We start from the raw sequence: 57671 nt of genomic DNA on the forward strand, positions 1-57671 counted from the left end.
AGCCTCGCTCCCACACCATCTCATTCCAATTCAAATAAACGCAGCACAATACAAATCCCGTGGGAGCGTGGCTTGCCCGCGAAGAGGCCGGTGCATCCGCAGCATCATCTCCGGCTGAAAAAAAGCATTCGCGGGCAAGCCTCGCTCCCACACAATCTCATTCCAATTCAAATAAACGCAGCACAATACAAATCCCGTGGGAGCGTGGCTTGCCCGCGAAGAGGCCGGTGCAACCGCAGCATCCTCTCCGGCTGAAAAAAAGCATTCGCGGGCAAGCCTCGCTCCCACAACATCTCATTCCAATTCAAATAATCTGAACCGGCGTGCTCAAGACTCCGCCGCCGAAGACGGCTTATCAATCAGCAAGCTGTCCTCACCCGGCGGTGGCAGTTCGTCGTCCATCTGATCGAGCAGGTCCAGCTCGGTATCTACCGCGCCCTCTTCAGCCGTCAGTTCACCTTCCACCACCTCAACAGGCACTGACGGCGCAGGCGGGGTGATCAGGCTCGGCCCGGCGCTGCCGGTGAGTTTCTTGCGCAGGCGTTCGAGATCGGCAACACCCAGCTTCAACAGCTTGGCCGACTTGGACTTGAGCAGCGCCGCCACGGTTTCGTTTTCGCCCAGGCAAGCCATTTGCCCGGCCAGGTTCATGGCCAGCACCTCACGGGTGAAGATCCCGGTGTTGTACTGATACACCGCCGCGACCAGCTCACGCAGTTCCAGCGGCAGTCGCCAGCGGGTGCGCAAGGCCGAACCGAAGGCTGCCGAGTACTGTTCCAGGGACTGGGCGATGACTTCCTCGGTCAGCACGCCGCCGACCAACAACCACTCCTGCAGGCAACCCACCACCGCCAGGTCGCCGAGGCTCTGCAACAGGCCGGCGCAATAGCAACGGTCCTGATCCAGCTCGAGCATCCGCGCCAGCACCCTGGCGTATTCCGCGGTGCGCTGGGACAACCCCCAGAACTGATTGGCATGGAAGATCAGCGCATCGTCGCTCAGGGCCGCAACACGCTTGTTCGCCAACCCCGAAATAATATGCGCGCTCTGCACACCACCCAGCATCGCCAGCGCAGGGCCCAATGTCTGGATTGGTTTGCCGACATGCTGTGCAGCGGTATTGGCGGCCGCGATCAGCACAGCGGTGACATGGGGATCGCTGCGCAGCTCCTGCTCGAGCAAGTGGACATCGATGCCATTGGGCCCCTGACTGCGCTTGAGTGCCAACGGCACGTCGACAAACAGCGGCGCGCTATCAGCAGTTTCGCGGCGCTTGTCGAGGAACTTGGTCAAGGTCAGGCCCGGCGCCAATGGCGGAATCTCACCGGGCGCATGCTCGGCACGGCCCAGCAGCAGGGTTTCCAGGCGCTGACGCAGGCCCTCCAGGTTCAAAGGCTTGGTCAGGTAAGCGGTAGGTGCCAGCGGCAAGACCTCGCGCACACTGGCGCTGTCATTGCGGCTGCTCAACAAAATAAAGGCGAGGGGCGGCGAGCGGCGCAGTTGGCGAACACCACGCAGCAGGCTCAGGCCATCAATGATCGGCAGCTCTCTGGCCGCGATGATCAGGTCCGGCAATTGTTTCTTCAGCCATTCCACGGCCTGGCGGCCATCGGTGCAGATCTCGAGCTCGGCCTCGGCACAAACCCCCAGCACCAGATCGCTGAGTGTTTCGCGAATCCACGGATCAGCTTCTGCGATCAAAACTCGTGGTATGGCGGGCACGTCTACAACACTCATCAGGAGTCTCCGACTTCACTGCATGCACCTTAGCCAATGCTCCGCTCTGGATACAGACATAAAAAGACAAATGCCCGTCTGAAAACGAAAAAAAACCCGCCAAAGCGGGTTTTTTCGTACGACTGGTCAAATTTTGACCATGAAAGCCTTACGCCAGTTCAGCGAAGCATTCTTCGATGATGGCCAGGCCCTTGTCCAGTTGTTCGTCAGGCGAAGTCAACGGCACCAGCACGCGCAGCACGTTACCGTAAGTGCCGCAGGACAGCAGGATCAGGCCTTTGTCACGCGCCTTGGCCACCACCTGGGCCACCGCAGCGGCGTTTGGCTTGTGGGTGTCGCCGCCTTCGAAGCACTCCAGGGCAATCATCGCACCCAGGGCACGCACTTCGCCAATCACCGGGTACTTGGCCTGAATGGCTTTCAAACCAGTGACCAGACGCTCGCCGACAGCCTTGCAGCGGTCCAGCAGGTGCTCTTCTTCAAACACTTCCATCACGGCCAAGGCAGCCGCGCAAGCAATCGGGCTACCGGCGTAGGTGCCGCCCAGGCCGCCTGGAGCGATGGCGTCCATGTACTCGGCCTTGCCGCAGACACCGGCCAGCGGGAAGCCGCCAGCGATGGACTTGGCGAAAGTGGTCAGGTCGGCAGTCACGCCCATCTGTTCCATGGCGAAGAAGGTGCCAGTACGGCCAGCGCCGGTCTGTACTTCGTCAGCGATCAACAGAATGCCGTGCTGGTCGCACAGGGCACGCAGACGCGCCATGAAGGCCTTCGGCGCGACGTAGAAACCGCCCTCGCCCTGCACCGGCTCAATGATGATCGCGGCGATGTCCTTAGGCTCGGCATCGTTCTTGAAAATGCGCTCGATGCTGGCGATGGAATCGTCAACGCTGACGCCATGCAGCTCGTTCGGGTACAGCGCGCGGAAGATGCCGCCTGGCATCAGGCCCATACCAGCCGAGTAAGGCACGACTTTACCGGTCAGGCCCAAGGTCATCATGGTGCGGCCGTGGTAAGCGCCGGTGAACGCGATGACGCCAGCACGGCCAGTGGCAGCGCGAGCGATCTTGACGGCGTTCTCAACCGCTTCGGAACCGGTGGTGACCAGCAGGGTTTTCTTGGCGAAATCACCTGGCACCTTGGCGTTGACCTTCTCGCACAGCTCGACGTACGGCTCGTAGGCCAGTACCTGGAAGCAGGTGTGGGTCAGCTTGGTCAGTTGCTCTTGCACCGCGGCAACGATTTTCGGGTGCAGGTGACCAGTGTTAAGGACCGCAATGCCCCCGGCGAAATCGATGAACTCGCGGCCTTCGACGTCAGTGACCGTCGCGTTCTTTGCCGATTCGGCGAAGATCGGGTGAATCTGGCCAACACCGCGGGGTACAGCGGCTTCGCGACGTTTCATCAGGGATGCGTTGGTTTTGCTCATGTATTCCTCATTCGCCGCTCATCGGTCGGCGTAGCTCAAGGATCGAGTGACGGGGTCAGCCCGCGACAGCATGCGATGATCGACTGTCGGGACGTCCCGGCCACCAAAAAGGTTTTTGGGTGCTACTAAAAGCCGCCGAAACGTCGCTCTCGCGCCCCGGCGGCTGCAACACCTCTGCGGGTCAGACCGACAGGCAGAGGTATTTGATTTCCAGATAATCTTCGATGCCGTACTTGGAACCTTCGCGGCCCAGGCCCGAGGCCTTGATGCCACCGAACGGCGCCACTTCGTTGGAGATCAGGCCGGTGTTGATACCCACCATGCCGTACTCCAGCGCTTCGGCCACGCGGAACACGCGGCTCATGTTCTGAGCATAGAAGTACGAAGCCAGACCGAACTCGGTGTCATTGGCCATCGCAATCACTTCGGCCTCGTCCTTGAAGCGGAACAGCGGCGCCAGTGGGCCGAAGGTCTCTTCCTTGGCCACGGCTGCGTCTTTCGACACATTGACCAGAATAGTCGGCTCGAAGAAGTTGCCTTCCAGCGCGTTACCGCCGCTCAGCACTTTCGCGCCTTTGCTCAGGGCGTCAGCGATGTGTTCCTTGACCTTGGCCACGGCTTTTTCGTCGATCAGCGGGCCAGTGGTAGTGCCTTCGGTCATGCCGTTGCCGACCTTGAGCTTGGCCACGGCGGCCTGCAGCTTCTCGGCGAACGCATCGTAGACCGCGTCCTGCACGTAGATACGGTTGGCGCAGACGCAGGTCTGGCCGTTGTTACGGTACTTGGAGATGATCGCGCCTTCGACGGCCTTATCCAGGTCGGCGTCGTCGAACACGATGAACGGCGCGTTACCGCCCAGCTCCAGGGAGACTTTCTTGATGTCCTTGGCGCATTCGGCCATCAGCTGGCGACCGATTTCGGTCGAGCCGGTGAAGGACAGCTTGCGCACGATCGGGTTGCTGGTCAGCTCGCTGCCAATATCGCCAGCGCTGCCGGTCACCACGCTGAACACGCCAGCCGGGATGCCTGCGCGCTCGGCCAGTTCAGCCAGAGCCAGCGCCGAGTAAGGAGTTTGCGAAGCAGGCTTGAGCACCATGGTGCAACCGGCGGCCAGGGCGGGGCCGGCTTTACGGGTGATCATCGCGGCCGGGAAGTTCCACGGCGTAATCGCGGCGGTGACACCGATGGGCTGCTTGAGCACGATCAGGCGCTTGTCCGGCTGATGGCCAGGAATCACGTCGCCATAGATGCGCTTGGCCTCTTCAGAGAACCACTCAATAAAGGAAGCCGCGTAAGCGATCTCGCCCTTGGCCTCGGCCAGCGGCTTGCCCTGCTCGAGGGTCATCAGGCGACCGAGGTCGTCCTGGTTTTCGATCATCAGCTCAAACCAGCGACGCAGCTTGCTGCCACGTTCCTTGGCGGTCAGTGCACGCCAGGCCGGCAGCGCCTTGTCAGCCGCCTCGATGGCGCGACGCGTCTCGGCCGCGCCCATCTTCGGCACAGTGCCGAGAGTCTCGTTGGTGGCCGGGTTATTGACCTTGATGGTCTGACCGCCGTCGGCATCCAGCCACTTGCCATCGATATAGGCTTGTTGGCGGAACAACTGGGAATCTTTGAGCTGCATGTCGGCCTCCTGAACATCACCGCGCATGGGCGCAGCGTTTTATTGTGGGTTCGCAGGCGCCTCGGGCGAGGCTGCCACCAAGGAAAACATCCGCCAGGCCCGCATATAAATGTGCAAAGACCAGACAAGAGCGTTTGAAATCTCAAACGAATCCTAGGGACTGATGGGTTAAAGGACAATAGCCTGTTCGAAAAAAAGAACGGATTTTACCGGATCAGTAGTTTTTTCTGATCGGCGTCAGTGGGCAACGTTCAGAAAAACTGCTCCTCAAGGTAAGCCCGGCAAAAGCCATCACGAAAGGCCATAACCCCATTGACCGCCCAACGGTGCCATCAGCGGCCACTAGCCCGGCCTGAAGGCAGGATAAAAACCGCCATGGACGCCTCGGGCCGACATGGGTATCATGGCGCCCGCATTGCACCAGTAGCTCAGCTGGATAGAGTACTGCCCTCCGAAGGCAGGGGTCATGGGTTCGAATCCCGTCTGGTGCACCATCTACTTGTTTTGAGCTGTCCTGGACTGTCTTGAAGCGTCAAACGAAGCCCGCCTTGTGCGGGTTTTGTTGTTTTTGGATAGCTTTTTTTGTCTCGGCAGTCTGTCTGGGACTAACGGAGATGACGGCCATCGCACATAAGGATGCAACAACATCCAACCCTACCTATCAATGAGCAGTGGCAACGGTCAGTCAAACGCGGTAGTTCAGGTTGGTCGCGCAATCTCTCGCCGGTAGTTTGTTGAAGTGTAGCCTGCACTCCGTCACAGAGATTGCTGTGACAGATTGCCAGGCATGGGTTAGATTTGCCCCAGGCCTTCATAGCCATTTGGCCCAGTTCATACGATGCTATCAGGGAGACTCCCCCATGGACCAATGGGACTACGATCAAATAGAACTGCCGCCTGAGGCAGGTAACCAAGATGCTCGAGAGTTCGACCCTAATGATCAGTGGCTCCAAGAAGCTCCTAGGGCTTTACAGATTGAAGCAATGAGGCGTTGGTTTTCTGCTCGGTTCGAAGATCCTGCGAACTCCACACCCTACGAAAGTAGAGAGGGCGGATACCAATTTATTTGTGGCGGCCCCTACGATCCAAACGAAGAGATACAGGAACGTTTTTCACACGTCGTAGAATATGAGGTGATGGAAGAGGTGATCAATGATTTAGTTCAAAAATGTGGGGACGAATGGGCAGCGATTGATCGTGGCGATTGGGGATATGATGATATCTATTCGATGCTTCCTGAGGCTCGCACTGATCCACTGAGAATGTTGATTGAACGCTTGAATCAAGTTGAAGAAACGCTAACCAGCCCTGTCATTACCCAAGGTTTTGTAATTCAGCTATTGCATAGTGCAACAATAACGGCTTTAGAGGCTTATCTGTGGGACACGACTGCCTATTGGGTCACACAGAATCACGATGTATTACGATCCTTTGTCAAAAGTAATGAAGATTTTGCGGGAGAGAAACTGAAACTTTCAGATATCTTTACCACAATGGAAGGTTTAGAGAAAAAGGTTATTGACTACTTACAAACTTTCATATGGCATCGATTGGATAAAGCCAAACCGTTGCTTGAAAAAACCTTGAGAATTAAATTTCCTGAAATAGCACCATTCATGCCAGAAATTATAATTCGTCACGACATAGTGCATCGAGGGGGGCGTGACAAAGAGGGCTATCCTGTAAATGTCACATCATCCGACGTTAGGCGAGTTTCTAATTTGGTTAAGAACTTTGCAGAGGCGCTTGACGCTGAGCTTCTGAAAACTTTCCCTATCTTACAAGTATCGACCTTCACGAATCTAGTTGATCCAACTTAGAAAAATGTCACTCCAGAGTTATACTGTATTTATTAGCCATCAATTAAATCCATTCTTAGGTACGACAGACCCGTGATTAAGATGCGCGTCTGCCCCATTATCCTTGGGCCATGAAAGGCAGCACTAGCCAAAACAGTCGTTCAGAACGCCTACGAAACCAGGGGCTATTTCCCAGAGAGAGTTCGCCGCCTCGGCAAGCGCGTGTAGGGCCTGCGGATCTATCCGGGCCAGGCCCTGGGGTTGATCCAGACCCTACTGAAAGATTGCAGCCAGAGCAAAGCGTCTATGCCCAAGTCGTTAACCGTCACTCTAGAGACCACCTTCCTCACTTTCTCCAACGCTCAATGACCTGCGCGAAGACAATATCGCGCCACGGTGTTTTCCACTCACTATGAACCTTGACACTTTGAGAGTGTGGCTCTGGAACCGGTAGCGGCATCTTGATCACTGCAGGCAGCAATACGGCGTCACCGACCACCACGCACTCGCCAGGAGCCAGGTTAGGCAAAATCTCTGTGATCGCATTAGCGTTGTCAGGAAATAGCCGTCGAACATAAGTCTGATCAGCATCGTTCGTGAGGCGAAGGGAAATGAAGTTATTACATTGAGCGAATATTGTTTCCGACACTTCCGAAGGCCTTTGGCTCACAACCATAAGGCTTAACCCGTATTTACGTCCCTCCTTTGCGATGCGCTCGATAGACTTTCGCGATGATCGATAGGCTGCGTTGCTGTCTCGCGGTACGTAGTTGTGCGCCTCTTCACAAACAAGCATAACCGGGATGTCGTTGAGTTTGCCTCCAGCATGTTGCAGCTTTGAATAATGAAAGCAGAAGTCAAAGATGAGTCGAGAGATCAGACTTACCGTAACGCTCAGAACCTCAAATGGAACCCCGCTCAAGTCTACAATGGTGACGTTCGCCTTATGGAGGTATCCAATGAACTGCTTCATCAATGCCTCGAAATCATCAGTAACATGCGCGAGTCCATCGACTTTCTTTGAATTCAAAAGAAATCGGAGGCGTTTATCCGCCAGTTTCGACTCCAACCTCGAAACAAACCGATTAAACTCTCCATTGAACGGCCCGTTGGTAGCCTTGGTGGCTACCGCAGTTGAATTCGTGATAAAATCGTGGACTTTTTCGAAATATATTTTCCGATCAAGCACCAAATCCCCGTTGGCTAGTTTAGGTCTGTCCTCTCCGGGTAGTCGGCCAATTACCTCCCGATTTAGATTCTCTATAAAGCTATAAACCTCTCTAATAGAAAAATAAACAGGAGTATCATAAGTCACTTCTGGAACAAGTGGATTATGCATTTCCTTATTTAAAACCACAGCATACTTAAACTGACTTACTTGATTGTGCGAGTTAGATTCATTACTTTCTATAAACATGCTTTCGAGCTCTTCCGAGTTCATCAGCCAGTATGGGAGCTGGAGCGAGTCAATATCCAACCGACTCAAAGTGAAAGACTCCTCTGCATGCAAAGTAAACGCAGCGGTATATTCATCATGAATATCGAATATCACCACATGCGAGTTATTTTGCTTATTCTTATTGTTATTTTTATGCTGAGATATCCCAACGATACCCTGTAACACACTAGCAACAGTGCACGACTTGCCAGAGCCGGTGGAGCCGACGACGGCAATATGCTTGCTGAAAAATCTGTTGCCGTTGATCATAAGATCAATGGCTTTATTCATCGAGAGTTTTCCAAGAGGAAAGTCGTGATCACCATCTGCTGTAAATATCTTGTCTAACGTATCATTTTCTGCAATGAATGCATGTTCAGTTGGTACAGGTAATAGAAGACTACTACGGTCAAAGGTTTTATCCTCTACTAGAGTTCCTATCGCTTGACATTCAATCTGGAAGCTCCAGATCGGTTTCCCGTCTGAGGTGGTCGTGTTTGCACCTTTGATATTTCGAATGGTGGCAATCGTAAAATCGTGGTTGCCTTGGGCGATCTTCAGAAAGCGACCAACCTGAAGTCCTTCCTTATTTCTCTCGAAAACTTCAAGACTATCCACCGCAACGATGACAGCTTCAGGTGCACATGAGAGTACTGCTCCAACTTTAATAGGCATTGCTCATCCCCATCATATATTTTACTTCATCAAATTTTTCAGCACCTAGGGCCTCAACATTTACATCTTGAAGATCTAGACTCGTAATATCCCCATAGCCAATTACAAAAAAATCATCCGGCTTAACTTTAAGCTGAATATCTTTGTAATCCGCCCAACGAATTAGTCGCAAAACAAACTCTTTTTTATCCTTCAAAACCATCGGCTCACGAAAAAAGCTGATTTCGGAAAAAGCCTTTACTGGTCGCCCAAGGTTTGGGACCACATCCTTCCCGATTAATCGTTCCGCAATCTCCTCAAATAAATCTTGAGTAACATCCAGCACAAAGAGGGGGGTATGCGTGTGTGCTTGCTTGAAATGGTATTTATCAATAAACAATTTGATAAAGAGTACAATTTGATTATCAAACCGCTCTAGAAATTCAGGAAATATGATCAGAAACCGCAAACGAACATTTGCACTCAGATTTTCTTTTAGCTGTCTACGTCGTATCTCTAAAATTTTCTGCCGAGTTTTTAACGCAAGCGTCCACTGAGAAACGGCTGTAGATCTAATTCGGTGAAGCTTTTCCATGAAGTCTCTTCTGGTAATTCTTCTTAATTTTTCCTCATGTTTTATACTAAGATCGCCGATCATTTGGATGGCATTTGGATAAAATAGCGTCTCCACCTCAACCTTGCTAAAACCTAGAGTTTCAAGCAGCCTCGCATTCTCTTCCATCAAATCGTTGTACTTTGGAGTTATCGTAACCGTGAATACTTTTAGAAATTCCTCCACATCAACACCAACAACATCTGCGATCAACGCTTGTAAGTCTTTATTTTTTGAGCTTAGAGCACCCTGTAGTTCTATGGCTGAAATGACAACTACGGGATTATTCGGAAAATAAGCGAACAGATGATATTTTATATTCGATATAGGATTAGATTTAAAATGCTTCATCATCTGAAGCAAAGGGTCGTACAGAATGCTAGGTACGTATTTATTCTGCGCTTCGTGATATTTACACTGAATCGCTTTAGTGCCCGCAAATGTTGCAACTTCAATATCTTCGACAATACCCTCTATAGTAATTTCCGCATCATCCGACGCCTTGAGTAGCTCAGCGAGGGTCTGATTAAACTGGTACAAGAATCCTTGGATTGTGTAGTCGGCCGAACGTCCCATTTTGACCTCTGCAATTGTTTATGCCCAAACGCTAGCAGCATTTAGACGCCCAGTCACTTTATATGCCCACCGCTTGCACTCCGCTAGCTCGACAAGGCGCTAGCAACCACTATCGGCAGATATATCAGACTAGCAGCTGAAAAAGCCCGCCCTGAATCTTCAAGCGGGACTTTCTGCGGCTTACAAAATAGCCGGGTAGCCCAGAGCTGGATCCCTACCCCCTAGCCACCCCCATCAACTCCACCCCATCCTTCAGCAGCAGATAAGCCGCATTCACCACCCGCCGAAAATCCTCATCACAGGTATTGCTGATATTCATGCACGTCAGGCTCTCAAGCAGCTCCGTCCCTGCACGAACGCGGATACTGGCGCATTCCTGCAGATCGCTTTTATCGGCGTGGGTATCGATGAACAATGAGGGTGAGCTGCTGAAATTGGTGCTCAGGGGGAGGTAGCGGTCTGCGTGCTCGGTTTGAGATGCGTCAACGTTGGGGGTGTTGGACGGATTTTCGGTATGCATAAGTTCAGAGTCTCTAATAGAGAATAAAAAAGCCGAGATGCGTAGATCGGCGCTTTGAACTACTGATGAGGGTGACCAAGCCCTGTCGCTGTTTTGCAGCGACGGCGCGGACTATAAGTGCATGGTTTTGACTGTGCAATGCGGGCAAATTGCCCTTACGGAAGTGTGTTTTGATTCATGCACAAAACACCTAATTCATTGATATAAATAGATATTCATTTTCGCTACCTGTAGGAGCGAGGTTTGCCCGCAAAGAGGTCCGTACATCCGACATATTTCTGAGCCTGACCCGCAGCCTTCGCGGGCAAGCCTCGCTCCTACAGATAGAAATAGCTCATGCCATTTCGATTGCCCCTGCCGAAAGTCGTTAAGCCGGCTGTCTACTGGGCCGCATCCGATCCAAATTCGGCATACCACTCCAATGCATCCGCCCGCGTCTGGGTCATGTTCAGCTCGCAGCTGGCGCCATTGATCATGTCCATGGTCCCGCCGGTAAAGGTGGACTGCATCCCGCAATCGGCATCGCGGAATTTGACCCAGAGCATCTGGGCGTCCTTGAGCTGCTTTTTCTGTTCTGCAGGCAGCACGGCCATGGCGGCTTTATAGGCCTTGTTCAGGCGGGCGTCCTGCTTGCGGGTTTCTGCGCGGGTGCAGTCGCTCATGGCGGCGTCGCCCATGGCCTTGGCAAGGCAGGCATCGTACTCCGGGGAGCTTTTGGTTTCGGCGAAGGCGGCAGAGGAGGAACAGGCGACGAGCAAAGCAGCAGCGAGGAGGGAATGACGCATGACAACAGCTCCATTGTTGGCTGGGGATCAGGTGATGGCGTATTCGAGCCTATGACCGACCCTGGGTTCAGGAAACCCCGAGTTTTTTGTTTGTCCCCATTTTAGAAACAATGAATCCGATTTATGGGGAATTGTCTCGATAACCACAAGCCCGTAAATTTACTCCCAAGCCAGACGCAAACAGCCCAAACGAGCAAAGCGCCTAACTAAATTTACGACCTCTCTGTTATCGACATCTAAAGGAACATGCCATGTCTATCCGCGAACTGCTGAACCCAACCAACTCCGCTCTGATCCTGATCGACCACCAGCCGCAAATGGCTTTCGGCGTGCAGTCGATTGATCGTCAAACCCTGAAGAACAACGCCGTCGGCCTGGCCAAAACCGCGAAGATCTTCAACGTGCCGACCATCCTGACGTCGGTTGAAACCGAAAGCTTCAGCGGCTATATCTGGCCGGAACTGCTGGGCGTGTTCCCGGATCAACAGCCCATCGAACGCACCTCGATGAACTCCTGGGAAGACAAGAAACTGGTCGCAGCGGTCAAGGCGACCGGGCGCAAGAAACTGGTGATCGCAGCACTCTGGACTGAGGTCTGCCTGAACTTCCCGACGTTGGAAGCACTGGCCGAAGGCTACGAGGTGTACATCGTCACCGACGCGTCGGGCGGCACCACCAAAGAAGCTCACGACATGTCTGTACAGCGCATGATTCAGGCAGGCGCAGTACCGGTAACCTGGCAACAAGTGCTGCTCGAATACCAACGTGACTGGGCACACAAAGAGACTTACGACGCCGTGATGAACCTGGTGCGCGAACACAGCGGCGCGTACGGCATGGGTGTTGATTACGCTTACACCATGGTGCATGGGGCACCGCAGCGTAAGGTTTCCTGATTCGAATGAGTGAGCGCGGAGCCCCTGGGGTTTCGCGCCCAACACCACAGCGCTGTTCACCGGTCATAGGGTGGACGGCGTTTTTCTATGTTTCAAACAACACAAACAAAGCCATCGAACAGAAGAAAAACCTCCATCCGGCCAAATGCAGGCGCCAGCGGAAAATACGATAGCCGTCTGCGTTCGCGCGCCTGTCAAAGTGGCCCGCTATCACTGAAAAGCAGCCGAGGGCCAAACAGAGATAAAAGCCTGCAAAGGTCCAGACTGCCGGACCATGGCTATGCAGCACTCCCCGCTTACTCGGCAGTATCATGTCATTCCAGATCAGGCCGTAACCCAGCACAACAGCAAAGGCGCCTCCCGCCACAAAGGCCATGATCAACATGAACACCGAAACGACATCATTACCCCCCGGTAACGGTCGCGGAACGAAGAGCTCTGACAGCGTCTTGCGCAATCGCTCAAGGGTTTGGGGCGTCGGCTCGGGCTGCCAGCTCGGTGCCTTGTTGACCAAGTAACACAGCCAGATTGCCGCAATGAAAGGCCCTGGAAACACCCAGCCAAACAGCGTGTGCCCGGAAGACGGCAGCCGTGCAGTCACAACCAGAAGCAGCACGCCAAAGCACATGGAAAAGACCAGGGCCCGGAGCCAGATCACGCGGTTGGACTCAGTGATCAGGTAGCGCCGAATTCGACGCCAGGCTTTCCAGCAAATCACTTGGCACAGCACAAAACCGTACAGCACCAGGTTCTGTTGCAGAGGCCGGTCAGCAAAGTGCGGCGAGAATGCGAAGAACGCAAAGGGAAAAGTGATAAGGCTGGCTGGCAGCAAAAGCAGCAACATGCCCAGCCATAACCAGACCGGCGCATAGAGGCGCCTGCGCCAAGTCGAACGATGCGGCTGCGCGACCGCCTCGGGCGGCGATATTTTCGGCAAAGATGGCGCAGGTTCGGCTGCCGGTTTGGCCAAAGACAACGCTACAGGTGGCGGTTGCCAAATCTCAGCCTGACGAACCAGCAGGTATATCCAGGCCGCGGCAATGAATGGACTGATCAGAATGAAAGTCCGTGTCACCCCGGTAGAACCAAGCCCGGCCCGAAACGCCAACAACAACCCCAGAAGAACAGAGAATGTCAGGCACCTCAGCCAAAACTTGCGGTTGGCTTGAGTGATCCGATAGCGACGGACGCGATACCAGGCCGCCCAGCAAATGCCCAAGGCAATGGCAACGCAAAGCGAGGGCAGGTTCTTTATGAACGCCCAGCGCTCGCCTTGCAGGAAAAGTACCTGGAGAGCGATAGCAACCGTTATCAGGCTGATGGGCAGCAGAAAAAACACGACTCCAATCCATAGGGAAACTGGAGCGTAAAGCCTTCGGCGCAAGTCCATCCCGTTTCGATCCATGAGGGGGATAACGACATGACGCTAGTTGAGGATTTCGCGATGCACCAGTTCGGGATAGCGGCGGCTGAACTGTCAAGGATTCCTTGACGGTTGCCCATGGGTGCACGGCGCGCATCCGTGGGAGCGAGGCTTGCCCGCGAAGGCGTCGACGCGGTGTGCCTGCGTACCGGGGTCAGCCTCTTCGCGGGCAAGCCGCGCTCCCACAGGTTGCGCGTCGCTATTGGGATCGGGGGTAGCGATGAGTACGCCCTCCCGGCTAAAGCCGGTCCTACGAAACCTCATTTCAACCCGGATATGGGCGGTGTGTTCACAAGGCGGTGTATCCGACACAGAGCATATGACGGTTCCTGATAACGCCGCGCAAACGATCAATAGCCAATGTCCTACACGCCATCACGTACATTCGCTCTATGTACTTACCCCAAGCCTGCGTAATCTTGGATCCACAACTGGCGAACAAGGAGTTCCCCAGCGAATTACGGATGATTCGACCATGGCCCGGATGGCCGTCGACAGGATGTTGGAATGGTTTTGTAGAAAAGAACCCGCTTCGGCGGGTTTTTTATTGCCTGAAATTAATGAGCATCCGTGGGAGCGTGGCTTGCCCGCGAAGACCTCGACGCGGTGTGCCTGATGTCCCAGGCTCAGCCTCTTCGCGGGCAAGCCGCGCTCCCACAGGTTGCGCGTCGCTATTGGGATCGGGGGTAGCGATGAGGACGCCCTCCCGGCTAAAGCCGGTCCTACGAAACCTCATTTCAACCCGGATATGGGCGTTGTGTTCACAAGGCGGTATATCTGACACAGAGCATATGACGGCTTCTGATGGCGCCGCGCAAACGATCAATAGCCAATGTCCTACACGCCATCACGTACATTCGCCCTATCTACCTCCCCTCAGCCTGCGTAATCTTGGATCCACAACTGGAGAACAAGGAGTTCACCAGCGGATTACGGATGATTCGACCATGGCCCGGATGGCCGTCGACAGGATGTTGGAATGGTTTTGTAGAAAAGAACCCGCTTCGGCGGGTTTTTTATTGCCTGCACAAAATGCCGGTCTGCAGGCTCCCACCCAATTTGTGGATGCTTTCCCGGCTGAAGCCGGTCCCACAAAAAAGCGCTGCTGTAGCCCCGCTCTCTTTCTTTTGAAGGACATTTCCGAGAGAATCCGCACCCACTTGCGCCGGTCAATTCGGGAGCCTAGTCTGCGCCGGTCGCTGCTCATCAGCGATCAGGTTTAGTAGCCTGGCACCATGAGTTAAGGCGTATTGGACCGCTGTATCAGCAACCGTTTTCGACGGTTGTACGTTATGGCGGCTGTGCGCAGGGCACCCTCGGGTGCGCCGGTTTCTTAGCTCGCCGGTCTACTAACCTGCAAGTCACAGCCGCCACCTTTGATCGTTTAGTAGCGATTATCTGGCGGCTCTCATTGAAGAGCTAAGCCATGGTCAAAATCACACCCGATCCACCCCATTCCAATTCAACAGACTGCGAACCGACGATGGTCGAACGCGCCCTGGCTATTTACGTGGCCCAGGACATGGCCGACCTGCAAGACACCCTCGTCCACGCCATCGAGTTCCTGCGTTGCGCCATCGCCACGGCCTATGAAGTCGGCGACGCCCTGCAAGGCTCGCAACGCAAGCTGGCCTTTACCGTCATGCATATGGTGGAGATGGGCACGTTGATGGTGGAGCGTGCGCTTGAGTGCATCGAACGCGCAGAAAAGCTTGCGGCGTTGGTCAACAATCCTCGCGCAAACGATCAATAGCTAATTTCCTACAGCACAGCACGTAGATTCGCTCTATTTACTGTCATGTGTCTCTCGTAATGTAGCCCTAACAACTGGTGAACAAGGAGTTCACCAGCGGATCAAGGACGGTCCCGACCATTGCCCGGAGGGCTACTGACAGGATGTTGGAATGGTCTTGTAGAAAAGAACCCGCTTCGGCGGGTTTTTTATTGCCTGCACAAAATGCCGGTCTGCAGGCAACACCTGTGGGAGCGGATTCATCCGCGAATAGGCCAGTGAAGACTCTCAATATGTGTCGGATGTACCGGCCTTTTCGCGAATGAATTCGCTCCCACTCGATTTATGGGTGCGCCGGTTTTTTGCTTCCTGCCCAGGTTAGTGTTTGCTGCGTGACAGCGCAGGATCATAGACAGGGGATCTCCCACAGAATTCGCTCCCACAAAGGCGCCCAAACGATTACCTGACGGGAATCGCCGCCTTGTCCCGGCGCCGCAGCAGCTGCCTGCCCAACCCCTGCCCCTTGAGTTCGACATAGTGGTACGTCGCGCTGGAAATGCTCACCACCACCAGCAGAATCAGCAGCACCATCAGGTTATTCAGCCAGACATGCCCGGTATCCAGATAGCGGATATCCCCAAGCATGGGCGCTACCTCGGCGCCGGTCTTTTTCTGCACCACCATGAAAGCCGAGATGACGAAGAACAGCACCGCCAGATGGGTCAGGTAGATCGAGTAGGACAAGCGCCCCAAACGGGCGAAGAATTCGTGCTTGAGCATGCGGGACAGTGCACCACCATCGAAGGCGAACAGCACGATGGTCACGCAGAACACCGCGCTGGCGGCTAATACCTTTTGTTGCAGTTCACTGGTCAAGACCGCCCAGATAGCAATGGCGGCCAGGGCTTCCAGTACGCTGAGCAAGACAAAGCCCGGCGCAACCCAGTGCCTGAGCCGGTTGAAAAAGGCGTAGGCCAGGGCTCCGGCGAAGAAGCAGCCCAAGCCTTTTTGCGCGTAGACCGTCAGCACATCGGCCTGGCTATAGAGCAGGGTAAACCCGGCCAGGGCAATCACCGTCCATAGCAAATATCTGCCGGAGGACGCCATGAGCATGGTCGCGGCGAAGACCATGTAGGTCCAGTACTCGATGCTGATGCTCCAGGCCGGGGTGTTGAACGACAGGTTTTCCGTGAGCGGGGTCCAGCTTTGCAGCAACAGAAGATTGGGCAGGATCTGCGACGGCGCGTACATACCGGTAAAAGGCGTTTGATTGAAGCCAAAACCCTGTTTGTAGGCGGCAAATTTGAGGAATTCCAGGGCGATGAAAACCGCCAGCATGAAGGCATGCAGGGGTAACAGCCGGAAGGTGCGGGAGACGAGAAAATGGCTGAAGTCCAGATGCCGCTTGCTGCCGTAGGCATGAGCCATGACAAAGCCGCTGAGGACAAAGAAGAATTCGACGAACAGATCGGCGTTGGCGAAGAAGGTCCAGTCAGTAATGCTGCCGACCAGATGGGTGTGGTACAGCACAACCGCAATCGCGCAGATGCCGCGCAGGCTGTCCAGCGCGTGATATCGCCTCACGTCTTGCATGCAAATCCCCCGATCAGGTGCCATCGCTCGAAAGCGCCTAAAGCAACCCATCGGGTTCGGTCGCGTTGTTACCAAAGGCCAGACGATAGCGCAGCGGCGGGTTTGTGCAAGGACGGTGGTCGGAATGACTGCGGTGTTTGGCCAATACCTGTGGGAGCCGGCTTGCTGGCGATCGAGTGCGAAGCACTCGCAGGCCGAACTGACGCCATCGCCACCAAGGCGGCTCCCACAAAGTACCGGATCAGGCGTTAGGGCAAGGCACCGGTGCCCAGTCACCCACGTCCGGGTTTTTGCACATGCTGTTGACGGAGCTCTGACCGGCCGCGGCAACCTGGGCGCTTTCAGTCTGTTTGGCCTTGGCGTCTTTCAGGTTTTTCTCGGTGGCAACGGCTTCTTTCGGCACGTCAGGCAGTTTGGCCTTGGCCGGTGGCTTGACCTTGCCGCCGGTTTTCTTGGTGCTGGTAGTGACAACCGGGGAAGCGGTGTCGGCCTCGACTACGGTGGCAACGTCGGTACGCTGAACGCCAACGGTCTGCAGGTCTTTCTCGTAGGCCTGGGTGTAGCTGTTCAGGTCTTCGTTGGCGCGGCCGTTCACGGCGACGATCAGGTCGTTGGACTCTTTCAGGCCCGAGACGATTTCAGCCAGGCGCTTGCGGCCTTCGCTGTCGCTGATGGTCTTGGCTTTGCGGCCCGACAGCAGGTTGGCGAATTCACGCTGGTAGCAGGACTGCGACGCGCGAGCGTAAGAGGTGCTGCGGTCGATATCGGCAGCGCTCTTGTTGATGTCAGTGCCGTAGGAGGCGATGCGCTGGTTGTCATCGGTGATCTGCTTCTGCCGCTCGGTGTAGTAACCCGCTGCGCCGCCTGCCAGAGCACCGCCTGCTGCGCCGATGGCAACGTTGCGTGCACGCTGCTCGGAGCTGCCGGTCAGGGCGCCCAGTGCCGCGCCGCCGAGCGCGCCGAGGGCGGCACCGGTAGCAACCGACTTGGTCATGTCGTTATCGGTACTGCGCAGGTGTTGCACCGGCTCGTAGCAAGTCGGGTAGTACTCGACCTTGGTCGTCGCCGCGACCTTGGACACCGGCGAGCTGGCGCAACCGGTCATCATCACCGTGCTGAACCCGACGGCTACCCACAACAACGTACGGCACTTGGAAGTTGAAACAAGGGCTTTACGGGACACTTGCATGTTTGCGATCTCTTCTTTGGTTTTAACTATCCCGGAACGGCCCGACGCCGTCCGAGTTCCCTCTACACGCGCTCACTTCGGCCCGTCAGGGTTGACTGGCCGAGGCGAGCAGTTCTTTCAAAATCGTTTCCGGGTCGGCGCGCTGTTGCTGGCGATAACTGCCGACGTGCTTGACGAACAGCGTCGCCCGGGCCACCAGGCTCTTGCCGATGATCGGTTTGCGACTGAGTTCTTCCTTGATCCGCTGGAACTGCGCCTGAATCACCGCGTCGGTGTAGCGCGTGCCGGTGGCCAGGTTGTCGATATAGATCGCCACGGCGCCGTCGAGCGCGCTGCGACCGTTATCCAGCGCCGTGCCGAACAGCTTGGCGCTGGCCGGATCCTTGGCGTCGATGGCGCTCTGCTGGCTTTTCTTCAGGTTGGTCAGGCGGATGTTGTAGTTATTGATGGTCTCGGCCACCAGGGCGGCGGACTGAATCAGGTTGCCGGCGGCTTCTTCGCGCTGGCGGGCGATCAGCGAGACGTTGCGCTTGAGTTCTTCGTTGACCAGGCCCAGCTCGGCCTGCACGCGCGGGTCGGTGTTGGCGGCGATGATGCTGTCCAGACGCTTGGTCGGGTCCTGCACGTCGTCGATGGCGTCGGTCAGGGAGGCCAGGCGGCCTTCTTTCTGCCATTGCGTGAACAGGTCCGGGTAGCGTGAACGCGGCGCCGACAGCGCACCGATGGCGACGCGAAAACCGGTGGTCTCGTTGCGTTGCTCGGTGCCGTCGGCGGCGAACAACGGGTATTCGCGGCGCATGCCGGTAAACAGCGTGCCCTCGCCTTCCAGGTAGTTGCCGCCTTTGGTGATAAAGCCGCCGTAGGTGCCCTGACGACGACCGGCGTGGACCAACTGGAACGACTCCTGAACCATCTCGGCGGCGTTGCCGATCACGTCAAACATGCCGATGGGGTTTGGACGTTTGGTGCCAATGGGCATCAGGCGTGCGGCCTGGCCGGTGCCGCCGGCGACCTGATTGAATACTGCCCAATCGCCCAGCGGGCCATCGCTGTCGCTGCCTCCGACCCGGCGCGGAAACAGGCGCCCTTCCAGCTCCTGACGACTGACCGCATGACCGCCACGGGCAGCAAATTCCCATTCGACTTCGGTGGGCAGGCGCACGAAACCGACGCCGCCGTCATCTTCGCTCTTGCCCTTGCCGCTGACGGGCAGCAAGTCGCGGTGGTACTTCATCAGCCAGGCGCTGTACACGGCGGAAAAGCGCTCGGCCTCGAAGTGTGACAGCTTGACCTTGGGCAAGCGCCCCGCCATGCCTGCCGGTGCTTCGCAGGCCGGGGCTGCTTCGCCGGTGGCCAAAGACTGGGCCTGGGCCATGACGGCGGCATATTGCTGCGCGGTGACTTCGTACTTGCCGATGAAGTACATCATCGGCTTGAGCGGCGTACTGGCGTCGGTCTTGGGCAGTTGCGGGCCGATCACTTTGCTCCAGTCCGAGGCCAGGTCGTTGAGGGTGAACGGGCCATTGATGTAGTCGCGGCGGTAACCGGAAATGAACGACTGCTTGTAGCCTGGCTCGTCTTCGCTGAACGGGTAGCCAAGGCTGATTTCCCGGTCGTCGAGAGCACCCTGGGCCAATACGTAGACGTAGCGGAAAACCATTTCGCCGTCGCAGGGCAACGGCAGACTGACGTCGCCGGGCAAGGGCTTGGGGTTGTCCAGTTGGTCGGTGTCATCGGCATGGGCCAGCGACACCGCGCACAACGCGGCGATGACCACTGCCAGGGCGGCCCTGCGCAACTCAAACATCTCGGATTCCTTCAGCGGGTTCGATATGGGCCACGCGCCAGCCGCCGAGGGCCGCCGCCAGGGCGCTGGCCCCGAGCAGGGCAGCCAGGGCGACCAGGTAGTGGCGCAGCAGCAGTTGGCTGGCGTATTCGCCGGGCTCCTGCATGAACAACAGATTCAGGCCGCGCTCGGCCAGGCCATACAGGACGCCGCCCAGTGCCGCAGCGATCAGGCCGCTGTACAGCGCCTGGCACATGACAAAAGACAGCAACGCCCCGGTACTCAGGCCGAGCAGACGCAGCACCGACAGCTCGTGACGCTTGCGCTCCACTGCCGCCAGGGCCCCGGCAGCAATGGCAGCGAAGGCGCCAAGCACGGCCAGCCCGGCGATGACCCAGAAGACAATGTTCAGGTTGCGGCTCAGGGACTGCACTTGGGCAATGGCGGCGGCCTGAGTCGAGACCAACAGGTCGCTGTCGGCGAAGTAACGGCGCAGCGGCTCGACGTCGTTCAAGGTCTGGGCATACAAACGGAACGCCGGATAAACGCGCTGCTCGCCGGCCCGCGCGCGGTCCCCAGCCCAACCCAACGCAGGCACGGCGCGGCCGTCGCGGTAATCTTCGGCGGCTTCCAGTAAAGCCAGTGGCGCAAACAGCGCATCACGGGGGAAGGCTTGCAGCGGCAACACGCCGGACACCTGCACCCGCGTGTGCTGGGCCTCGGCCTGCCCGGCTATTTGCCGGGTGAACGCGGCGTCGAGCCAGTCGCCGGGCTTGACGCCGAGCTTATGGGCGGCGGTCTGGCTGAGGATGATCTGGTCGAGGCCGGCAGGCACGGTCATGGCGCCGAGCAACGGGTCCTGAATGGCGGTGGGGATCATTTCCACATTGACCCGCGCAGCCTGTTGCTGCGCCTCTTGCGGCGCCTGCACCGACAGGTCGGCGGTCGCGGCAATCTGCCGGGTGCGCGGGATGGCAAACGCCACATCGGGGCGTTGGGCCAGTTCGTTGATAAAGGCGGCATTGAAGCGGCCACCGCCGAGCGGGATGATTTCCCGCACCAGCGGGTCGCGCTCCAGTCGTTCGGTCAGGCTGCTGACCAGGCCGAATTTGAGGCCGAACAGCACCAACAGCGGCGCGATCACCGCCACCAAGGCCAGCACGGCGCAGGCCGACAGCCGTGCATCAGCGCGGTAGTCCTGCCAGGCCAGGCTCATCACCAATCCGAAGCGCATCAGTGCACCTCGCCCAGGGTGGCCGTGACGCCGCCATCGGCATCGCGCTCGCAGGCGATGTTCAGAATCGCCAGACCGGCACTGCGCGCCAGGCGCTCGTCATGGGTGGCGATGAGGCAGCCGACATTGCGTTCCCGTGCCCGGCTGAGCAGCAGTTGCATGACACGGTTAGCGTTGATCGGGTCGAGGGCGGCGGTGGGTTCATCGGCCAACAGCAGCTGCGGGCGATGGGCCAAAGCCCGTGCACAGCTGACCCGTTGGCGTTGGCCGACTGACAGGGCATGGGGTTTCTTGTTCAGCTGTTCGCCGATCTCCAGCTGCTCGGCCAGGCGCTCGACGCTGCCGTCATTGCTCAGCCCCAGCAACTTGCGTGGCAGAGCGATGTTATCGCGCACACTGAGAAAACCCAGCAGGCCGCCGGTTTGCAGCACGTAGCCCAGATGCTTGCTGCGCAGACTGGCCAGGCGGTCCTGCTCGTTGTCGCGCCACAATCCGGCGATATCAACGGCGCCCTGGGACGGGAAGAAGTCAAAACGCTGGGCCTGATCCGGTCTGGAGACCAGCGCCAGCATATCCAGCAAGGTGCTCTTGCCGCAGCCGCTGGCACCGACCAGAGCAACCTGTTGCCCGGCCGCCAGTTCCAGACGCGGGATCACCAGGCTGTAGCGTTGCAGCCCTTCGCCACGGCTTTTGCGCACATCGCGAAGGCTGATCATGGCAGGGTCGACAACGGTACGCGGTACAAGGCATCACCCGGCTCGGCATCGCCGAAACGGACCCAATTGGCCAGATCGTTGTGGAAGGTTTCATAGAGGCGGATTTTCGATTCCAGCTCGTCGATAAAGTCTTCCTGCTCGGCGACGCTGAGGGACAGCCACAGGTCCTGGGTCATGTTCAGCGACTTGCTGCGATACGGCAGGCCCTCCAGATACTCACCGAGGATGCCGCCCTGGGCCAGGTTGGCGCCCTTGCGCAAGGCCGACGGGTCGCGGCTCATGTAGGCACTGGCGCTGGCGATTTCCTGGAAGAAATCCTTGGGCGAGGTCTGGGTCTTGCGCGCTGCATCGACGATCAGCTTGAGCGACTGTTGCAGGTCGTTGAGTTGCAACTTGGTCAGCATCACGCAGACCTGGAACGCCGGCAGCGCCGGGTTTGTCAGGTCGCGATCCGCTGTCCAGGCACTGACCAGTTGCGGCGCCTGGCTGGCCGATTTATGGCCGAGGAAATCCATGTGCATCGCATAGCCGACCGCCGCCGATTTATCGGCCAGGGTCGGCGCCGCCCCGAGCAACGGCGCAGGATGGTAAGGACGGTTGCGCACGTCATGGACCATATCGGCGAACACCGAACCGATCTCGCTGACACGTTCGCCGAACTTGCCGACATCACCACCGGGGATCGGAATGTACAGGTCGCCGATCTGCGGGTTGGCGTCGGCGGTCAGGGTGCGGTACTGCTGCTCGGCGAAGCTGTGGGTTTTCTTGCCGGCATCGGTGCGCAGGTGCAGGGCGAAGATCTTGATCTGCTTGCCCAGCGCCGCTTGGCGCACTTCAGCTTCGTTCATCTGGGTGCTGCTGTCGGGGTCGTTCTTGCGCAGGGAACCGGCGTCGCTGACCAACAGGATCAGGCGCCCGCCGTAGCCGGACCAGTCCATGCCGTTGACCGCCTGCATGACCCCGGCGAACGAGTCTTCGTTGAACGACTGGCTCGACACGTTGGTGGCCTTGACCTGATCCATCAGGGCGCTGAAACGCGCTGGGTCGCGGCCTTGGTCGAGGGTGATCAGGGTTTTGCTCAGGTATTCCAGGCCTGGCGTGCGCGTGACGCTGTTGCGAAAGCCAACCAGCCCGAAGCTGACGCTGTCCAGGTCGCCGCGCTGGGCGATTTTGCCTTGCAGCTCATGGACGACGTCGCGCACCTGATCGATATAGGGCTGCATCGATTTCGAGGTGTCCACCACCAGCACGATGCCGGTGCGGAAGGCGTCGCTGGCGAACTGTTTGGTTTTGCGATCCTCGGTCTGCCCAGGCGTGGCGCCCGGATCAATGGAGGCAATATTGAGCAACTGCACCGGCTGGCCGTTCTGATCGAAGCTTTCGCGGGAATCGAAAATCGGCAGCAGGTAGAACTTGTCTTGCGGCACGGCGCTGGCGGCGGGCTCAAGGGCCAGTACCTGGCTGTCGTCCTCAGGGTTTTTCTGCGCCGCGAGCAACAGGTTTTTCGCCGAGGTCGGATTGGTCAGCAGCTTGTCCAGCTCGCTGGCCTGACGCACGAACATCACGGGCGAGCGCCCGGAGCGTTCGGTGAATTTCAGCACCAGACTCTGCTTCCAGTCGCTGACCTGATCCTCGGCCAGCCAACCAGAGCTGCGCCCGTCAGTGGCAGCACCGAGGCGCAGCCACGACTTGCCGTCGAAATTCTTGCGCTCGTAGACATAGAGCACGGTAAATGCCGGCAGGGATTTATCCCCCGGACCACCCGGCACACTGGCGAAGCGCGCCCCGGGTTTGCTCAGCACACGCTGGAACAGGGTTTTCTTGCCGGGCATCAGCAGTGGCCGCGAGTCGCTGCTCTTCTGCTCGGCGGCGCCCGTGGGCTTGCCGACCTGTGGATGGAGCTGCGCGGCGGCGGTCATCTGCGTGACCAGGTTTGGCGTTGGCCCGGTGGGCTGGCTCGATGGCTGGCCGGGCTGGCTCGGGGTGGTGTTGGTCGGCGTAGTCGTTGGCGTGCCGGTTTGTGTACTGGGCACAGTAGAGGCCGTCGCAACGGGGGTCGTCGGCGTCGGCTTGACCTTCTCTTCCGGCGTCGGGCCGCTCACCCACCAGTAACCGCCAACACCCACGCCGATCGCCGCAGCAATTGCCACCGCGAGCAAGGCCATGACCGGGCCACGGCGTTGCCCGGAGGCTTGCGCCTTGTCCAGTACCGGCGTGGGCCGCTGGCGCGCTGGTTCGGCAACCGGCGCGGGAATGCTGATCGATTCCGGCTTCAGGCCCGCCAGATCGAACGCCAAAGGCTTGGGAGCCGCAGGCATGATCACCGTGCCGTCGTAGGCCTCGGACGGCAGCTTGTCGAGCGCGGCGAGCAAGGCTGCGGCATCCGGGAAGCGCTCGTTGGGGTCCTTGGCCAGCAGTTTGCGCAGGATGTCCTGATAGCGGCCATGATGAATCGGCAGCTCCGGCAGCGGCTGGGTCAGGTGGGCCAGGGCTGTGGACAGCGCATCGGTGCCGCTATAGGGCAGCTCGCCGACGAGGATTTCATAGAGCACCACGCCCAGCGCATAGAGATCGGCGCGCCCGTCGATGTCCTGGCCACGGGCCTGTTCCGGGCTCATGTAGCTGGGCGTACCGACGGCAAAACCGGCCTGGGTGAACTGAGTGCGGTCGTCCAGAGACTTGGCGATGCCGAAGTCCGAGAGCACTGCGGTGCCGTCGGCGCGGAACAGGATGTTGGCCGGTTTAACGTCGCGGTGCACCAACCCCTGAGCATGGGCGTAGCCCAGGGCCGAGGCGATATGGCGGATGTAAGTCAGGCCCTGCTCGGCACTCAGGCCCGCCGCGATGCGCTCCTTGAGGGTGCCGTTGGGCAGGTATTCCATGGCCATGTAGTACAACTGGCCGACGTTGCCGATGTCGTGGATGGTCACGGTATGCGGGTGAGACAAGCGCGCCAGGGTGCGGCCTTCGCGCAGGAAGCGCTCGCAAAAACTCGGGTCGGCCGCCAGCGCAGCCGCCATGACCTTGAGCGCCACTTTGCGTTCGAGAGAACGCTGGGTCGCCAGGTACACGGTGGCCATGGCGCCTTCGCCAATCTCACCTTCAATGTCGTATCCAGGAATCACAATGTCCATTCAGGGCTCTTCAACTGGCTTTGACGACGATGGCCGTAATGTTGTCGGGGGCGCCGCGGGTCAGGCCCAGGTGCACCAGGCTGCGCACCACCGTGTAAGGGTCGGCATGACACAGCACATCGCGAATTTCATGATCTTCGGCGGTCTTGTTCAGACCATCGCTGCATAACAGGTAGCTGTCGCCGGGCAGGATCTGCAGCGCAGCAATGGACAGCTGCAACTGGTCTTCGACGCCAATGGCGCGGGTCACGATGTTGGCCCGTGGATGCACACGGGCTTGGGCCTCGCTGAGCAGGCCGCTGTCCTGCAGGTCCTGGACGTAGCTGTGATCGCGGGAAATGCTGTCCAGCACGCCGTCGCGCAGGCGGTACAAGCGGCTGTCCCCGGCCCACAGGCAAATGCCCTGGTCTTCGCGCACCGCCAGCAAAACTACGGTGCTGCCCATCAGGCTGACCCCGCGATAACGGGTTTCGTCGCGCACCGCCGTGTTGACCTCTTCAAGACGGCTGCGCAAGGCACTGACGTAGATATCCAGAGTCGAGCCAGGCGTTATGCCGCGCAGGGTGTCGACGATCAGACTGCTGACATAATCCCCCGCCGCATGGCCGCCCATGCCATCGGCCACGACCCACAGGCCGTCGCGAGGCAGTTCCAGGCAAGCGTCTTCGTTGATCTGCCGGACCATGCCGACATGGCTGTAGCTGGCGGAGCGATAGGCAATGGCGACCATTTAGCTAGACGCCTCCTGACCCAGCAGAAAGCTGCCGAACGCACTGGCGGCAGGCAACCCGGTGCAGCGCATCAGACCCGGTTCGATGGCTTCGGACCCCCTGCCCCACCACAGGCTGACACCTTCACAGGCCAGGGCGGCCAGGGCGGCGTGACGCGCCTCTGGGGTGGTGACAGGAATGCGCTGCAAACCGGCGAATTGAGCAACTGGAGTGGCCGCCGTGACAGGCAAATCGGTCAAATTTTGTACAGCCTGCTCGAACGTCTCGAAAACAGTTCCCGGTTCAAGACTGCCCAGCAGCAACGCCTCGACCTGTTCAAACCAGTCATCCGCAGCACCGGCCACGTCGCTGATGGCCTGATCAGGCGTCAGCAGGCGCGCAACGGTGAGCGGGAAGTAGCGCCCGACCCGGTCGATGCTTGGCATCAGCACGCCGGTCACCGCGTCCGGTCCACAAACACCGGGGGCCAGGGCGAAGCGCCACAGCGGGCTGATCAGATAGGCATCAAGCCAGGCGCCGCCGAGTTGCTGCTGACTGGCGTGCATGCCCGACGCCAGCCAGGCATCCCAGGGCTGAATAAAACTCTGCGGCAGGCCCCGGCTGACGAAGTCGCCACGGCTGGCCAATTTGCCGTAGAAACCCGGCGTCGTCATAGCCGCTCCGGCAAGCTGAAGCCACGCAGCACGCGGCTCTTGAAGGGGTTGAAGGCGCTGTTGGCGCGCAACTCATAGGAAATGCTCGCGCTGTCGACGCGCAGACGCAGGTTGAACAGGTCCGGGCCATTGCCCGCTACCAGTTCTGACTGATCGAGCAGGCGGAACCATGCCCATGGACCGTCCAGCGTGATGCCGGAGCGACCGTTGGCCAGTGGCGGTGTGATCGACATGCGCACCACGCCAATGCTGCCGGGGTTAGGCCATTGCATGGCCACGGCGCGGCTCGGGCCGTGGTCATAGCTGATTTGCTGGCCGTCGAGTTCCAGCAGGAACTGTGTCACTGAAGCGTCCATGGCCACCGGCTTGAGTTCGAAACGCACCAAAGGCTGCGGGCTGCCAGGACGGAAAAAAGCATCACGAATCGCCGCCGCACGCTGGAAGGTCTGCAACACACCGGCGTTGATCCCCAGCTTCTGCGCCGCACCAGACTGCCAGCGCCAAGTGGCAGCGGTGGTATCGACGTAGGGTTGCAGGTACTTGTTGAAGTAGCTGTCCATCACCCCCCCAACGCTGAAAAAGCGGGCGAAGTCATCGAGGGTGGCGTCCCGGTTGCTGCCCGGCGTCAGCGGATAACGGCCGCTGAGAGACTGGCGATAGACGTTGACCACATCAGTGGTCCAGGCCGCGCTCAACTGATTGCGGACCCCGCCCATCATCGTGCCGGTGGTGGAATTGACCACCGACTTGACCAGACCCTTCACGACCGCAGGCTGGCGATCGGCATTGGTGCTGACCCGCTGCGCAGTGGCGCTGACCTGATTCTTCGCCTCACCGAGCAAGGCATCGCCGCTCGCACCCACCATGGCGCTGACCTGCACATAAAGGGCGTTCATGTCTGCCAGCAAACCATCGATGGCCGCCGGTTCGCCTTCGCCCTTGTTCACCAAGGCATTGAGTTCGGCGAAGTGCGCGGTGACTGGATCATCGCTGACCACGGGGGCGCTGTTATTGGTCGCCTGCTCCTGACCGAGCAGCGAGCCCAGACGTTGCTTGAGCTGATCGACACCGCCATCGACCTTGGCGCCCTGAGCCGCGAGAAGTTTGTCTTCCTGTTGCAGATCGGTTTCCTTGGCTACCGCGGCCAGCAGTTTTTTCAGCGGCGAAGTCGGCCCGGAAATCACCCGCAACACGTCGGCGGCCTGGGCCACGCTGGTGATCGGCACGAAGTCGATATCGGCGAGCAAGGCATCCCACTGGCGCAGGTAATCCTGGAAATACAGGCGCCGCACATCGGCGGCGAGGCTGACCACGTTCTGCTGTTCGGCCTGATCGCGCCCCAGTACCCATTGCTCTTCGGCCAGAGTCCCGGCCTGGCTCAGGCTGGTAGCGAGGAAGGCCTGGCGGTAACCCTTGGCGGTGAAGAAACCACTGAGCGGATCGCCCAACGGCTTGCCGCTCTTGCGTGTGAATACCAGGGCGGCATCACGCCCGGCCGCTTCGCTCAGGCGAAAATCGCTGACGCCTTCCGGCAGCTTTTGCCGTTTGACCCGATCGTAGACCCGCTGTGCTACCGGCAATTGCTGCAACTGGCGGCGCAGGTCATCGATCAGGCGCGGATCCAGCCGCGCATTGGGCGGCTGTTTGTCGAACAGCGCCTGCAAGTGCGCAGTCAGGGCCTGACGCTGATCGGGCGGCAGGTCGCGCGGCAGGGTCTGATCCCAGTCGAGGGTGATCCAGGCCTTAATGAAGTCGGCGTCGTAATGCTCGCTGTCGGCCAGCATCAGGTAGGCCTTCAGGCCCTCATAGAGATAGTCGGAACTGCCGCCGCTGTGCAGCTGCTCTTCGATACGCGTCAGCAGGCGCGGGGCAAAGACGGCAATCAGCAGCTTGCGGTAGACGCTGGCCGCCTCGGCTTGAAGCATGTCGCCCTGATACAGCCCCAGGCCTTGCGACCAGCTCGGCGGATCGCCGGCCAACTGGCGCACCGCGTTGAGCAGCGGCAGTACCGCCACTACGTCTCGCATCGCCGGGCTGAGGTTCTGCACGTTCTGCGCAAGGGGCGCGACCTTATGATCGACCTGAGCGATATACGCCTCGTTGGCCCGATAGCTGACCAGCCACAGCGTGCCGACCACCAGTACCAGGGCAACGGTCGCGGCCAGTACGCCACGGGCAATCCATTTGCGCCGCCGCTCGACCTTGGGATCAACCCCCATCAACCCTTGCTCGGCAAAAGCCACGGCAGTGAACAGTTTCTCGATGAAGTAACTGCGACCGGTGCCGCTCTGCCGCGCCAGGTGCTGGCGGTCCAGGCTCATGCTCTGGGCCATGGCGCCGATCAGGCGGTCGATGGGACTGCCTTCCTGAGTACCGCTGGTGAAGTAGACGCCGCGCAACAGCGTGCGCTCTTCATAGGCATTGGGCTTGAATACGCCATCGAGAAAGCTTTGCAGCGAAGCTTTCAGGGCGCCGAATTGTTGCGGGAAGCCGTAGATCAGATCGCGGCGCGCCGGGTCGCGCTCCTGTTGCAGGCGCTCCACCAGTCGCTCGTTGAGGCGTTGCTCGAGGGCGTCGAACTCGCGCATGAAATCTGCCAGGGGCCCAGCAGCGCTCTTGTCGTCGTCCAGGGCAAAGGTCATGCCCCAGACCTGGGCGCGTTCCTCTTTGCTCAGGGCGTCGTAGAACTCCATGAAGCCCGGCACCAGATCGAGCTTGGTGAGCATCACGTAGATCGGGAAGCGTACGCCCAACTGGGTGTGCAGTTCCTGAATCCGCGCGCGGATCGCTGCGGCGTGGGCAGCGCGTTCGGCATCAGTGCCGAGCAGCAGGTCCGACAGACTGATGGCGATAAAGGCGCCATCGATAGGGCGGCGTGCACGCTGGGTTTTCAGCAGATCGAGAAAGCCCAGCCAGGCGGCCTTGTCGACCTGGGCGTGGCTGTCCTGGGTGGTATAGCGCCCGGCGGTGTCGAGCAGCACGGCTTCGTCGGTGAACCACCAGTCGCAGTTACGCGTACCGCCTACGCCACGAATCGCCCCGGCGCCCATTTGCGCCGCCAGCGGAAAGTGCAGGCCGGAATTGACCAGTGCCGTGGTCTTGCCCGAACCCGGCGGGCCGATGATCACGTACCACGGCAACTCGTACAGATTGCGTTTGGTATCGCCGCCCAGACGCGCCTTTTTCAGCAGGGCCAGGGCTTCGTCCATGCGCTGGCGCAGGGTTGCCAGCTCTTCGGCGGTGGCGACGCTGGCAGGGTCCGGGGCGGTTTCGGCCGCCAGCCCTTCGAGGACTTTATTGGCATGGCGACGCGCCTGGATCAGCCGGAATACCCGGTAGCCGATCCAGATCGCGAACAACAGGATAATCAGCGCCCAGCGCCGCCCTTCCGGCACCAGCGCGCTCAGCAGCGGGCCGAGAAACCAGATGATCAGGCTCAGGGCAATCAGGCCCAGTACGGGGATGACCCAGCGAATGACAAAACCGAAAAACGCCTTCACTCGACCCCCTCCGCCAATACAGTGATTTCAACCCGACGATTCTTCGCCCGGCCCTCGGCCGTCGCGTTGGACGCCAGCGGCTCGGTGTCGCTGCGCCCTTCAGCCGTGAAGCGCTGGGGCTGGCCGGTTTTCGCCGCCAGAATTTGCAGGACCTGTTCGGCACGGGCCTGGGACAGCGCCCAGTTGGACGGGAAGCGGATCGTGGCAATGGGGCGGTTGTCGCTATGGCCGGTGACCCGCACCGAGCCCTTGACCTTGCGGATGGCATCGGCGATGCGCAGCATCAATGGCTGGAAGTCATCGACGATATTGGCGCTGCCGGAGGAGAACAGTTCGTCGCCGCGAATGGTCACGATGGAGCGGTCCACGGCGTCTTCCACCGCGACCTTATTGGCCTTGATGTCTTCGGCAAGGAAACCGGCCAGACGCGGCCGCTCGACAACCTTGGGCTGGATGGCCGGACGGTCGATGGTCTGCACCGGGATTTCGCCCAGGGCATGGATATTCTTGAACACCGGCTCGGCATCGGCCGCCAGCAGCATGCGCAGGCCGACCAACAGCATCAGCAACAGGGCCAGACCAATCGCCAGGCCGACCCAGGGCGGCATGAATTGGGTCAGGCGGTCACGGGCCAGGGTCAGGCCGCGCCAGTGCGGCGACAGCTCGCGTTCGTGTTCGCCACGAGCGGTGCGGATCGCCGCAGCGGTGCGCTCACGCAGGGTCTCCAGATGGCTACGACCATTGTTCATGACCCGATAACGGCCCTCGAACCCCAGGCAGATGCACAGGTATAACAGCTCCATCAGATACAGGCGCTCGCGCGGGCTTTGCAGGCAGTGCTCGAGCAACTGAAAGACTTTCTCACCGCCCCAGGACTCGTTGTGCACGGTGATCAGCAGGCTCTGTTTGCCCCACTCACTGGCGCTGCCCCATGGCGTACTCAGCACGGCTTCATCGAGGGCGGTGCAGAGAACGTAACGCGCCAGCAACACGTCGTTACGCACAATGCCTGCCGCTTCGGCGCGCTCTTCGAACTGGCGCAGGTACGCCAGCAGTTGCGCGCGCAAGCTGGCCGGGGCCGGATGGGCGATGGTGTTGCGCAGGCGCGTGAGCAAGGCCAGCAAAGGCCCGGCCGCGTTTTCCAGAGGGTTGAGACCCTGGCCCTGGCCGGTCGCCAGAGGTGCGGCGGCCACCGTCGGCGGCGCCTGTTCCGGGCGTTCGCCAGCAGGCTGCGGCCCACGACCACCAGGGCGCGGCATGAATTGGGTACGGTCGCCGCCAGAGGCGAACGGGTTCGACGGATCGTCGTTGGGACTCATCGCGGCTTATCCTCGAATCGCCCAGAAGGCCATGTTCAACCCCGGGAATTCACCCGCGACGTGGAAAGCGAAACCGCCGGACTGCTGCAGGTTCTGCCATTGCTCGCTGCCGCGATCCAGCTCGAAGTAAGTGGAACCGGCATGGAACGGAATCTGCCGTGGCGCCACCGGCAACGGTATGAGACCGATGCCCGGCAGTTGCAGGTTGACCATGTCGCGGATGTGCTCGACCGAGCCGACTTTGCTCTGCTGGCCGAAGCGCCCACGCAGGGTTTCGCCGGGCATGTCGGCGCGCACCACAAGGATGAAACTGGCGCTCTCCAGCAGGCTGCGGTCGGCGAGCATGCCGACGCGGATATTGAAGGCCTTCTCCAGCAGCGGGATCGGCGTCGCCTTGCTGTCGATCACCATCGCCAAGGCTTCGCGCAGCGCCTGCATCACCGGGGTGAAGCTGACGATCAGGTCGTCGTGCTGATAACGCGGAAATTCCAGCGGGCGGCGCCCGTCGCGAGAGAAGGTGGCGAACTCACCGGCCAGGCTGACCAGCTCGCTGTAGAAGCGCTCCGGGTGCAGTGGCGTGAGCTGATTCAAGTGGCTGATCAGCGGCTGCGCGCGGTTGACCAGTTGCAGCAACATGAAGTCGGCAATTTCCGAAGCACCACCCGCTCCCGATGCAACTACGCGTCCGGCCAGGGCTTCGCCACGCTGATGCAGCAAGCCCAGCAGTTCGCTGCGAAAGGCCGTCAGGCTCTGGCTGGCGCTGACATCCAGCAGCGGCGGGATATAGCGATCATCGAGGATCAGTGCGCGGTCGGCGCGCTTTTCCTTGATCCGCACCACGCCAACGCTGGCGTAATCGCTGAGGCCGTCCTGCGCGGTGAGCAGGCGCAAGGCCCGCGCGCCAATGGCAACCGGCGCGCGGTTTTCAAACGGCGCGTTGTCGTCACGGACTTCGCGAACCTGGCTGACGTAGCGCGCGGCGCCAAATTCCTCGCCTTCATCGACCGTATCCCTTGCCCCGGCACGCTTGAGCGGCAGAGCCAGATAGACCAGGCCATCGCGCAGGCTGTCATCGATGCTCAACGGGCTGGGCGCCAGATCGTCCTGAGGGATGTTGAACGGTGTGCCGTCCGGCAACAGGCCCCGCGCCGATACGATCGCCAGTTTGCCCTGGGCCAGCAGGCCCTGATCCAGCGACAACTCGGAAAAGCCCCAGGCCCCCGCCGACAGCGGACGGCTGCGTGCGTCGATGAGGTTTTCCAGATAACGGTCGTGCTGCTGGAAGTGCTGCGTTCCGATGAACATGCCTTCCGACCAGACCACGCGATTGTTCCAGGACATGACTTCTCCGTGTGCCTATTGGGCGGGGGTTGGGGTGCTTTGCAGGGCGCGCACATCAAGGCTGATCGTGTATTCGGTGCTTTGGCGCGGCAGCACGCTGATGACCGTGCGCCAGCGCGCCTGATCGATCTCGCGATAGCTCACCACCAGCCCCAGTTGCCGCGTCGCCGCAGTCAGGGTGCGGCGGATATCCAGGCTCTGGCCGGGGCGTACCAGCACTTCGTCCTGATCGACCAGGTCAACGCCGAGGGTCGCCTGGGCGCGTTCAGCCAAAGCGAAGTAGTCAGCACGGGTGAAAGTGGCGCTGTTCTTGAGTTCATACAGACGCACCCGCACGGGCGCGGCCTGACCGTCAGCACCAGGGTTGAGCCCGGCCACCGCCTGAAAATGCAGGGTAATGGTGGCGCTGTCCGGCTCTGCAGGCGGCGGCGCTTGTACAGCAGGTTTGTCCTTGCCACAGGCGCTCAGCAGCACGGCCAGCAGCGCTGAAAAGAAAACACGTTGAATCATCCTGAGCCTCAATGGCATGTCGAAACGGTCCTGGGGGGTCAAGTGCGGCGCAGCCGGGCACTGTGTTCTTCGTAGGCTCGGCTGAATTCACGACCGAACAGGTCCTGGAAATCGTCCTCGGCCTCACTGGAAATCTGCGAATACAACGCGGTGAATTGCTGCCAGTACTGGGCCTGACGCGAGCCACCGAACAGGTTAGACAGGCCGCCAGGCTTGCCCATGCGCGTCTCCAGCGCCGCAGGTTCGAAGCGCTTGAGCAGGTGTTTGATGGCCGCCTCGACCCCGGCCATCACCGCCAATTGGTGGGCGCGCAAGTCGTCGAAGCTGTCCTTGATCGCCAGGTCCGGGGCCATGAACGCCTGATTGCTGTGGCGCAGCAGCAACAGCAGCGCCTCGTCGGCATTGGGGGCGAACTTCAGCGGGTTGTTTTCCACGGGACGGATCAAGGTCTGCTGCATGCGGAACTCGCCCTTGAGGCTGCTGCGGGCACGCAGGACGTCGATCAGCCCCTCGACCATCAGCCGGTAACTGCGGCCGATGGCTTCCATCTGCGCTTCGGCCTGGGCGTGATCGATGCGCAACTGATCGAGCCCGGCGCCGCGCAGGAAGGCTTGCAGCAACTCAGGGCGCAAGGCTTCGGCCGGTTGTGCAGCGGGCGGTACAGGCGGCGCAGCAATCGGCGGTTCCGAGGGCGTCACTACTGGCGGCGCAGGCGGTGTTGCAGGCGGGAAAACCACCTGCTCGACGCTCGGCGGCGCCATTACCAATGGCTCCACGGGCGCAACTGGCTTGGACAGATCAACCGATGGCGCGGGCAGGTCGGACAGCAGGTCCCAGTCATCCGGGATCAGCATCGGCGCAGCCGGCGGTGGCGTGGCTACAGGAGGTGCAGCGACCGGCGCGGGAACGAACGGCGCAGGCGGACGAAAATCATGCTGTTGGGCCGGTACATGGTCCGGCTGGGTCGCTGGCGGCACCACGGAAGGCGTCAGAAAATCGAACAGGTCGGGCATCGTCGCGTTGGCCGATCCGCCCTGAAAATGCGCGGTAGTTGGAATCACCGGCGGCGCTGCGACTGGCGTGCTCGCGCGGCCCATCAGCGCCTCGAAACTGTTGGCATTATCGCCACTGGAAAGCACCGGATCGTACACTTGCAGCGTGAAGTCGATACGCGCCTGGATTTCGTATTCGCCAATACGGATAACTTCCCCATCCTGCAAGGGTTCGCTGTTACCGCGACGCAGGCGGATACCCGCATGTAATAGCTCAACGCCATTAGTGCTGGTGTCGGTCAGATAGTAACGGCCATCTTTATATTGGATAACGCAATGTTTAGCGGAAACTAAGCGCTCAGGGTCGGGCAACACCCAGTCATTTTCTTGACTGCGGCCAATTGCCATCACGCCGTTATCCATTGATTTCTCTGGACATTGCCCGGGCGTGATCTTGTGATAACTAGTGATAGTCAAACACAGCGCCATTGCGCCTCCTTGCTTACATTGCGCGTGGTCTACAGGGCAGAGATATCACACTGTCCAGACCTGGCGTCCGTTTACATAAACGCCACTTAAACAGATGGTTTTCCCAGCCAACTGGCTGAAAATGCGCGGATTTAACCACACTTATGCGAAATTCATACAGGCAGTGACCGGTCGGTCGTGCAACCTGTTAGCTGCGTCACAACTGTTACGCGGGCCGAGAGCTTACCTTGACAAGGCTCAACGCCTAAAACAAAAATGCCCGACCCTTTTATATTCGTGATGCCACACTGACATCAATTAAAAATATTGGTTCAACACCGATAATAAATTTCCCATGTGAACTTTAACCGGTATTAACTGACCAACCCGCAGGCTGATAAGGAGATCTGAGTTGGTGGACGTGTCGTTGTTGCTCGCCCCTGTTTCCGGGAACTTGCCGTGCGGCGAAGACCTGGAATATGACGCGGATTTCTTGCAGTTGGAACGCGACGCCCAAGGTAAACCGGAACGCTCCATGGGCGATTCGGTACAGGCGGCCGAGCCACCGCAATGGCGCGTGATAGAGCAGTCCAGCAGTGCCCTCCTGCAACGCAGCAAAGACCTGCGCATTACCCATTTCCTATTGCAAAGCGCCCTGGCCCAGGACGGTTTCGCCGGCCTCGCCAGCAGCCTGACCCTGATCCGCGAACTGCTCGCCAGTTATTGGGCCGACCTCTACCCTTTGCTCGACGCCGATGACGACAACGACCCCACCGTGCGAGTCAATGCGCTCGCCGGCCTGGCCTGCGATACCAATGTGCGCCTGCTGCGCGAAAGCATCCTGACCCGCTCGAGGGCGTTCGGTCCGGTCAGCCTGCGCGCGGCGCTCAATGCCAGCGGCATGCAGAGTTTCAGCGATGAATCCCTGGGCGCCGATACCCTGCGCGCAGCCCTGCAGGACAGCGACGCCGAGCACCTCGCCGCAGTCCGCGCTGCCATTGGCCAAGCCCGGGAATCGGCCGAAGCCATCGAGCGCTTCGTCAACGAGCAGGTCGGATCCGCCCAGGGCGTCGATCTCAGCGCATTGAAACAGCCTCTGCGCCAAGCCCTGCAAATCCTCGGCGAGTACGCCCCCGGCAGCGAGACGGCCGTCACAGAATCCAGCGAAACCGGGGGTGCGACAGAACTTTCCGGCACCGCCGAGGCTCCCAAGCCAGCCCGTAGCTGCGGACCTGTTGTGCCTGGAGAAATCAGCAACCGCGATGACGTCACTCAAAGCCTCGACCGCCTGCTGGCGTATTACGCCCGCCATGAGCCCTCCAGCCCGCTTCCGGTGCTGTTGAATCGGGCCCGGCAACTGGTCCAGGCGGACTTTGCCACCATCGTGCGCAACCTGATTCCCGACGGCATGTCGCAATTCGAAAACTTGCGCGGTCCTGACGCTGACTGACCCGCAAGGCGGGCTCAGGCAAGGATCACGCACCTCGTTACCGGCAACGACCGATGACGCCAATACCGTCGCAAGCAGCGACCAGGAGGAGCAACGTGGCGAACAGCAGTTCTCAGAAATTCATCGCGCGCAACCGTGCGCCACGGGTCCAGATCGAGTACGACGTGGAGCTGTACGGTGCCGAGAAAAAGGTCCAGTTGCCCTTCGTCATGGGCGTTCTGGCCGATCTCGCCGGCAAGCCTGCCGAGCCGCTGCCCGCCGTGGCTGACCGCAAGTTCCTGGAAGTGGACGTCGACAACTTCGACTCACGCCTCAAGGCCATGAAGCCGCGCGTGGCGTTCAACGTGCCCAACGAGCTGACCGGCGAAGGCAACCTGAGCCTGGATATCACCTTCGAAAGCATGGACGACTTCAGCCCTGCCGCCGTGGCGCGCAAGGTCGATTCGCTGAACCAGTTGCTCGAAGCCCGTACCCAGCTCGCCAACCTGCTGACCTACATGGACGGCAAGACTGGCGCCGAAGAAATCATCATGAAGGCGATCAAGGACCCCGCGTTGCTGCAGGCCCTGGCGAGCGCGCCAAAGCCCAAAGATGCCGAGCCGAACGCTTAAGGACAAACGATCATGACCGAGTTGCAGCGCGACAATCAGGCGCCTCTGGGCGCCACCGAACAGACCAGCGAATTCGCGTCCCTGCTGATGCAGGAATTCAAGCCCAAGACCGAGCGTGCCCGCGAAGCGGTCGAGACCGCCGTGCGTACCCTGGCCGAACAGGCTCTGGCGCAGACCAGTCTGGTCTCCAACGATGCGATCAAATCCATCGAATCGATCATTGCGGCCATCGACGCCAAGCTCACCGCCCAGGTCAATCAGGTGATCCATCACCCGCAGTTCCAAGAGCTGGAAAGCGCCTGGCGCGGCCTGCACTACCTGGTCAACAACACCGAAAGCGATGAGCAGCTGAAGATTCGCGTGCTGAACATTTCCAAGCCGGAACTGCACAAGACCCTGAAGAAATTCAAGGGCACGGCCTGGGACCAGAGCCCGATCTTCAAGAAGATGTACGAAGAGGAATACGGCCAGTTCGGCGGCGAACCTTACGGCTGCCTGGTTGGCGACTACTACTTCGACCAGTCGCCACCGGATGTCGAGCTGCTGGGCGAGCTGTCCAAGGTCTGCGCAGCCATGCACGCACCGTTCATTTCTGCGGCCTCGCCGACGGTGATGGGCATGGGTTCGTGGCAGGAGCTGTCCAACCCGCGTGACCTGACCAAGATCTTCACGACGCCGGAATACGCTGGCTGGCGCTCCCTGCGCGAGTCCGAGGATGCGCGCTACATCGGCCTGACCATGCCGCGCTTCCTGGCACGCCTGCCGTACGGCGCCAAGACCGATCCGGTGGAAGCCTTCGCTTTCGAAGAAGACACCGACGGTGCCGACAGCGCCAAGTACACCTGGGCCAACGCGGCCTATGCCATGGCGGTGAACATCAACCGTTCGTTCAAACACTACGGCTGGTGCTCGCGGATTCGCGGCATCGAGTCCGGTGGTGAAGTGCAGAACCTGCCTGCCCACACCTTCCCGACCGATGACGGCGGCGTGGACATGAAGTGCCCGACCGAGATCGCCATCTCCGACCGTCGCGAAGCAGAGCTGGCCAAGAACGGTTTCATGCCGCTGCTGCACAAGAAAAATACCGACTTCGCCGCGTTCATCGGCGCCCAGTCGCTGCAGAAGCCTGCCGAATACGACGATCCGGACGCCACCGCCAACGCCAACCTGGCCGCGCGCCTGCCGTACCTGTTCGCCACCTGCCGCTTCGCCCACTACTTGAAGTGCATCGTGCGCGACAAGATCGGCTCGTTCAAAGAGAAGGACGAAATGCAGCGCTGGTTGCAGGACTGGATCCTCAACTACGTCGACGGCGACCCGGCCCACTCCACCGAAACCACCAAGGCCGAGCACCCGCTGGCCGCCGCCGAAGTGGTGGTCGAGGACGTGGAAGGCAACCCTGGCTACTACACCTCGAAGTTCTTCCTGCGTCCGCATTACCAGCTGGAAGGGCTGACCGTGTCGCTGCGTCTGGTTTCCAAGCTGCCTTCGGCCAAGAGCGCCTGAGTCAGAAGTGAGCAGTGGGAGCGGTTTCTGTGGGGTGCAAACCCTGTGGAATCGAACCCTGTGGGAGCGAATGGTGTGGGAGCGAATTCATTCGCGAAGAGGCCGGTACATTCGGCGCATTTTTAGCGGCTGACATACTGCTTTCGCGAATGAATTCGCTCCCACAAGTCGCTCCCACGGATCCCTCATAGAAAGGGGCGGCGCGTTTTAACCAAATTGCATCTCTGAAAAATAAACACAGTGGCCCGTGCCACATCAGGAGAGAACATGGCTGTCGATATTTTTATCAAGATCGGTGACATCAAGGGCGAGTCCCAGGACAAGGCCCACAAGGACGAAATCGACGTACTGAACTGGAGCTGGGGCATGAGCCAGTCCGGCAACATGCACGTCGGCAGCGGTGGCGGTGCGGGCAAGGTCGAGATTCGCGACCTGTCGATCACCAAGTACGTGGACAAGGCCTCGCCGAACCTGATGATGCATTGCAGCAGCGGCAAGCACATCGACAAGGTCAAGCTGACCGTGCGCAAGGCCGGTGGCGAAAGCCAGGTCGAGTACCTGGTCATCAACCTCGAAGAAGTCATGGTCACCTCCCTGAGCACTGGCGGTTCGGGCAGCGATGATCGCCTGACCGAAAGCGTCACCCTGAACTTCGCTCAGGTGCTGGTCGACTACCAGCCACAGAAAGCAGACGGCACCAAGGAAGGCGGCCCGGTCAAATACGGCTGGAACATCCGCTCCAATACCAAGCGCTGATTCGCGTACGCCCCGGTCGTCAAAGGCCGGGGCGTTTTTGCGCCCTTTCGTATTAGAGAGTCTGACTCATGGCCAAGCCTTCATTCATCAACCTGTTGAATGCCTATCCAAAGGTTCCGTCCCCCTGCGATCAACCATGGGGCAACCAGTGCGCCATCCGCATGAGCATTGCGCTCAACGGCGAGCTGGGTATCAAAGTCAATAAATCGACCTACACCGAGCCCAAGTGCAAGCATGAACATGCCCGTGGTGCGGAGTCGTTGGCGAACTGGCTGTGGCGCCACCACCTGGGCCGGCCCACCATCCTCGGCGGCAGCGCCAAGGATCGCCTGACCATCGCCAACAAGACCGGTATCGTCTTCTTCAAGGATTGCTTCGCCCGTGGCGGCGAAGAGGAAAGCCAGCGTTCCGGTGACCACATCGACCTGTGGAATCGCGGTAAAACCATGGGTTTCTACGATGGCGACTATATGTCGAAACAAGTCTGGTTCTGGGAGCTGGTATGAGCACCGCGATCAAGACTGCAGCCATTGGCTGTCTGCTTTTCAGCCTCAACGCGTGCGCTGACTCGCAGACCATGGCAATTCAGGCGAACCTCGGCGGACAAGCTCTGAAGCTGGTGGACGCTCAGGGTCAGTGCGCGGTGCTCAAGCCAGATAACACGCAATTGGCGCTGGGCATGGAGTGGCCTTGCCAGTTCAGCCCGGACCGTAAAGGTCAGGTCCGTGTGGAAGTTTTCAAGTCAGTGCCCATTGTGCTGGTTGAGCACACTGATCCGGAAAAAACACCTGGCGCCGGCTGCCTGACGAAATCTCAGGCAATACGCTTGCGCAGCGGCGTACTTGAGACATCCAGTGTCAATCAGAGTGCAATGTGCGGTAGAGGCGTTCAGGATCAAAAAATGTTCGTAGGCATGTTCCGTTGGTAACCGACCTGACCTCTCGCGAACGCCTGCAACCGTCGCTGCTCGACCGGTTGACCGACGACGAGCCAGGCAATCTGCAGGAAGGCAGCGACAAGCGCGTGCTTTCCCTGAGCCAGCTCAAGGCCTCGGTGCTGCGCGACCTGACCTGGCTGCTCAACACCACGTCACTGCTCGACGCCGATGCCACGCTCAACACCCCGGCGGGCACTTCAGTGGTCAATTACGGCCTGCCTGCGCTGGCAGGCAACAGCGCATCGAGTATCGACATCAATGCGCTGGAAGCCCTGATTCACCGCGCCATCGCCACCTTTGAGCCGCGCATCCTGCGCCATACCCTGCGCGTGCGGGCACGGGTAGCGCCGGGTGAAATGAACCATAACGCCCTGAGCTTCGAGATCGAAGGTGATCTGTGGGCGCAGCCGGTGGCCTTGCCGCTGTTGCTGCGCACCGATCTGGACCTGGAATCCGGGCATGTGCAGGTCGTGCCTGCCGAGCAACGGAGGCGCTCATGAATCCGCGCCTGCTGGAGCTGTACAACCAGGAACTGCAACACGTGCGCGAAAGCGCTGCCGAGTTCGCCAAGGAATACCCGAAGATCGCCGGGCGCCTGACCCTGTCGGGACTGGACTGTGCCGACCCCTATGTGGAGCGCCTGCTGGAAGGCTTCGCCTACCTGACGGCGCGGGTGCAGCTCAAGCTCGACGCCGAGTACCCGACCTTCACCCATAACCTGCTGGAAATCGCCTACCCGCACTATCTGGCGCCCACGCCGTCGATGACCGTGGTGCAGATGCACGCCGATACCGACGAAGGCTCCCTGAGCAGCGGCTTTACCCTGCCCCGCGACAGCGTGTTGCGTGCGACCCTGGGCCGCGACTCCCAGACCTCTTGCGAGTACCGCACCGCACATCCGGTGACGCTGTGGCCGCTGAAGGTCAGCCAGGCCGAATATTTCGGCAACCCCGCCGCCGTGCTCGGCCGTCTTGCCGCCAGCGAACCGAAGGCCAAGGCCGGGTTACGCATTACCCTGCGCACCGGCGCCGAGCTGCCGTTCAACGCCCTGAGCCTGGACAGCCTGCCGTTCTACCTCAGTGGCAACGACGAACAACCTTTCCGCCTCTACGAGCAATTGCTTGGTAATGCCTGCGCCGTATTCGCCCGCCAGCCAGGCAGCGACTGGGTCGAGCGCCTGCCCCAGGACGCCCTGCGTGCCTGCGGTTTCGATGACCGCGAAGCGGCTTTACCGGTAGTGCCGCAAGCCTTTCAGGGTTATCGCCTGTTGCAGGAATATTTCGCCCTGCCCCAGCGTTTTCTGTTCGTCGAATTCGCCGGACTGTCCCGTGCCGTGCAGCGTTGCTCCGGCCAGGAACTGGAATTGATCATTCTGTTCGAGCGCTTCGAGCAGGGTCTGGAAAGCAGCGTCGGTGCCGCACAGTTCCTGCCGTTCTGCACCCCGGCGATCAATCTGTTCCCGCGTCGGGTCGACCGCATCCACTTGAGTGATCGGGTCAACGAGCATCATGTGATCGCCGACCGCACCCGCCCGATGGATTTCGAGATTCACTCCCTGACCGGCATCACCGGGCATGGCACTGGACCGGACCAGAGTTTCCTGCCGTTCTACGCGGTACGCGACCCGTCCCGCTATGGCCGCGACAAGGCCTATTACACCTTGCGCCGCGAACCCCGGGTACTGTCCAGCGAGCAACGCCGCACCGGCACGCGCTCGACTTATGTCGGCAGCGAAACCTTTGTCAGCCTGGTGGACAGCCAACAAGCGCCGTACCGCCACGACCTGCGTCAATTGGGCGTCAGCGCCCTGTGCACCAATCGCGACCTGCCGCTGTTCATGAACGTCGGCGGCGGCACCACGGATTTCACCCTGGCCGACAGTGCGCCGGTGTCCTCGGTGCGTTGCGTCGCCGGCCCGAGCCGCCCAAGGGCCAGCCACGCCCATGACAACAAGGCCTGGCGCCTGATCAGCCAGTTGTCGCTGAACTACCTGTCGCTGAGCGAACAGGGTCAGGGCGCGGCGGCCTTGCGTGAACTGCTGCGCCTGTACGGCGACAGTCACGATCCGGCCCTGCAACTGCAGATCGAAGGCCTGCGCGAAGTCAGCAGCAAGCCCTGCACACGACGCCTGCCCATGCCCGGCCCGATCGTCTTTGGCCGTGGCCTGGAGATCACCCTGGAATTCGACGAAAACGCTTTCCGTGGCACCGGAGTCTTCCTCCTGGGCGCCGTGTTTGAGCGTTTCCTGACACGTTATGTGTCGATCAACAGCTTTACCGAGACGGTGATACGTACCACCGAACGCGGCGAGATCATGCGATGGAAAGCCAAGCCCGGACGCCGTCCGACCCTGTAGACACATTGACGGCCATGCAGGATCAGCCCTGGGAATACGACTTCTTCCAGGCGCTGCGCCGTATCGAGTGCGAATCGCCAGAGCTGCCGCGCCTGGGCCATTCGCTGCGCCTGAGCGACGACCCGCTGCGCCTCGGCCAGCAGCCGGACTGCGCTTTTGCGCCTTCGACACTGGCCTCGATGACACCCGCCGAAGCCGACAAACCGGCGCGTCTGGAACAGTTCTTTTTCGGCCTCGGCGGCCCCAACGGCCCGCTGCCGCTGCACATCACCGAGTACGTGCGCGACCGCCAGCGTAATAACGCCGATACCACCAGCAAGCGCTTCCTCGATGTCTTCCACCATCGCCTGTTGAGCCTGTTCTACCGGGCCTGGGCCGAAGCGCGGCCGACCGTCAGTCACGACCGCCCGGATGACGATTATTGGTCTGCGCGCCTGGCCGCCCTGAGCGGACGTGGCATGCCCAGCCTGCTCCAGCACGGCGTAATTCCCGATACCGCCAAGCTGCACTACAGCGGCCATCTGGCGGCGCAAACCCGCTACCCCGACGGCTTGCGCGCCATCCTCGGCCATTACTTCGGCCTGCCGGTGGAAATCGAGGAGTACGTCGGCCAGTGGCTGGAATTGCCCGAGCGCAGCCGGGTCGGGCGCGTGGCCCATCAGTTGGGCGTGGATTTTTGCCTGGGTAGCCACGTCTGGGATCGTCAGCACAAATTCCGTATCCGTATCGGTCCGCTCAAGCTGGACGACTACATGGGGCTGTTGCCCGACGGCGAGCCGTTCAAGGAACTGGTGGTCTGGGTCGCCGAGTACGTGGGCCACGAACTGGACTGGGACCTGAACCTGGTTCTGCAACAACCTGAAGTACCAAAATTCCAACTCAACGGGCGTCAGCGGCTGGGTTTCAATACCTGGCTGGGGCAGCCCGCCACTGATGCTGGGGATCTGATTCTGGCCAGGCATTACGCCGATCAAAAGACGGCCGAACAAGCCTCATCAGCCACACATTCAAGGAGTCATGCACATGGGTGAAATCAGTCGCGCCGCGTTATTCGGCAAACTCAACAGCGTGGCCTACAAGGCCATCGAAGCGGCCACGGTGTTCTGCAAGCTGCGGGGCAATCCCTATGTGGAGCTGGCGCACTGGTTTCACCAACTTTTGCAATTGCAGGACTCGGACCTGCATCGCCTCATCCGTCAGTTCGACGTCGAGCCTGCGCGCCTGGCCCGGGACCTGACCGAAGCGCTGGACCGCCTGCCGCGTGGTTCGACCTCGATCACCGACCTGTCATCCCATGTCGAAGAAGCCGTGGAACGCGGCTGGGTCTACGGCAGCCTGATGTTCGGCGAAAGCCAGGTGCGCACTGGCTACCTGCTGCTCGGCATTCTCAAGACCCCAAGCCTGCGCAATGCGCTGATCGGGCTGTCGGCGGAGTTCAACAAGGTCAAGGTCGAAGCCCTCAGCGAGCGCTTTGACGAATACGTCGGCGACTCACCGGAAAACGCCCTGGGCGCCAGCGACGGTTTCAACGCCGGTGCCGTGCCCGGCGAGGCCAGTGGCGCCATGGCACCCAGCGCCATGGGCAAGCAGGAAGCCCTCAAGCGCTTCACCGTGGATCTCACCGAACAGGCGCGCAGCGGCAAGCTCGACCCCATCGTCGGGCGTGACGAGGAAATTCGCCAACTGGTGGATATCCTCATGCGCCGCCGCCAGAACAACCCGATCCTGACCGGTGAGGCCGGTGTCGGCAAAACCGCAGTAGTCGAAGGTTTCGCCCTGCGCATCGTCGCAGGCGACGTACCGCCGGCCCTGAAAGACGTCGAACTGCGCAGCCTCGATGTCGGCCTGTTGCAGGCGGGTGCGAGCATGAAAGGCGAGTTCGAACAACGCCTGCGCCAGGTCATCGAAGACGTGCAGGCCTCGCCCAAGCCGATCATTCTGTTCATCGACGAAGCCCATACCCTGGTCGGTGCCGGTGGCGCGGCCGGGACCGGCGATGCCGCCAACCTGCTCAAGCCCGCTCTGGCCCGTGGCACCCTGCGCACCGTCGCCGCCACCACTTGGGCCGAGTACAAGAAGCACATCGAAAAAGACCCGGCCCTGACCCGCCGCTTCCAGGTCGTACAGGTCGCCGAACCGTCCGAAGACAAAGCCCTGCTGATGATGCGCGGCGTGGCCTCGACCATGGAGCAGCATCACAAGGTACAGGTCCTCGACGAAGCGCTGGAGGCTTCGGTGAAGCTGTCCCACCGCTACATTCCGGCGCGCCAGTTGCCGGACAAATCCGTCAGCCTGCTGGACACCGCCTGCGCCCGTGTCGCCATCAGCCTGCACGCAGTCCCCGCTGAAGTGGACGACAGCCGCCGTCGTATCGAAGCTCTGGAAATCGAACTGCAAATCATCGCTCGCGAAGACGCCATCGGCATTGATATTGGCGCTCGCCGCAACAACAGCGAAGCGCTGCTGGCGGCCGAGCGCGAACGCCTGACCGATCTGGAAAGCCGCTGGGCCGAGGAACGCATACTGGTGGACGAACTGCTCGACGTCCGCGCGCAACTGCGCGAGAGCGTCGGTGTGGTGGACAGCGATGCCGGGGCCGGGCAAAACCAGGCGCTGCGTACCCGACTGGTCGACCTGCAAACCCGCCTCAGCGCCCTGCAAGGCGAGTCGCCGCTGATCCTGCCGACCGTGGACTATCAGGCTGTGGCCTCGGTGGTCGCCGACTGGACCGGGATTCCGGTCGGGCGCATGGCGCGCAACGAATTGGAAACCGTGCTCAAGCTCGATCAGCACCTGATGAAACGCATCATCGGCCAGGACCATGCCCTGCAAATGATCGCCAAGCGCATCCAGACTTCCCGCGCTGGCCTGGATAACCCGAACAAGCCGATTGGCGTGTTCATGCTTGCGGGCACCTCAGGCGTCGGCAAGACCGAAACCGCCCTGGCCCTGGCCGAAGCCATGTATGGCGGCGAGCAGAACGTCATCACCATCAACATGAGCGAATTCCAGGAAGCCCATACCGTCTCCACGCTCAAGGGTGCGCCTCCGGGTTATGTCGGTTATGGCGAAGGCGGCGTGCTGACCGAAGCGGTGCGGCGCAAACCCTACAGCGTGGTGTTGCTCGACGAAGTGGAAAAAGCCCACCCGGACGTGCATGAAATCTTCTTCCAGGTGTTCGACAAGGGCGTCATGGAGGACGGCGAGGGCCGAGTGATCGACTTCAAGAACACCTTGATCCTGCTGACCACCAACGCCGGGACCGAGCTGATTTCCCAGCTGTGTCAGGATGCCCATAACATGCCTGACCCCGAGTTCATCGCCAAGGCCCTGCGCCAGCCGCTGCTGGAAATCTTCCCACCAGCCCTGCTCGGCCGCCTGGTAACGATCCCTTATTACCCGCTCAGCGACACCATGCTCAAGGCCATCACCCGCCTGCAACTGGACCGCATCAAGAAGCGCGTGGAAAACACCCATAAGGTGGCATTCGACTACGACGATGCCGTACTCGACCTGATCGTCTCGCGTTGCACCGAAACCGAGAGCGGCGGACGAATGATCGACACCCTGTTGACCAACACCCTGCTGCCGGACATGAGCCGCGAATTCCTGACCCGCATGCTGGAAGGCAAGGCCATGGCCAGCGTGCGGATCGGGGAACAGAACGGCGAGTTTCATTATGAATTTGCTGACACGCCCTGAAACGCGCATTAGGGAATAAATAGGGGTGAATTCAATGGGAATTTTTTGTGGGAGCGAATTCATTCGCGAAGGCGGTGTTTCAGACTCCTTATATGAGTCGGATGTACCGGCCTATTCGCGAATGAATTCGCTCCCACAGAATTCGCTCCCGCAATTGGCTCCCACAGAATTTGCTTTCCAATTCGCTCCTACTGATTACCGAGCAATTTGACGGAACCCCCCATGGCCTTCACCCAATCCACCCGTCAGACCCGCATTACCAGCCCTCTGGGCCCGGATGTCCTGCTGCTCAAATCCATGACCGGCCACGACGAACTGGGGCGGTTGTACGAGTACGACCTGCAACTGACGTCCGCCGATGGCGCCATCGATCTCAATCAGTTGCTGGGCAAACCCATGAGCCTGTCGCTGAAGCTGGCCGATGGCAGTGAGCGTTATTTTCATGGCCTGGTCGCCCGCTGCAGCCAAGGGGTCAATCACGGTCAGTTCGCCAGTTATCAGGCGACGCTGCGGCCATGGTTATGGCTGCTGAGCCGCACCTCTGATTGCCGGATTTTCCAGAACCTGACCATTCCGCAGATCATCAAGCAGGTATTCCGTGACCTGGGTTTCTCTGACTTCGAAGAGTCCCTGAGCCGCCCGTATCGCGAGTGGGAATACTGCGTGCAGTATCGCGAAACCAGCTTCGCCTTCGTCAGCCGCCTGATGGAGCAAGAAGGCATCTACTACTACTTCCGCCACGAGCAGGATCGTCACGTACTGGTGCTGGCCGATGCCTACGGCGCTCATCACAGCGCCCCCGGCTATGCCTCGGTGCCGTATTTCCCGCCGGACGAGCAGCAGCGCGAGCGCGACCATATCGATAACTGGCAGCTGGCGCAGCAAGTGTTGCCAGGCTCGCTGGAGCTCAACGACTACGACTTCCAGCGTCCCTCGGCGCGAATCAATGTGCGCTCGGCCATGCCGCGCCCGCACAGCGCCGCCGACTATCCGCTCTACGACTACCCCGGCATCTATGTGCAAAGCGAAGACGGCGAGCACTACGCGCGCACGCAAATCGAAGCCCTGCACAGCGAACACGAACGCGTGGGCCTGAGCGGCAATGCTCGCGGCATTGGCGCGGGCCATCTGTTCAGCATGACCGGCTTCGGCCGCGAGGATCAGAACCGCGAATACCTGATCGTGCGTGCCGACTACAGCCTCACCCAGGAGTCCCTGGAAACCGGTGACGATGGCGGCGGCGCGCAGTTCAACAGCCAGCTCAGCTGCATCGACGCGCAACAAAGCTTCCGCCCGCAGCCCAGCACTTCACGCCCCATCGTTCAGGGCCCGCAGACCGCGTTGGTTGTAGGCCCCAAAGGCGAGGAAATATGGACCGACCAGTTCGGCCGGGTGAAGGTGCATTTCCATTGGGATCGTCACGACCAGTCCAATGAAAACAGCTCGTGCTGGATTCGCGTGTCACAGGCCTGGGCGGGCAAGAACTGGGGCTCGATGCAGATTCCGCGTATCGGCCAGGAAGTCATTGTCAGCTTCCTCGAAGGCGACCCCGACCGGCCGATCATCACCGGCAGGGTCTACAACGCCGAGCAGACCGTGCCCTACGACCTGCCCGCCAATGCGACCCAGAGCGGCATGAAGAGCCGTTCGAGCAAAGGCGGCAGCCCGGCGAATTTCAACGAGATTCGCATGGAAGACAAGAAGGGCGCCGAGCAGCTGTATATCCACGCCGAGCGCAATCAGGACATCGTGGTCGAGGTCGATGAAAGCCATTCGGTGGGGCATGACCGGCACAAGAGTGTCGGCCATAACGAAATCGTCACCATCGGCGAAGACCGTGTGCGCGCGGTGCAGTGCAATGACGTGCTTCAGGTGGGCGGTACCAAGAGTGACAGCGTCAGTACTCAATACCTGATCGAAGCCGGTGTACAGATCCGCCTGGTCTGCGGCCAGAGCGTGCTGGAGATGAATGCCGGTGGCGAGATCAACATCTCCGGTACTTCGTTCAAGATCTATGCGAGCGGCAAGGGCGATATCGACACCGGCGGCCGCCTCGATCTCAATTCCGGCGGTGCCGGTAAAGTGGATGGCAGGGGCAAGGGCATCAAGGCCACGATCGACTCGGCTGTGAAGGCCTTTTTTGCGCAGAAGCCTAAATCGTGAGTGGTAACGGGCCGACTCGGCTCTCTCGCCGCACTTCGGTTTAGGCTAAAACATGGACGCACAAGCCGCCGCCCGGTTCGGCGACGAGATTGCGCACGGCTTCGGCCTGGCGGCGATGGTTGCCGGGGCCGTCGCAGGCGCCTTGATCGGTGCCGCCGTGATTGCCGCAACCGCAGCTACGGGCGGGCTCGCGGCCGTCATCCTCGCGGGTTCGGTGGCGGCGGGCGGCTTGTCGATGTTTCAGGTGGTCAAAGGCCTTACCACCATTTTCAATCTGCCCGAGCCCACGTCCGGGCTGCTGATACGGGGCAGCCTCGACGTCTACATCAACAGCCGCAATGCCATGCGCGCCGGGGCGGACGTTTCCGCCGTCTGCTCGGGCATGCCCTGCAATCATCCCACCTGGCCGCTGCCGTTGATTGCCGAAGGCAGCGCGACGGTCTATATCAACGGCAAGCCGGCGGCGCGTCTGCACAGCAAAATGATTTGCGGCGCCCATATCAAAAGCGGCAGCCCGAATACCTTTATCGGTGGCCCGACCATCCGGGTGGCGTTTGTACTGGATATAGAGGACTGGGTGCATACCGGCCTGGAAGCCCTGGGTTTGCTGGCGGCCGGTGGCGCGCTCATTCTGGCGGCCATGGCCGGCGCCGCTGCATTCTTCGGCGCGCTGGCGATGGGCGGGGTCATGTATGCCGGCATGGAATTGCTGGGCGACCTGGGTGATCGCCTGGGGCCAGGCTACCGCGACTTGATTCAGGGCGTTGCCGGGATGGCGTTGCTGGGCATGGGACCCAAACTGGCCCGCCTGCCCCTGACCGCCGAGCAGCGCACCCTGCTGGCTCGTGAGCGCCAGCAACAGATGCTAACGGACAATGTCGGCTTCAACGTGAGCCCGACGTCGTGGGATAAATACCCCACCATTGGCCGCTACGGCAGTTATATTTCCGATAATAAGGGCGTCGCGGATGTCATCGGTGATTTTTCAGGGCAGTCGAAAATAACCATTACCAGCGCAAAGGCGGCCAAACTGGAGCGCGCCTTTGGTCTGGAGGATGGATCCTTGCAAGGCGGATTCAAGATCAGGCAAGTGGATAATATTGCCGATCGCTTGCCGAGGAGCCCCATGGAGGGCAATCAATACTTCCTCGGGCCGGGTAAACATCTGCCGGGCGGTGCGCCGGAGATGGTGGTCGAGTCCCTTCCCACGACAGATGGCGGAGGCGTTAAAACATTGGCAGAGGTATTTGTAGTTGATTAAAGAAGAACTCAGGGCGTTCGTGGAGAAGGCCGACGATGACGCCATTCGCCTCAAGGTGATAGATCACAGCCTGGATGCGGCCCTGACAGCCTTGGGTTTTGTTACCGGGCCCGGTGATGATGTGCTGAGCCGGGATGTAGCGGACGATGCCGAGAAGGCGCGGATCTTCGATGCGCTACGCCCGTTGGGCGTGGCCTTCTCGGATGGCAAGGAGTGGTGCCCGGCGGAAGTCTTCGAGTACCTGCGTGACCAAGGCTTGCTCAGCGGCAAGTTCGTCAGGATTTCATGGCGCCAACCGGGCCAGTTTCACCTGGCAGACGTCTGAAGTCTCAGCTCATCAGCTCGCGCAGTGCCCGGTGATACTTGGCCACGCGTTGCAGGTCCTTGTCGCTGACCTGGGGCAGACGGGTGAGGTCCATGTTGTCGCGGATGTCGGCGATCTTCACCCGGCGCGCCAGGTCGTTGGGCTTGATGCGGGCAATGAAGTCCTCGTATAGCTCGCCTTCACGCTTGGACAGGCAGTCGATGGCAGCCACCGCAGCGCTCGAAACCCCCAGCTCCCGTAGCTCTTCCAGGGTCACGTCGCCATCCTCGACGACGTCATGAAGGACGCTGACGACCTGCTCGTCAACGTCTTCAAACTTCAGCATCAGACGCAAGGGGTGAAGGATGTAGGGCTTGCCGGATTTATCGACCTGCCCTGCGTGAACACGACAGGCAAGGGCGACGGCGGCATCGAGAATGCTCATCGACGGGGGAACCCTTTTTCATATTCTTCCCGGGTGATTTCCCGACCGTAGAGCTTAGTGTCGGTGTACAGGCGATTATTGCCAGGTACAGGCTCGGGATGTTCTTCCTCGCCATAGAATTTCACATACACCGTCTTGGTCAGGTGATCCCAACGGTAGGTGACTTCCTCGAAGTCATAATCGAGATAGACGTCACGAGTGCCAAAGGCACTGAACTCAATTGCCATTGCCATTCCTCACAGCTTCGTAATAGGCCTTGCTCTGATCCGCGATAGCTTGCGCCTCGGGACTGCTCTGGTCCGGCAACACGCGATAATCCTCATAGTACTTGTGGCCAAGCCCACCTGGCACATCAGTTTTTGCGGCCACTGCATTATAGGTATCGTCGCCGAGCAGGGCCCGCGCCAAGGGTTCGGGCTCTTTGGCGTAAATCATTTCCGGCGAGTTTACCTGGATCTCCCCCGGGATACCGGCACGGGTCTGCATGGTCGAGTTCACCCCGCTGTAGCCCATCTCGTTGGTCGCACCGTCGATGATCTTGACGTTGGCGCCGCGCTTGGCGAGATCGGCTGCGACCGCATTGATCTGGTCCGACTCGACAATGATGGTATTGCGCGCCAGGTCCTTGATCTTCGTTGGGTCGCCTTTGTAATCGTTATTGATTTTCTCCAGGGCGCGGGCCTGGGACTTGATCGGCGCCTTGGCCACCTTACCGCCATATTGCGCGGCGATTTCATCGGCCACGGCGTCGATCTCGGCCTTGGCCGCAGGCGCCTTGGCATACACCTCTTCGAAGGTTGCCGCCGACTTGGGTGCACCGAGTTTTGCCAGCTTCGGCCCCATGCCCAGCAAGGCCATACCGGCAACGCCCTGGAGCAAGTCCCGATAGCCCGGCCCCAGTCGATCACCCAATTCACCCAGCAGTGCCATGCCGCCCCAAGCCGTCGCACCAATCAACAAGGCGGTGCCCAACGCCGCCAGACCGGCCATGGCCGCCAGCACCAATGCACCGCCCGCTGCCAACAGCCCAAGAGCCTCAAGACCTGTGTGCAACCAGCCCTCGAGATCGAGCACGAACGCCACGGCAAGGGTCGGCCCACCGATAAAGGTGTCTTCGCTGCCGCTCTTGATATGGGCGCCACAGACCATCTTGCTTTGCAGTCGCGCAGCGGGTTTACCGTTGATGTAAACCGTGGCGCTGCCTTCGGCGATCAATACCGGGAACGGCCACACCGGGTGATTCATGGGCTGGCCGCTGCACACCGCCGAGACGTCAGCCCCGGCGCGCATCGCATTGCGACTGTTGATATAGACGTCGAAGCTGCCTCGTATCAACACCCCTGTGGTGGGTTCAGGCAGCTTGAAGATGGTGCTCAGGCCTTTGACGATCTGGAACATCGACAAACCGCCTGCCGCAATGGAGCCCGCCATGATCGCCAGCGCCGCACCGCCCGTGGCCACAGTGGCGCCGACGATTGCCGCACCAATCAAGGCACCGACCACTGCGCCGCCGATCATGGCCGCGAGACCGAAGCCGTGGGCTATTTCGTCGCCCAGTCGCGCTGCTGCTTGTGCATCCATGGGGCGATTGATTTCCTTAAGCGGCTCGTTAAGACGTCAGGTTTGGACAAGCGTATGAGTTACTAGATCTGGGTAGTCACAACATAATCAGGGCCCAGTTCAGCGCGTAGCTGCTCAGCCAGACGATACCCCTCTGCCTTGAATGCAGCCTCCAGCGCCTCACTGTCGAATCCGGAATCCTGTGGTGCATCCATATTCAGTGTTGCGTCATACACCCGGGCCCACTCGCGTAGCCCAGACTTGAGCGACGGGGACAGCGGCAGCTCTTCAGGGTCGATATCGCCGAACTCGTCAGGCGATACATGCCAGAGCGGATGGCATTCATAATCGGCCATCAACTTGATTGTTTTCATTTCACCGCTCCTCTTGGGTTTGCACCGACGATATAGCCGTTATTGCAATATGCTGCAGGACGCAAAGGAGCCCGCTATGATCGCCAGCGCCGCGCCGCCCGTGGCAACAGCGCCGATCATGGCCGCGAAAATGCTGCGACCATATCTGCTATCCACCGACAGAAGAAAAGAGCCCGTGAACGAAAAGCAACGCAACGAAATCAGTAAGTTCTTAAGCTATGTCTTGCGCCACGAACCTCAGGCCATCGGTCTGCAACTCGACGTTGAAGGCTGGGCCCAGATTGACTTGCTGATCCTCGCTGCAGCGAAACAAGGTCACGAACTGAGTCGCGCGATCATTGAAAGCATCGTTGAATCCAGTGAGAAAAAACGCTTTGCCCTCTCTGCGGACGGCCAACGAATCAGAGCCGTGCAAGGGCATTCAAACGCTGAAGTCAGACTCCAGCACGTAGAAAAAGTCCCGCCTGAAATTCTTTACCACGGTACGGCAACACGCTTTCTGCAATCGATCCTGAAGCAAGGTTTGATACCTGGCTCTCGCCACCATGTTCATCTGTCACAAGACATCCAGACGGCGACTGCGGTCGGTCAGCGATATGGCAAACCTGTGACTTTAAAGGTTGAGTCCCTGCGCATGCACCAACAGGGATACACTTTTTTCCAGGCTGAAAATGGCGTCTGGCTGACAGACCATGTTCCTGTGTCGTTCATCCAGCAGGACTAATCGTCGTCCTCCGCCAACTCTGCCTTGTACTGGGCTGACTCTTGAGTCGCAGCCTCAAGCCATTCGGTAAATCCGGAGTAGGCGAGGTTGTCCCAAGGACTGACTTTGGGCCTGCCATAGTCAAAGATCCTGACCGTCGAATCGCGGCCATCAAAACAGGCGAGCACCACCCAGCCATCATTGTATTGCCCGGAGTCATCTTGAATGATCGCGAAGGGAATCAGCGGACGATCCGGAAACTTCAGCAGCATCGAGCCGTAATAGAACAGCGATGTGGCCATGTCTGCGCAAAGTAATCGCCAGGGCGCCAGATCCAGCTGCTCGTCCTGGCTCTTGTCCAGATACGGCACTGGAAGTCGAAACCCCTCGGGCAAGATGGGGGAATCATAGATAAAAGGTTTCACTTTTTACCGCCTCCGGAAATACGTGGTGGGTTTGGCGAGCCGTAAGGATTGTCAGTGGCAAAGCTGCCAGATTGTTTATTGATTCGCCCTGTAAGGGCTTCGCCCCAGGTATCGTGACTTTGCCAGCCTCGGGCCTCCTGGGTCTCGAGCGTCAGCGGCTCATCGTAACTTCGAACCCTTGCCTGGACCTCGACGCCTGCCTCCCTGGCAGCGGCAATTCGAGTGTTATCCATACTTGTCAGCTTACCATCAGGCATTTTAATGACATCGACCGGATCACCCTTCCAGCCATTGGAACGCATGCTTTCTACCAAGTCGTCATAGGTGTAGCTCTTTCCAGTTGCGCGATCGACTTTGTTGTATGAGACGCTTTTTTGCGAGAAGCGAATATCTTCTGCCGAATGCAGCGTAACGTCTGTTGCGGTCTTGGCTGCGCCGAGCTCTTCGCCAGCCGTAGTCTTGGCAGCATTCGGCTTGCCCAACTTGGCCAACTTGGGCCCCATGCCCAGCAAGGCCATACCCGCCACGCCTTGCAGTAAGTCCCGATAGCCCGGCCCGAGTCGATCACCCAGTTCACCCAGCAGCGCCATGCCACCCCAGGCCGTAGCACCAACCAACAAAGCAGTGCCCAATGCCGCCAGACCGGCCATGGCCGCCAGCACCAGCGCGCCGCCTGCCGCCAGCAACCCGAGGGTTTCCAGGCCGGTGTTCATCCAGCCCTCGAGATCGAGCACGAACGCCACGGCCAGGGTCGGCCCACCGATAAAGGTGTCTTCGCTGCCGCTCTTGATATGGGCGCCACAGACCATCTTGCTTTGCAGTCGCGCAGCGGGTTTACCGTTGATGTAAACCGTGGCGCTGCCTTCGGCGATCAATACCGGGAACGGCCACACCGGGTGATTCATGGGCTGGCCGCTGCACACCGCCGAGACGTCAGCACCGGCGCGCATCGCATTGCGACTGTTGATATAGACGTCGAAACTGCCTCGTATCAACACCCCAGTGGTGGGTTCGGGCAACTTGAAGATGGTGCTCAGGCCTTTGACGATCTGGAACATCGACAAGCCGCCCGCCGCAATAGAGCCCGCCATGATCGCCAGCGCCGCACCGCCTGTGGCAACGGTAGCGCCGATCACTGCCGCACCAATCAAGGCACCGACCACCGCGCCGCCGATCATGGCCGCGAGGCCGAAGCCGTGGGCTATTTCGTCGCCCAATCGTGCTGCTGCCTGTGCGTCCATTGCCGGGCCTGCATTACTTATTGATTCATGTTAACCCGCGTCAGACCACCTGCGGCTGCGGCACCAGCGACTGCATGGCCTGCTTCCAGGCAGCGTCGTGGTGGGCGATATCATCCGGGGTGGTGGTGAGCGTGGTGATCAGTACGGCAGGCTTACGCTCGACAAACACCTGACGCAGCATCAGGTCCCGGCCTTCGCGCTGCCAGGTGTAGTCCAGCAGCGTGGCGGTATGTCCGTGCAGGATGAAGTCCCAGCGCTTGACCAGCTTGAAACCGGGCAGCTGCTGTTCTGCGCTTAGCAGTTGTCTGGACACATAATCAGCGAACGGCGCGTCACCCTGACTGGGGTCGCGGCTGATGACGAAGCTGGCCTCTTTGGCGTTTCCCGTAGCGGGCAGCTTGAAGATGTTGATGCTCTGATCCTGCCAGGCATCAGGGATATCGAGATCGGCTTCCTGGATTCGGTATTGGCTCACGTGCTTCGCTTTCCATAGGTGAATGACTCGCAGCGCAGGAATCTTCGAGCAACAGGCCGCAACGCGCAACGCCGGGTTGCTCAGGTCATGGGCTGTGTCTCGTTTTGCTTCAAATGGGTGCAGGCGCGGCTGGTTTTAAGACACTCAATCGGGTAAATCGGTTCAGGCATGAGCGAAATGTCCGCAGCGGGGTCACACTTATTTATCTACTCAAGCAGTCAATCGGGCATGATGCGCAGCGCGGGCGAATCAGTTGCCCTCGGGCAAGGTAATCGACGAAGGAGTCACGCGGTATGGCACAGAAAGAGTTGTTGACCGCTCTGGAAGCATTGATCGATTTGCTGAAACAAGACGGCAAGCAAGGGCCTGCGGGGCTGTTGCAGAAAGTAGCCGGCGAAATCCGGGAAACCGGGGACCTTAATCGGGCGGCCAAGGGCCTGTCCGAGTTCCGCAACGAAGGTCATAACGAAGATTTCTCGAATGACGAGGAAGATTTGCTGGATGACGTGCTGGATCAGGCAGCCATGTACGTAGGCAATCGCCCCTGAAGTGATGCAGCCATAGCGAAAGGCTTACACGCCATCGCGGCATTTCACCCTGTCATGTCCGACCAGGCTTGAGTAAGATTGGATCCAACGACTGATGCGCAGGGAGTGCATCAGGATCAGGGACGATCGACCATGGCCGGGACGGCTTTCTGACAGGATGTCGGGATGGTCTTGAGAAAAACCCGCTTCGGCGGGTTTTTTTGTGCCTGTCAAAAAGTGCTGCCGTGGGATGCGGCCACCTGAATGGCGCTCACAACCAACTGAACTACCTAAATAAAGCACTTTAATCGAGCAGTGCCTTTCTTTAATAAGATGACGGCCATCCTGTACCAGCCTTATACAATTACAGTGACGGCGATATGACAGCATCTGTAACTAACCGACTACAAACATGAACATAAGTTTACCTTAGGCAAGCCAACGTAAATTTAATGAAAAGATTGTCACTCCACTAATTTCAGGGCGTAGGCTCTCGCTCTTACTCCACACCCGCTACAGGCCACTCCGATGAATCGCTTACTCTGGAAGTTGCTTCCAAAGACGCAGCGTGAATTACTGCTTGAGCGTCTTCCCGTCATTGATCGGCAGGTCGTGAACAAGACGCTGTCCGGCAGAAACCGCTTCCCCGCAGCCTTTGACCACCTGGAGTGCGTGTTCATCCACGTCCCCAAGTGCGCGGGCAGCAGCGTGGCAACAGCGCTGTTCGGCAGTACGCCGACCGGGCACATGCCACTGTATTGGTACGAGAAGCAGTTCAATGATCGTTATCAGCACTACTTCAAATTCGGTTTTGTCCGCGACCCGCTACAGCGGGCCTGGTCGGCTTACAGCTACTTGTTGCAGAACCCGCAGACTCGTGACAAGGCCGCTTACGAACTGGTGAGTAAGTATCCAAGTTTCAATGCCTTTATCGATAACTGGCTGCACCCGGAAAACCTGACCAAACAGATTCACTTCGCGCCACAGTATTACTTCCTGCAAAACGCCATGGGCAGCATTGAAGTTGACTTCATCGGCCGCCAGGAAAACCTCGACGCCGACTTCCGCACCCTGTGCGAGCACCTGCACGTCAAGGCCGAACTGCCCCACATCAACCGCTCACCGGCACCGACCCACGACCCGGCTTCGTTCTCCAGCGCGGCCGTGCGCCGTCGGGTCCGGGATGTCTATGCACGAGACTACGAGTTATTCGCCTATGACTGATATCAAACTCCCGGAACGGCGCCCGACCCTCATAGCGCCTGTCATGATGGTCGAGCGCAGCCAGCGCGAAGGCATGAAACAACAGCGCGCCTGCTGTATCTGGTTGACCGGGTTGTCCGGCGCGGGCAAGTCCACCCTGGGCAATCGTCTGGATCAGTCTCTGCAAGCCAACGGCCTGCACAGCTACATGCTTGACGGTGATCGCCTGCGCCAAGGGCTCTGCCAGGATCTGGGCATGAGTGATGGCGACCGTCACGAGAACATCCGGCGCATTGCCGAAGTCGCGAAGTTGATGGTCGATGCCGGGCTGATCGTGATCGTTTCGGCCATCTCGCCCTTCCGCGCCGACCGTGACGCAGTCAGGCAGCATCTGAACGACGATCAGTTCATCGAAATCCACGTCAATACGCCCTTGAGCGAATGCGCCCGCCGCGACGCCAAGGGTCTGTACCGCGCCGTCCGCGAGGGGCGGATCAAGAACTTCACGGGTATCGATAGCCCTTACGAAGCGCCGCTGAATCCGGAATACAGCATCGATACCAGCCACGACGACGGCAGCCGCCTGATCGAGCAGTTGGTGATTGAGCAGATGGGCGGAATGCGCGAGCAGATGGTGGTGCGCGATGCGATGAGGTTTATCAGCGGGGTTTAAGCAAGGATCAACGAATATCTGATTGTGGGAGCGAGGCTTGCCCGCGAAGAGGCCGGAACATCCGACACATTTTTCGCGGGCAAGCCTCGCTCCAACAGAAACCTTCTTACTCGGCCGCCTCCCCGCTCCCGCCCAACTGGCCAACCTTGCTGGTCACATTGTTGATGAACTGCTCCAGCGGCATTTTCTCGCCGTTGAAGTCCACGATGTTCGCGGCGTAATGCAGGCTGGAAACCACGTTGTCGCCTTCGACCTTGGCGATCTGCAGGGCGGTTGCCATGCCCGCGACCATATCGGCTGCGGCATCGCCCTGTTCGTTCATGGTCTTGGCATCGAGCTGGTCACCCAGAGTGAACTTGGCTTGCAGGATCGACAGGTCTTTCATCATCGGCTTGGACAGCACCAGCTTGGCATCCAGTTGCGAGATAGCGTTCTTGCCCAGGTCAGCCGAGCTTTCCTGTTGATCCAGCTTGCCCGGATCGGCCAGGTCGACAGCCAGGCTCATATGACTTTCGCCGTTGGCGGTCTTGAGACCCAGCTTGCTCAGCTCGACGTGAGGCTTGCCGGCCAGGAGTTTTTCCAGCTCGGCGTTGAGCCAGTCCTGATC

At 59.6% G+C, this 57671-nt stretch carries 49 protein-coding genes and 1 tRNA gene (1 of these 50 running past the window's edge); 21 read left to right on the top strand and 29 right to left on the bottom strand.

Annotated features, from left to right (window positions below; translation table 11 throughout):
• Positions 1–327: 327 nt before the first annotated feature.
• From M2401_RS32870 to gabD, 3 genes are all read right to left on the bottom strand, one after another.
• Positions 328–1737, bottom strand: coding sequence for a response regulator (locus tag M2401_RS32870; RefSeq protein WP_259111014.1), 1410 nt, complete (start codon positions 1735–1737; stop codon positions 328–330).
• Between the two features lie 148 nt (positions 1738–1885).
• Positions 1886–3166, bottom strand: a complete 1281-nt coding sequence (gene gabT, locus M2401_RS32875; RefSeq protein ID WP_259111016.1) for a 4-aminobutyrate--2-oxoglutarate transaminase — start codon at positions 3164–3166, stop codon at positions 1886–1888.
• 181 nt (positions 3167–3347) lie between these two features.
• A complete protein-coding gene (gene gabD / locus M2401_RS32880; RefSeq protein WP_259111018.1) occupies positions 3348–4790 on the bottom strand; it encodes an NADP-dependent succinate-semialdehyde dehydrogenase in 1443 nt (480 codons plus the stop codon).
• A gap of 417 nt (positions 4791–5207) precedes the next feature.
• Between gabD and M2401_RS32885 the strand changes: the two genes are divergently transcribed.
• Together M2401_RS32885 and M2401_RS32890 are read left to right on the top strand one after the other, a co-directional pair.
• Positions 5208–5284, top strand: a tRNA-Arg gene (locus M2401_RS32885).
• Between the two features lie 366 nt (positions 5285–5650).
• The gene (locus tag M2401_RS32890) at positions 5651–6610 is read left to right on the top strand and encodes a hypothetical protein (protein ID WP_259111019.1); all 960 of its coding nucleotides are present in this window, start codon (positions 5651–5653) and stop codon (positions 6608–6610) included.
• A gap of 325 nt (positions 6611–6935) precedes the next feature.
• Here the strand turns inward: M2401_RS32890 and M2401_RS32895 are convergent, their stop codons facing one another.
• The 4 genes from M2401_RS32895 to M2401_RS32910 all read right to left on the bottom strand — a co-directional run bounded on the left by M2401_RS32895 (position 6936) and on the right by M2401_RS32910 (position 11175).
• Positions 6936–8702 carry an ATP-binding protein gene (locus M2401_RS32895; protein ID WP_259111021.1) on the bottom strand — a complete coding sequence of 589 codons (1767 nt, stop codon included), beginning with the start codon at positions 8700–8702 and terminating at the stop codon, positions 6936–6938.
• Positions 8692–9870, bottom strand: coding sequence for a hypothetical protein (locus tag M2401_RS32900; RefSeq protein WP_259111022.1), 1179 nt, complete (start codon positions 9868–9870; stop codon positions 8692–8694). Before M2401_RS32900 ends, M2401_RS32895 begins: the two co-directional genes overlap by 11 nt.
• A gap of 214 nt (positions 9871–10084) precedes the next feature.
• Positions 10085–10390 carry a hypothetical protein gene (locus M2401_RS32905; protein WP_259111024.1) on the bottom strand — a complete coding sequence of 102 codons (306 nt, stop codon included), beginning with the start codon at positions 10388–10390 and terminating at the stop codon, positions 10085–10087.
• A gap of 380 nt (positions 10391–10770) precedes the next feature.
• Positions 10771–11175 (bottom strand): lysozyme inhibitor LprI family protein, encoded by a 405-nt coding sequence (locus tag M2401_RS32910; protein ID WP_259111026.1) that lies wholly within the window; start codon positions 11173–11175, stop codon positions 10771–10773.
• A 251-nt stretch (positions 11176–11426) separates the two neighbouring features.
• Here M2401_RS32910 and M2401_RS32915 point away from each other — a divergent pair, with 251 nt between their 5' ends.
• Positions 11427–12071 carry a hydrolase gene (locus M2401_RS32915; protein ID WP_259111028.1) on the top strand — a complete coding sequence of 215 codons (645 nt, stop codon included), beginning with the start codon at positions 11427–11429 and terminating at the stop codon, positions 12069–12071.
• A gap of 85 nt (positions 12072–12156) precedes the next feature.
• On the opposite strand, the gene M2401_RS32920 is transcribed toward M2401_RS32915, so the two are convergent.
• Positions 12157–13410 (bottom strand): hypothetical protein, encoded by a 1254-nt coding sequence (locus tag M2401_RS32920; RefSeq protein WP_259111030.1) that lies wholly within the window; start codon positions 13408–13410, stop codon positions 12157–12159.
• Positions 13411–14920: 1510 nt separating this feature from the next.
• On the opposite strand from M2401_RS32920, the gene M2401_RS32925 reads away from it, so the two are divergent.
• A complete protein-coding gene (locus M2401_RS32925; RefSeq protein ID WP_259111032.1) occupies positions 14921–15247 on the top strand; it encodes a DUF6124 family protein in 327 nt (108 codons plus the stop codon).
• A 438-nt stretch (positions 15248–15685) separates the two neighbouring features.
• Here M2401_RS32925 and M2401_RS32930 read toward each other — a convergent pair whose 3' ends face one another.
• The 13 genes from M2401_RS32930 to tagH form a co-directional block, all read right to left on the bottom strand.
• Entirely contained in the window at positions 15686–16819 is a 1134-nt protein-coding gene (locus M2401_RS32930; protein WP_259111034.1) for an acyltransferase, read from the bottom strand.
• 241 nt (positions 16820–17060) lie between these two features.
• Positions 17061–18008 (bottom strand): type VI secretion system-associated lipoprotein TagQ, encoded by a 948-nt coding sequence (gene tagQ / locus M2401_RS32935; protein WP_259111036.1) that lies wholly within the window; start codon positions 18006–18008, stop codon positions 17061–17063.
• Positions 18009–18093: 85 nt separating this feature from the next.
• Positions 18094–19815, bottom strand: coding sequence for a formylglycine-generating enzyme family protein (locus M2401_RS32940; RefSeq protein ID WP_259111038.1), 1722 nt, complete (start codon positions 19813–19815; stop codon positions 18094–18096).
• A complete protein-coding gene (locus M2401_RS32945; protein ID WP_259111039.1) occupies positions 19808–21028 on the bottom strand; it encodes an ABC transporter permease in 1221 nt (406 codons plus the stop codon). The genes M2401_RS32940 and M2401_RS32945 overlap by 8 nt, the downstream gene beginning before the upstream one ends.
• Positions 21028–21744, bottom strand: coding sequence for an ABC transporter ATP-binding protein (locus M2401_RS32950; protein WP_259111040.1), 717 nt, complete (start codon positions 21742–21744; stop codon positions 21028–21030). The genes M2401_RS32945 and M2401_RS32950 overlap by 1 nt, the downstream gene beginning before the upstream one ends.
• Complete coding sequence (locus tag M2401_RS32955) at positions 21741–24878, bottom strand: serine/threonine-protein kinase (protein ID WP_259111042.1); 3138 nt, start codon at positions 24876–24878, stop codon at positions 21741–21743. Before M2401_RS32955 ends, M2401_RS32950 begins: the two co-directional genes overlap by 4 nt.
• A gap of 10 nt (positions 24879–24888) precedes the next feature.
• A complete protein-coding gene (locus M2401_RS32960) occupies positions 24889–25608 on the bottom strand; it encodes a PP2C family serine/threonine-protein phosphatase (protein WP_259111044.1) in 720 nt (239 codons plus the stop codon).
• On the bottom strand, positions 25609–26262 hold the full coding sequence (gene tagF / locus M2401_RS32965; protein ID WP_259111047.1) for a type VI secretion system-associated protein TagF: 654 nt from the start codon (positions 26260–26262) through the stop codon (positions 25609–25611).
• Complete coding sequence (tssM, locus tag M2401_RS32970; RefSeq protein ID WP_259111049.1) at positions 26259–29762, bottom strand: type VI secretion system membrane subunit TssM; 3504 nt, start codon at positions 29760–29762, stop codon at positions 26259–26261. Before tssM ends, tagF begins: the two co-directional genes overlap by 4 nt.
• The gene (locus tag M2401_RS32975; protein ID WP_259111051.1) at positions 29759–31081 is read right to left on the bottom strand and encodes a DotU family type VI secretion system protein; all 1323 of its coding nucleotides are present in this window, start codon (positions 31079–31081) and stop codon (positions 29759–29761) included. The genes tssM and M2401_RS32975 overlap by 4 nt, the downstream gene beginning before the upstream one ends.
• Positions 31082–31087: 6 nt before the next feature.
• Positions 31088–32422 carry a type VI secretion system baseplate subunit TssK gene (tssK, locus tag M2401_RS32980; RefSeq protein WP_259111053.1) on the bottom strand — a complete coding sequence of 445 codons (1335 nt, stop codon included), beginning with the start codon at positions 32420–32422 and terminating at the stop codon, positions 31088–31090.
• A 15-nt stretch (positions 32423–32437) separates the two neighbouring features.
• The gene (gene tssJ / locus M2401_RS32985) at positions 32438–32932 is read right to left on the bottom strand and encodes a type VI secretion system lipoprotein TssJ (RefSeq protein WP_259111055.1); all 495 of its coding nucleotides are present in this window, start codon (positions 32930–32932) and stop codon (positions 32438–32440) included.
• A gap of 38 nt (positions 32933–32970) precedes the next feature.
• On the bottom strand, positions 32971–34413 hold the full coding sequence (tagH, locus tag M2401_RS32990; RefSeq protein ID WP_259111057.1) for a type VI secretion system-associated FHA domain protein TagH: 1443 nt from the start codon (positions 34411–34413) through the stop codon (positions 32971–32973).
• A gap of 394 nt (positions 34414–34807) precedes the next feature.
• Between tagH and tssA the strand changes: the two genes are divergently transcribed.
• The 13 genes from tssA (at position 34808) to M2401_RS33055 (ending at position 49459) form a co-directional block, all read left to right on the top strand.
• Positions 34808–35842: a type VI secretion system protein TssA gene (tssA, locus tag M2401_RS32995; protein ID WP_259111059.1), complete on the top strand. Its 1035-nt coding sequence runs from the start codon at positions 34808–34810 to the stop codon at positions 35840–35842.
• A 53-nt stretch (positions 35843–35895) separates the two neighbouring features.
• Complete coding sequence (tssB, locus tag M2401_RS33000) at positions 35896–36453, top strand: type VI secretion system contractile sheath small subunit (RefSeq protein WP_259111061.1); 558 nt, start codon at positions 35896–35898, stop codon at positions 36451–36453.
• 12 nt (positions 36454–36465) lie between these two features.
• Positions 36466–37959: a type VI secretion system contractile sheath large subunit gene (gene tssC / locus M2401_RS33005; RefSeq protein ID WP_259111063.1), complete on the top strand. Its 1494-nt coding sequence runs from the start codon at positions 36466–36468 to the stop codon at positions 37957–37959.
• Between the two features lie 267 nt (positions 37960–38226).
• On the top strand, positions 38227–38715 hold the full coding sequence (locus M2401_RS33010; protein WP_259111065.1) for a type VI secretion system tube protein Hcp: 489 nt from the start codon (positions 38227–38229) through the stop codon (positions 38713–38715).
• Between the two features lie 68 nt (positions 38716–38783).
• Positions 38784–39221 (top strand): type VI secretion system amidase effector protein Tae4, encoded by a 438-nt coding sequence (locus M2401_RS33015; protein WP_259111067.1) that lies wholly within the window; start codon positions 38784–38786, stop codon positions 39219–39221.
• On the top strand, positions 39218–39643 hold the full coding sequence (locus tag M2401_RS33020; protein WP_259111068.1) for a hypothetical protein: 426 nt from the start codon (positions 39218–39220) through the stop codon (positions 39641–39643). Before M2401_RS33015 ends, M2401_RS33020 begins: the two co-directional genes overlap by 4 nt.
• Positions 39637–40152: a type VI secretion system baseplate subunit TssE gene (tssE, locus tag M2401_RS33025; protein WP_259111070.1), complete on the top strand. Its 516-nt coding sequence runs from the start codon at positions 39637–39639 to the stop codon at positions 40150–40152. Before M2401_RS33020 ends, tssE begins: the two co-directional genes overlap by 7 nt.
• Entirely contained in the window at positions 40149–42008 is a 1860-nt protein-coding gene (tssF, locus tag M2401_RS33030) for a type VI secretion system baseplate subunit TssF (protein WP_259111072.1), read from the top strand. The genes tssE and tssF overlap by 4 nt, the downstream gene beginning before the upstream one ends.
• Positions 41972–43039 (top strand): type VI secretion system baseplate subunit TssG, encoded by a 1068-nt coding sequence (gene tssG / locus M2401_RS33035; protein WP_259111074.1) that lies wholly within the window; start codon positions 41972–41974, stop codon positions 43037–43039. The genes tssF and tssG overlap by 37 nt, the downstream gene beginning before the upstream one ends.
• Entirely contained in the window at positions 43032–45710 is a 2679-nt protein-coding gene (gene tssH, locus M2401_RS33040) for a type VI secretion system ATPase TssH (RefSeq protein WP_259111075.1), read from the top strand. Before tssG ends, tssH begins: the two co-directional genes overlap by 8 nt.
• A 222-nt stretch (positions 45711–45932) precedes the next feature.
• Positions 45933–47873, top strand: a complete 1941-nt coding sequence (locus M2401_RS33045; RefSeq protein WP_259111077.1) for a type VI secretion system tip protein VgrG — start codon at positions 45933–45935, stop codon at positions 47871–47873.
• 52 nt (positions 47874–47925) lie between these two features.
• Complete coding sequence (locus M2401_RS34375; protein ID WP_310504172.1) at positions 47926–49134, top strand: PAAR domain-containing protein; 1209 nt, start codon at positions 47926–47928, stop codon at positions 49132–49134.
• Positions 49127–49459 (top strand): hypothetical protein, encoded by a 333-nt coding sequence (locus tag M2401_RS33055; RefSeq protein ID WP_259111079.1) that lies wholly within the window; start codon positions 49127–49129, stop codon positions 49457–49459. Before M2401_RS34375 ends, M2401_RS33055 begins: the two co-directional genes overlap by 8 nt.
• Before the next feature lie 4 nt (positions 49460–49463).
• Here M2401_RS33055 and M2401_RS33060 read toward each other — a convergent pair whose 3' ends face one another.
• The 4 genes from M2401_RS33060 to M2401_RS33075 form a co-directional block, all read right to left on the bottom strand.
• Positions 49464–49883, bottom strand: a complete 420-nt coding sequence (locus M2401_RS33060) for a GTP pyrophosphokinase (protein ID WP_259111082.1) — start codon at positions 49881–49883, stop codon at positions 49464–49466.
• Positions 49880–50110 (bottom strand): hypothetical protein, encoded by a 231-nt coding sequence (locus tag M2401_RS33065; RefSeq protein ID WP_259111085.1) that lies wholly within the window; start codon positions 50108–50110, stop codon positions 49880–49882. Before M2401_RS33065 ends, M2401_RS33060 begins: the two co-directional genes overlap by 4 nt.
• On the bottom strand, positions 50100–51464 hold the full coding sequence (locus tag M2401_RS33070; RefSeq protein WP_259111087.1) for a PAAR domain-containing protein: 1365 nt from the start codon (positions 51462–51464) through the stop codon (positions 50100–50102). Before M2401_RS33070 ends, M2401_RS33065 begins: the two co-directional genes overlap by 11 nt.
• A 62-nt stretch (positions 51465–51526) precedes the next feature.
• Positions 51527–51817, bottom strand: a complete 291-nt coding sequence (locus M2401_RS33075) for a hypothetical protein (protein WP_259111089.1) — start codon at positions 51815–51817, stop codon at positions 51527–51529.
• A gap of 175 nt (positions 51818–51992) precedes the next feature.
• Between M2401_RS33075 and M2401_RS33080 the strand changes: the two genes are divergently transcribed.
• Positions 51993–52541, top strand: a complete 549-nt coding sequence (locus M2401_RS33080) for an RNA 2'-phosphotransferase (RefSeq protein WP_259111119.1) — start codon at positions 51993–51995, stop codon at positions 52539–52541.
• On the opposite strand, the gene M2401_RS33085 is transcribed toward M2401_RS33080, so the two are convergent.
• Genes M2401_RS33085 through M2401_RS33095 form a run of 3 tightly spaced genes read right to left on the bottom strand, consistent with a single transcriptional unit; the run spans position 52538 to position 54661 of the window.
• On the bottom strand, positions 52538–52945 hold the full coding sequence (locus M2401_RS33085; RefSeq protein ID WP_259111091.1) for a hypothetical protein: 408 nt from the start codon (positions 52943–52945) through the stop codon (positions 52538–52540). The two genes, M2401_RS33080 and M2401_RS33085, sit on opposite strands and share 4 nt — an antisense overlap.
• Complete coding sequence (locus M2401_RS34380) at positions 52942–54186, bottom strand: PAAR domain-containing protein (protein ID WP_310504173.1); 1245 nt, start codon at positions 54184–54186, stop codon at positions 52942–52944. Before M2401_RS34380 ends, M2401_RS33085 begins: the two co-directional genes overlap by 4 nt.
• 40 nt (positions 54187–54226) lie before the next feature.
• The gene (locus M2401_RS33095; protein ID WP_259111092.1) at positions 54227–54661 is read right to left on the bottom strand and encodes a DcrB-related protein; all 435 of its coding nucleotides are present in this window, start codon (positions 54659–54661) and stop codon (positions 54227–54229) included.
• 293 nt (positions 54662–54954) lie between these two features.
• Between M2401_RS33095 and M2401_RS33100 the strand changes: the two genes are divergently transcribed.
• From M2401_RS33100 to cysC, 3 genes are all read left to right on the top strand, one after another.
• Positions 54955–55209, top strand: coding sequence for a hypothetical protein (locus M2401_RS33100; protein WP_259111094.1), 255 nt, complete (start codon positions 54955–54957; stop codon positions 55207–55209).
• Positions 55210–55716: 507 nt separating this feature from the next.
• Positions 55717–56412, top strand: a complete 696-nt coding sequence (locus tag M2401_RS33105; RefSeq protein WP_259111095.1) for a sulfotransferase family protein — start codon at positions 55717–55719, stop codon at positions 56410–56412.
• On the top strand, positions 56405–57064 hold the full coding sequence (gene cysC / locus M2401_RS33110) for an adenylyl-sulfate kinase (protein WP_409034022.1): 660 nt from the start codon (positions 56405–56407) through the stop codon (positions 57062–57064). The genes M2401_RS33105 and cysC overlap by 8 nt, the downstream gene beginning before the upstream one ends.
• 106 nt (positions 57065–57170) lie before the next feature.
• Here cysC and M2401_RS33115 read toward each other — a convergent pair whose 3' ends face one another.
• Positions 57171–57671 carry the 3' end of a YdgA family protein gene (locus M2401_RS33115; RefSeq protein WP_259111096.1) on the bottom strand. It continues 1011 nt past the right edge of the window, so 501 of the gene's 1512 nt are visible here — the last part of the coding sequence; its start codon lies off the right edge, out of view — the gene reads right to left on this strand; the stop codon is at positions 57171–57173.

The organism is Pseudomonas sp. JUb42 (assembly GCF_024807945.1).
Taxonomy (GTDB): Bacteria; Pseudomonadota; Gammaproteobacteria; order Pseudomonadales; family Pseudomonadaceae; genus Aquipseudomonas.

Bases quoted from the DNA above. Each gene is read 5' to 3' on its own strand.
- tssK (WP_259111053.1), bottom strand. From the start codon at position 32,422: ATGTCCTGGAACAATCGCGTGGTCTGGTCGGAAGGCATGTTCATCGGA.
- M2401_RS32930 (WP_259111034.1), bottom strand. From the start codon at position 16,819: ATGCAAGACGTGAGGCGATATCACGCGCTGGACAGCCTGCGCGGCATC.
- tagH (WP_259111057.1), bottom strand. From the start codon at position 34,413: ATGGCGCTGTGTTTGACTATCACTAGTTATCACAAGATCACGCCCGGG.
- M2401_RS32890 (WP_259111019.1), top strand. From the start codon at position 5,651: ATGGACCAATGGGACTACGATCAAATAGAACTGCCGCCTGAGGCAGGT.
- M2401_RS32960 (WP_259111044.1), bottom strand. From the start codon at position 25,608: ATGGTCGCCATTGCCTATCGCTCCGCCAGCTACAGCCATGTCGGCATG.
- M2401_RS32915 (WP_259111028.1), top strand. From the start codon at position 11,427: ATGTCTATCCGCGAACTGCTGAACCCAACCAACTCCGCTCTGATCCTG.
- M2401_RS33105 (WP_259111095.1), top strand. From the start codon at position 55,717: ATGAATCGCTTACTCTGGAAGTTGCTTCCAAAGACGCAGCGTGAATTA.
- tssG (WP_259111074.1), top strand. From the start codon at position 41,972: ATGGAAAGCCAAGCCCGGACGCCGTCCGACCCTGTAGACACATTGACG.
- M2401_RS32910 (WP_259111026.1), bottom strand. From the start codon at position 11,175: ATGCGTCATTCCCTCCTCGCTGCTGCTTTGCTCGTCGCCTGTTCCTCC.
- M2401_RS33010 (WP_259111065.1), top strand. From the start codon at position 38,227: ATGGCTGTCGATATTTTTATCAAGATCGGTGACATCAAGGGCGAGTCC.
- tagQ (WP_259111036.1), bottom strand. From the start codon at position 18,008: ATGCAAGTGTCCCGTAAAGCCCTTGTTTCAACTTCCAAGTGCCGTACG.
- tagF (WP_259111047.1), bottom strand. From the start codon at position 26,262: ATGACGACGCCGGGTTTCTACGGCAAATTGGCCAGCCGTGGCGACTTC.
- M2401_RS32940 (WP_259111038.1), bottom strand. From the start codon at position 19,815: ATGTTTGAGTTGCGCAGGGCCGCCCTGGCAGTGGTCATCGCCGCGTTG.
- M2401_RS33020 (WP_259111068.1), top strand. From the start codon at position 39,218: ATGAGCACCGCGATCAAGACTGCAGCCATTGGCTGTCTGCTTTTCAGC.
- M2401_RS32955 (WP_259111042.1), bottom strand. From the start codon at position 24,878: ATGGACATTGTGATTCCTGGATACGACATTGAAGGTGAGATTGGCGAA.
- M2401_RS33060 (WP_259111082.1), bottom strand. From the start codon at position 49,883: ATGAGCATTCTCGATGCCGCCGTCGCCCTTGCCTGTCGTGTTCACGCA.
- M2401_RS33100 (WP_259111094.1), top strand. From the start codon at position 54,955: ATGGCACAGAAAGAGTTGTTGACCGCTCTGGAAGCATTGATCGATTTG.
- M2401_RS32950 (WP_259111040.1), bottom strand. From the start codon at position 21,744: ATGATCAGCCTTCGCGATGTGCGCAAAAGCCGTGGCGAAGGGCTGCAA.
- M2401_RS33045 (WP_259111077.1), top strand. From the start codon at position 45,933: ATGGCCTTCACCCAATCCACCCGTCAGACCCGCATTACCAGCCCTCTG.
- M2401_RS33015 (WP_259111067.1), top strand. From the start codon at position 38,784: ATGGCCAAGCCTTCATTCATCAACCTGTTGAATGCCTATCCAAAGGTT.
- M2401_RS34375 (WP_310504172.1), top strand. From the start codon at position 47,926: ATGGACGCACAAGCCGCCGCCCGGTTCGGCGACGAGATTGCGCACGGC.
- M2401_RS32975 (WP_259111051.1), bottom strand. From the start codon at position 31,081: ATGAGTCCCAACGACGATCCGTCGAACCCGTTCGCCTCTGGCGGCGAC.
- M2401_RS32945 (WP_259111039.1), bottom strand. From the start codon at position 21,028: ATGCGCTTCGGATTGGTGATGAGCCTGGCCTGGCAGGACTACCGCGCT.
- gabD (WP_259111018.1), bottom strand. From the start codon at position 4,790: ATGCAGCTCAAAGATTCCCAGTTGTTCCGCCAACAAGCCTATATCGAT.
- M2401_RS32905 (WP_259111024.1), bottom strand. From the start codon at position 10,390: ATGCATACCGAAAATCCGTCCAACACCCCCAACGTTGACGCATCTCAA.
- M2401_RS32870 (WP_259111014.1), bottom strand. From the start codon at position 1,737: ATGAGTGTTGTAGACGTGCCCGCCATACCACGAGTTTTGATCGCAGAA.
- M2401_RS33070 (WP_259111087.1), bottom strand. From the start codon at position 51,464: ATGGATGCACAAGCAGCAGCGCGACTGGGCGACGAAATAGCCCACGGC.
- M2401_RS34380 (WP_310504173.1), bottom strand. From the start codon at position 54,186: ATGGACGCACAGGCAGCAGCACGATTGGGCGACGAAATAGCCCACGGC.
- M2401_RS32925 (WP_259111032.1), top strand. From the start codon at position 14,921: ATGGTCAAAATCACACCCGATCCACCCCATTCCAATTCAACAGACTGC.
- tssJ (WP_259111055.1), bottom strand. From the start codon at position 32,932: ATGATTCAACGTGTTTTCTTTTCAGCGCTGCTGGCCGTGCTGCTGAGC.
- M2401_RS32900 (WP_259111022.1), bottom strand. From the start codon at position 9,870: ATGGGACGTTCGGCCGACTACACAATCCAAGGATTCTTGTACCAGTTT.
- tssB (WP_259111061.1), top strand. From the start codon at position 35,896: ATGACGCCAATACCGTCGCAAGCAGCGACCAGGAGGAGCAACGTGGCG.
- tssC (WP_259111063.1), top strand. From the start codon at position 36,466: ATGACCGAGTTGCAGCGCGACAATCAGGCGCCTCTGGGCGCCACCGAA.
- M2401_RS33065 (WP_259111085.1), bottom strand. From the start codon at position 50,110: ATGGCAATTGAGTTCAGTGCCTTTGGCACTCGTGACGTCTATCTCGAT.
- cysC (WP_409034022.1), top strand. From the start codon at position 56,405: ATGACTGATATCAAACTCCCGGAACGGCGCCCGACCCTCATAGCGCCT.
- M2401_RS32895 (WP_259111021.1), bottom strand. From the start codon at position 8,702: ATGCCTATTAAAGTTGGAGCAGTACTCTCATGTGCACCTGAAGCTGTC.
- tssF (WP_259111072.1), top strand. From the start codon at position 40,149: ATGAATCCGCGCCTGCTGGAGCTGTACAACCAGGAACTGCAACACGTG.
- M2401_RS33075 (WP_259111089.1), bottom strand. From the start codon at position 51,817: ATGAAAACAATCAAGTTGATGGCCGATTATGAATGCCATCCGCTCTGG.
- gabT (WP_259111016.1), bottom strand. From the start codon at position 3,166: ATGAGCAAAACCAACGCATCCCTGATGAAACGTCGCGAAGCCGCTGTA.
- tssH (WP_259111075.1), top strand. From the start codon at position 43,032: ATGGGTGAAATCAGTCGCGCCGCGTTATTCGGCAAACTCAACAGCGTG.